This is a genomic window from Polaromonas sp. OV174 (genome assembly GCF_900112285.1).
Classification (GTDB): domain Bacteria; phylum Pseudomonadota; class Gammaproteobacteria; order Burkholderiales; family Burkholderiaceae_C; genus Polaromonas.
Window position 1 is genome coordinate 55756 of the sequence record NZ_FOKZ01000001.1, and the last position, 56865, is coordinate 112620.

Sequence of the window (56865 nt, forward strand, 5' to 3'; positions counted from 1 at the left end):
ACACGCGGCTCGATTTTCAGCATCTGGCCAAGGTCTATGACGCGGCCCATCCACGGGCGCTGTCGGCCGAGCCGACCGACAGCACGCCCAAATCCAAATCCGGCGGCTAGCAGCGCTGCAAGCGCCGCCGGGCGGCGTGCTCAGGCGGTTCGCTGGGCCGGGTCAGGTCGCCAGAACGTGCTGGCGTTATCGCCGAGCATGAACACCGCGCGCCGGCTATTGTCCGGCACGGCGTTCAGGCGATCTTCGAGTTGCAGCAGCAAGTCTTGCGCATTGGCGCTCTGGTAGGGGACTATCGCATAGGCCACATGCACTTGTGCCACGCACTCCACATGCAGGTTTTGATAGGGCATGAGGCAGCGCGCCACAATGCGCGGCCCCAGAGTCGCCGCGTCCTGCGCGCTGAAAGGGCCTTCCACCAGCATGCCAAAGCGGTGCTCCGACAGCCGTGCGGCGCTGTCGATTTCGCGGGCGGTGGAGAGCAGCCGCTCGGCCACGCGCAGCGGCAATTCTTCGGCCGCCTTGCGGCCAAAGTCGCGTTGAATCTGCTCGGTGTTGACCAGGTCAATCAGCATCACGGCGCTTTGGTGGCGTAGCCGGCCGCAGCGCGCCATCATGCGTACCAGGCGTTCGATAAAAACATGGCCATTGATCAGGCCGGTGGTCGGGTCAACCCGGTCCAGGCCTTGAATGCGCCTGATGTTTTCGCGCCGCTGCTGGCTGCGCAGCATCAGCACCACCATGACCACGGGCAGGTGCAGGGCTACCCCCAGCTGCATGCCGTGCTCGGTCAGAAAACCGTGCGGCGCCAGGCCGGCGAGGTAGGCCAGCGCCCAGCCGCTGCCAAGCGTCACCGGCAAGTAAGCCAGCATCAGCCAGGGCGCAAACCGGTCGCCGCGTCGCCAGGCCCAGCCTATGAGCAGCAGGCCGCTCAGCTTCAGCACCAGAAGCACGGGAACGAAAATCGCCAGACGCGAGGCTGCTGGTATCAAGGCCATGGCGAAGGCCACCAGCACGCCCATTCCGGCTTCGCCCAGCATCAGCCGGTGCAGCCGCCGCGAACGCTCGGGCAGGGCGACTACGGCAGAGATGAACAGCAGCGTGACGGATGCCGCCAGCAGCGGGAGTATCGTGGTGGAGAGGCTGTTCCACCAGGGCCATAGCGGCCACAGGTGCAGGCCGCCTATGCCTGTGATGGTGGCTTGGGTCAGGGCCGTCAGAGTGACGCAGAGGGCGAAAAAGCCATAGGCCGGATCCCGCAGGGAGATCGCGCCCAAGGCCGAAATGAAGGCGGCCAGGCCGGTCAGCCCGAAGAATATGCCCAGAATCAGCGATACGCGCTGCTCCGAATGGCTCAGCCGTCCTTCGCTGATGAATTGCAGGGGAAGTCTGAAGGCGTGGCCGTTTTCGAGCTGTAACAGGTATTGGGTGGGCACCGCGGCAGACAGGGCTATGGGCAGCAGGGGGTGGCGGTGCGGCACCGGCCACTTGCCAACGGCCACCTTATCTCCCGCCCTTTGTTCTATCCATTGGCCAGCGCCGTCCAGGGTGTAGAGCGAGGCCCGGTCTATGGCCGGGTAGGGCACTTCCAGATACCAGCGTTCGGTATCCGGCGCCGGCGGCACGCTGAAGCGAATCCACAGCGAGTCGCCACCCGTCACCGGGTACTTGGCATCGGCATGCGTGGGCTGCCAGGGAATGGCGGCGGTAAGCGCCACCTGGGGCGCTGTGAAGCGGCCGCTGCTGTCTATCCAGTAGTCGCCCCAGTCCAGCAGGGCTACCGGCTGGGCGTGGGTGTTGAGTTCCAGCAGCGTGCGCGCCTGCGCCGGCTGATGGCTCAACAGCAGCAGCCAACCCAGCAGTAGGCTTAGTAACAGACGGCCAAAAAGATGGCCAGAAGCTGGCTGGAGCGGGTGTTTCAGCGAGCCGACAATTTCCTTGCGAATCCCTGATTTTTTTGAAAAATTCTTGTAAATCATTAATTTATCATTTTGTCACAAAATATATCAAAATCAATTTTATGTATGCAAATGTGTTGTTGCTTGGGGTGAGTTGCCCCCAACTCCTGGAGTTTTGATCCGTGCTGCAGTCCTATACGGCTAGGTGCTGCGTTTGGATGTGGTGCAGGCGTTATCCGGTCGACCTGTGTCTTGAATGGAGAATCTGCGCCGTCGATGTCGCAAGCCTGCTGCCAAACTGGCGTCAGGCCGGAGACTGAGTTTTTAGTCAAAAAGGCCTATAGCCCATGATTGACAGGCGTAGCCAGCTATGAAAATAGTAGTTTTTATGGACGCCTGCCGGCCCGGTGGCCGCGTTGGCGTGATGGCCGGGGCCACGCCTGGAAGTCCTATAGTGCAAAGCGGTATTGCGCCAGGAAAGGAGATGGCTTGAAGGGCTCGCTAAACTCCCCAGCTTGGTCTTTGACCCTTTGCGTTCCTTGCGGGCGCACTTTTGCTGTCATTTTGTTTTTATTAGGTAGACACCATGAGCTTGATTCCCGTCACCATCCTCACCGGCTTTCTTGGCTCGGGCAAAACCACGCTGCTCAAGCGCATCTTGACCGAGGCGCATGGCCAGAAAATTGCCGTCATAGAGAACGAGTTCGGTGAGGAAAACATCGACAACGAGATCCTGGTCAACGACACCCAGGAAAACATCATCCAGATGAACAATGGCTGTATCTGCTGCTCTATCCGCGAGGATTTGCGCGAAACGCTGCAGCTGTTGGCCGCCAAGAAACGCAAGGGCCTGCTCGACTTCGAGCGCGTGGTGATAGAAACCACCGGCCTGGCCGACCCCGGCCCGGTGGCGCAGACCTTTTTCATGGACGAGGAAATTGCCGAGCAGTACCTGCTGGACTCCATCTTGACGCTGGTCGATGCCAAACATGCCGAGAGCCAGCTCAATGACCGCCAGGAGGCCCGCCGGCAGGTCGGTTTTGCCGACCAGATTTTCATCAGCAAGACAGACCTGGTGGCCGAGGACGAGGTCAAGGCCTTGACGCACCGCCTGACGCAGATGAACCCGCGTGCACCGCAAAAAGCCGTGCATTTCGGCGAAGTGGCGATTGCCGAGGTGTTTGACCTGCGCGGTTTCAACCTCAATGCCAAGCTCGATATCGACCCGGATTTCCTCAAGGCCGAGGAGCATGAGCACCACGATCACGACCACGACCATGAACACGGCGAGCATTGCGACCACCCTTCGCATGCCCATGATCACGACCATGGCCACCATCACCACCACGATGACGACGTGAAAAGCTTTGTGTTCCGCTCAGATAAAGCCTTCAGCCCGGCCAAGCTGGAAGACTTTTTGGGTGCGGTGGTGAATATCTACGGCCCGCGCATGCTGCGCTACAAGGGCGTACTCAATATGGAGGGTACCGATCGCAAGGTGATTTTCCAGGGCGTGCACCAGCTCATGGGCAGCGACCTCGGACCGGCCTGGGCCGAGGGCGAGGTGAGAAACAGCAAGATGGTCTTCATAGGCATCGACTTGCCCAAAGATATTTTTGTGCAAGGCCTGGAGCAGTGCCTGGTTTGAGGTAGGCTGTTACATATAGTTTAAGAATGGTGGGAATGTCGCATGTCTGTCTCGATTTTCCAACGGTTTATGTTTGGTGCGGCGGCATGTGGCTATGAGCCGATACAATCGCGCGCCGACCAAAATACCCGGAACGTCGAATCGGGAAGCCAGTCAGAAAAGAATCCGGACGAATACGGCTTGCAAACCGTGCTAAGGCGGTTTCAGTGGCTGGACCGGCGGCAGACGCACCAGAAAAACTGGCATCAGCTAGGGCCGGACTGTTCGAGGGCAGTTGGGCCAAACAGCCGCAGCAGTGGCCTGAGGGTCATCCACAAGCCGCTTCCCAGAGGAGAGACATCGTGAACGCTCAAGAGAAGAAGACCAAGGCGCCAGCCAAGGCAACGCCCGCAACCAAGGCGGTGGTCAAGGTCGCAAAAAAAATCACCGCGGCAGCTGCTAAGAAATCAGTTGAGGTGGCCGTCAAGCCGGCAAGCAAGGCCAAAGCTGCGACCCCGGTCGTGCCAAAGCCAGCCGTCAAGGTGCTTGATCATCCGAAAGCGTCATTGCCTGTTGCCGTGTCCAAGCCAGCGCCCACGCTGCTCAAGGCCCCGGCACCCTTGAAAGCCGGGCGCAGAAGCTCGGCCAGAATTTCCGTCCAATCAATCCCATCCGCACCTATGGTGCCAACCCATGCGCCTGACGCAGCCAAAGCCAGTTACTCCACAATGACAGAACGCGTGATCGCGCCGCCCATTCATGCGGCCGCCCCCAAAGACCCCAAGCTCGCCAACAACTGGAAGACCAAAGCCGCCGATCAGTTGACCGACGAAGAAGTCAAGTCCATGCCGGATGACGAGTACATGAATGAAAAGCAGCTGGCTTTCTTCCGCCACAAGCTGTCCTTGCTCAAGCAGGACATCCACAACAACGCGGGTGAGACCACCGAACACCTGCGCGAAGACGCCGCCGTGGTGCCCGACCCGGCTGACCGTGCCACGATTGAAGAGGAGCATGCGCTTGAGTTGCGGACGCGTGACCGTGAGCGCAAGCTGCTCAAGAAGATCGAGCAGTCGATTGCCCGCATTGATTCCGGCGACTACGGCTATTGCGATGAAACCGGCGAAGCCATCGGTGTTGGTCGTCTGATTGCACGTCCCACCGCCAATTTGTCGCTGGAGGCACAGCAGCGCCGCGAACTCAAACAGAAAATGTTTGGTGACTAACGAGTAAATTGCCGAGCTCACACTTTTAATCATCCCGACATGCCCAAAGACGAAACCGCATCAGGCTTGCTGTCCAAGGTCGTCAAGTTCGTCCGCAATCCGGGCACGAATTGGGCGGATCTGGATTCCATACATTCGGACAAGGATGACGCGGTGAGCAAGCAATTGCTCAAGGAGATGATTGAGCGTAAGCGGCGCAATGACTTTGTGCGCAAGCGTGAGTTCGACATGCTGCGCAAGATGCGTAAACGCGAGGCCATGGGGGGGCTGGTTCAAGATCCCGCTGGCCGGCCTTCTTTCTTCCAGAGCAGTCTGGCCTCCCGACCTGATGACCGGGCAACAACGCTCAAGAAGATCGATGAGATCGAGGCGCAGATGTCCATGCAGTGGTGGAAAACCAAGAGCAACACTGCTGCTGGAACCACGGTGGAGGTGCCCTTGATGCCGCAAGGCGAGGACGCCGCCACTCAGGCACCGGTGGACAGTGGCCTGCCTGTGGCTTATCGTCCGACGACCCCGGTGGGCCTGACAGCTGTCGGCAATGCCGCAGAAGTTGGAGCCAAGCCAGGCCAAGCCGGCATGCCGGTTCGGGATTCTGCAGTGGATGCGGCGGAAATGGTGGTCTATGACGCTGAGCTTGAAGAGTCAGCCATCCGCTTTGCCAATGGTGACAATGCCGGTGCGGAAGCTGGTTTGCTGGAGATTTTGAGGCCAGGTGGGGCCCGCACAGATCATGCGGAAACCTGGTTGGCGCTGTTTGACCTGTATCGTGCCACCGGAGCGCAGGAGAAGTTTGAAACGGCCGCTCTCCAGTTTGTGGAGCGGTTTGACCGCTCTGCGCCACAGTGGTTTGTACTCTCCGATGTGAATGATTTTCCTGGCGGGCCGGCAGCTCCGGCAGGCAATGGGCCGGCTGCTGATTGGGTGTGCCCTTCGGTAGTGGGGGTTCAGACTGTTGCGGCTCTCAGGGCGGCGCTGGGCCGAGCCCCTATGCCGTGGCGCCTGGATTGGAATCATCTGAAAACCATTGAAGCTGCTGCGCTGGAGCCTTTGTGCGCGGTATTCAGTGGCTGGGCGGACCAGCCTGTTCAGTTGCGCTTTATCGGCGATGCTCAGTTGCAAAACGTGCTCTTCAACGCCACTCCTTCGGGCAACCGGAGTACGGCGCAAAGCTGCTGGTTATTGCGCCTGGAAGCGCTGCGTGTGACGCACCGCCCCGATGATTTCGAGCTGGCGGCCCTTGATTTTTGTGTCACCTATGAAGTTTCCCCGCCGGCCTGGGTAAGCGCGCGTTGTGAGTACGCTTCGCTGGACGCGCAAGGCGCTGTTGTGAGCGGGCACACCGTCATGGGCGATGCATACCGCGACTCCACGCACTCGAGTTTCAGCCTCTTGGACGGGGATTCCGACCTGGGTGTGCAAAGTAGTACCCCTTTGAGTAATTTGTTGTCTGCCGAGCTCTCTGGGCAGATTCGAGGTGATGCCATTTCCGTGCTGGATCAGCTGGAGGCCAGGTTCACGGGAGTGGACATGGTGCAGATTTCCTGCGCCAAGCTGGTTCGCGTCGATTTTTCTGCCGCAGGCACGCTGCTCAATTGGGTGTCAGCTCGCGAGGCCGAGAACTGCGCCGTACAGTTCTCGGATGTCAATCGCTTGGTGGCGTCTTTCTTCAATGTGATTGGCATCACTGAACACGCCAGAGTGCGTGTTCGTCTTGACTGAGGTAGATAGCTCCATCAGTCCTTGTTGCGTTGGCGTGCGGTAAATACGGCTTTCCAGCCTTTCGGCACAAGCCACCTCTTTGGTGGTGTCCTCTTTCTGCCTGACAAGGCTTCCCCTTTTCCTATCATTTCTTGCGCTACAGGTTGACTCCGTGTGTCGTTCTCTGTCTGCGCTCACCATCGAGTACTTCCAGCTTGAGAATATTGCTGTGAATCTTGGGTGCACGGTGGGCGTGACAAGTGATGGCTTAAAGATCTACTTTCATTGCTTGCCCTAAGTGCTTAATTTAAAACATCTTTTTGTTTAAACTCAATTTCTGAGAAATACTTCTAAGTCCTTGATTTCATTGAAAAAAAATGTTTCGGATCACTTGCTTGTAAAACGTTTCCTGATAAAGTGGGAAAAAGTGCAATTTGGTGGTGAAAAGTGTTTTCTAAGGATTTTTAGCGGTGTTTCAAGGCGCATCATCTCTAGCTCTCGATACCAAGGGTCGGCTTTCTGTGCCAACCCGGTATCGCGACGTGCTGAGCGCGACCGCTTCCAGCCAGATCACCATGACCAAGCATCCGCACGGTTGCCTGATGATTTTCCCGCGCAATGAATGGGAGCAATTTCGTCAACGCATCAATTCGCTGCCCATGGAGGCACAGTGGTGGAAACGGATTTTTCTGGGCAATGCCATGGATGTCGATATGGATGCGACGGGTCGTGTCCTGGTCTCGCCTGAGCTGCGCGCCGCCGCGGGTATTGGCAAAGACGCGGTATTGCTTGGCATGGGTAGTTACTTCGAGTTGTGGAACGCTGCAACTTACGCGGCCGAGGAGGCCGAGCAGATGAAGGCAGCGATGCCTGACGTATTTAAAGATTTTTCATTCTGAAAGAAGATGGTGCAAGACACATGGATACACCGCACCGTCTTGTTGAACGAAGCGATAGCAGCGCTTCAGATCAACCCAGACGGCCATTACATCGACGCGACTTTTGGGCGCGGCGGGCATTCACGCCTGTTGCTGTCGCAACTTTCAGGACTCGGACGCCTGACGGCCTTCGACAAGGATCTGGATGCCATCGCGGAGGCGCAAACCATTGCCGATCCGCGCTTTTCTATTCGTCACGAAGGTTTTATGCATCTGGACCAGCTGCCTGCGGCCAGTGCCGCAGGCGTGCTGATGGACTTGGGCGTGAGCTCGCCCCAGATCGACAACCCGGAGCGTGGTTTTTCTTTCCGCCAGGAAGGTCCGCTCGACATGCGCATGGATACCACGCGTGGTCAAAGTGTGGCCGATTGGCTGGTGGACGCTTCCATAGAAACCATGGCGGAGGTGATACGTGACTATGGCGAAGAACGGTTTGCTGGGCCGATTGCAAAGGCGATTGATCGTTGCCGACAGGAACGGGGCCCTCTTAGAACCACCGCCGAGCTGGCCGAAGTCGTGGCTGGCGCGGTCAAAACCCGCGAGCCGGGCAAGGATCCTGCAACGCGCACATTTCAGGCTTTTCGGATTTTCATCAATGCCGAACTTGAAGAGTTGCAACAGGCGCTAGAAGCCTCGCTGAAAGTGCTGCAACCAGGAGGCCGTCTGGTGGTGATCAGTTTTCATTCACTCGAAGATCGCATCGTCAAGCAATTCATTGCAGGGCATTCGCGCGAGGTGTTTGACAGGCGAGCTCCCTTTGCGGAGCCCAAGGCCATGAAACTCAAGGCGCTGGGTCGGGTCAAGCCTAGTGAAGAGGAGGTCGCCGGCAATCCACGTTCGCGCAGCGCCGTGATGCGGGTGGCGGAGCGGACCGGAGTGAGTGCATGAGGCAGTCGGTTTTCGCCTGCTTGCTCCGGGGGCATCTAGCCTCCTTGGCGTGTGGCGCAGCTAAAAAAGTGGGGGCCATATGGCCCGCCTGAATTTCGTGCTTCTGTTGGCCGTGCTGGTCAGTGCGCTGTATCTGGTGCGCACGCAGTATGAGTCGCGTCGACTTTATGTGGAGCTTGAAAAGACCAGCGCCCAGAGTCGAAAAATAGAAGTGGAAAATGAGCGCCTGCAGGTGGAAAAACGTGCCCAGGCCACGCCGCTCAGAGTGGAGCAGCTGGCCAGGGATCGCTTGCACATGCGCACGGCAACGCCCGCCATCACCCAGTATGTGAGCTACAAGGACGCAGCGCCGGCACCAGCAGGGGGTGCGCCGCATGAGTAAAAGCGTTCTCTACACCTCCAGTCCTTTGCTGGCCAGCAAAACACCCGTCTGGCGCAGCAAGTTCATCGTGGCCAGCATTGCGCTGGCTTTTACCGGTCTGGCAGGCAGGGCCGCCTATATTCAGGTGTTTGGGAATGATTTTTTCCAGCGCCAGGGCGAGGTTCGCTTTGCCCGGACGCTGGAGTTGCCCGCTAACCGTGGCCGGATCCTGGATCGCAATGGTCTGATTCTCGCTTCCAGCGTGCCTGCGCCCAGTATTTGGGCCATTCCGGAGGATGTCGAGGCAAGCAAGGAGCAGCTCGCAACCTTGGCCAAACTGTTGGAGATGCCGCCGGCCGAGCTGAAGAAAAAGCTGGGAGATGAAGATAAAACCTTTGTCTGGATAAAGCGCCAGGTTGACGAGCCCATCGCCCAGAAAATTCATGCGCTGGGCATCAAAGGCCTCTATCAGCGCAAGGAATACAAGCGCAAATATCCCGAAGGCGAGGCGGCAGCGCATGTGGTTGGCTTCACGAATGTCGAAGACAAGGGGCAGGAGGGCATTGAACTGGCCTTTAACCAGGAGCTGTCGGGCAAGGCCGGTTCACGGCGTGTGATCAAGGACAGGCTGGGCCGCGTGGTCGAGGGCGTTGGGGAGCAAGTGCCGCCGGTTGAAGGCAAAGATATTCAGCTGAGCGTCGACAGCAAGGTGCAGTTTTTTGCCTATCAGAAGCTGCGTGATGCCGTGACCGCGCGCAAGGCCAAGGCCGGCAGCGTGGTCGTGCTCGATACCATCACCGGAGAAGTGCTGGCGCTTGCCAACTACCCGAGCTATGTGCCCGACAAGCGTCAAAATTTGACCGGTGAACAGCTGCGCAACCGGGCCCTGACCGACACCTTCGAGCCTGGCTCAACGATGAAGCCGATCACGGTGGCGATGGCCCTGGAAGCCGGCCGAGTTAAGCCGCAAACCCTCATCGAAACCGGTCCGGGCCGCTTCAGCATGGGCGGCTTCACCATTAGCGATACCCATAACTACGGCACCTTGACCGTTGAGGGCGTGATTCAGAAATCCAGCAACGTCGGTGCGCTGAAAATTGCACAGAAGATGACTCCGCACGAGATGTGGGACACCTACGTTGCCTTGGGTTATGGCCAGAAACCTCAAATCCAGTTCCCTGGTGCGGTGACCGGCCGGCTGCGGCCGTGGAAAACCTGGCGGCCGATAGAGCAGGCGACCATGTCTTATGGCTATGGTCTTTCGGCCTCCTTGTTTCAGATGGCGCATTCCTACACTTCCTTCGCCCACGATGGGCAGATCATTCCGGTCACCATCCTCAAGAGCAGCGAGCCTGCGGTTGGCGTCAGGGTATTTTCCGCAGAGAACGCGCTTGCGGTGCGCCGCATGCTGCAAATGGCAGCCGCACCGGGCGGTACCGGTCAGCGAGCGCAGACCATCGGCTATTCGGTGGGCGGCAAATCAGGAACCGCACACAAGCAGGTTGGCAAAGGTTACGCCAGCAACAAATACCGCGCCTGGTTTACCGGCATGGCACCTATCGAGGCGCCGCGCATCATTGTTGCAGTGATGATTGATGAGCCTAGCGATGGCCAATACTATGGCGGCCTCGCAGCCGCTCCGGTGTTTAGTGAGGTGGTGCAGCAGACGCTGCGCATGATGGGAGTGCAGCCGGACATGAGCGTCAAGCCGCAAATTGTGACGCAAGCTGTGGAGGAGTCCTTTTGATAACCCAACTCCATAACCCTGAGCAAGCGGCCCGCTGGTTGCGCGAGCGCGTTACCGGCAGCCTTTGCACGGACAGCCGCGGGGTGGGTAGTGGCGACGGTTTCATTGCCTGGCCTGGCGCGGCAACGGATGGCCGCAAGTATGTCGGTGCCGCGCTGGCAGCGGGTGCGCAGGCTTGTCTGGTTGAGCATGAGGGCGCTGCTGCTTACGGCTTCACGGATGAGCGAGTCGCCACCTATAAGGGGCTGAAGGCCGCTACTGGCCCCATTGCCGCCGCGTATTTTGATGGGCCTAGCCAGCAATTGCAGGTCGTGGCCGTCACCGGAACCAACGGAAAGACTTCCACCGCCTGGTGGCTGGCGCAGGCGCTGGGCCGACTGGGGAAAAAATGTGGTGTCGTCGGTACCTTGGGTATCGGTGAGCCTGGTGCCATGGTCTCCAATGGCCTGACAACGCCCGACCCGGTGTTGCTGCAGCAGCAGCTGCGGCGCTTTGTGGCGGAAGGCTTTAGCGCCTGTGCGTTGGAAGCCTCATCGATAGGGATCGTCGAGCGGCGTCTGGATGCGACTGCCATACAGGTCGCGATGTTTACCAATTTCACGCAGGACCATCTCGACTACCACGCCTCGATGCAGGACTATTGGGAAGCCAAGAGAATGCTGTTCGACTGGCCCGGCTTGAAGGCGACAGTGATCAATGTCGACGATATCAAAGGCCTTGAGTTGAGCCGCTCGCTGGTTGACGCGGGCCTGGATGTCTGGACGTTTTCATGCGGCAGGCCAGCTCGACTGCAGGCGCAGGAAATTCATCACGATACGCATGGCCTAAGCTTTGACGTGCTCGAAGGCGCAGAACGCCACAGAATTTCAGCCAGGCTGGTGGGGCAGTACAACGTGTCCAATCTGCTGGGTGTTATCGCCGCCCTGCGCGCCATGGGCATGCCTCTGGTCGATGCGGTAGGCGCTTGCGGCGATCTGCTGCCAGTGCCGGGGCGCACGGAAACCATTGCGGCAGAAGGCTTGCCACTGGTCGTCATCGATTACGCGCACACGCCAGACGCGCTGGAGAAGGTGCTCACGGCGCTCAGGCCGGTGGCATCGAGCCGCGGCGGCCAGCTCTGGTGTGTCTTTGGTTGCGGCGGTGACCGCGATGCCAGCAAACGGCCCTTGATGGCCGCGGTCGCTGAAGTGCATGCCGACCAGGTGGTGGTGACCAGCGACAACCCGCGCAGCGAAAACCCGCTGACCATCATTGGCCAGATCTTGCTGGGCTTGAGTCACCGGGATGCCGTGCATGTGCAGGCCGACCGTGCCGCTGCAATTGCCCATGCGCTAAGCCTGGCGCAAGCGCAGGATGTGGTGCTGCTGGCAGGCAAGGGCCATGAGGCTTATCAGGAGATTCAAGGGGTGAAGCACCCTTTTTCTGATCACGTGCATGCGCAAGCCGCTCTGGACCTCGCAAAAGCCGGGCGCCTGGCAGAGGGAGGCGGCGCATGATGAACTTGCAGCAAGCACTGAGCTGCCTGGCGCAGGCCAGGCTGGTGGGCGATGGCTCGGTGACGCTTTCGCGCGTGCACACCGATACGCGCAGCCTGCAGCCGGGTGATTTGTTCGTGGCGCTCAAGGGCGATCGTTTTGATGCCCATGAATTTTTGTCCCAGGCCAAGGCGCAAGGCGCCGTGGCGGCGATTGCCCAGCATGGCTTGCTTGAGGCTGGCTTGCCCGGTCTGGAAGTGGCCGATTCCCGGCTGGCGCTGGGGCAACTGGCAGCTGGCTGGCGTTCGCAGTTCGGTTTGCCGCTGATCGCGGTGACAGGCAGCAATGGCAAAACCACGGTCACGCAGATGATTGCGGCTATTTTGCGGGCCTGGAAGTCGGATCAGGCCTTTGCCACCGAAGGCAATCTCAACAATGACATCGGCGTACCGCTGACGCTGCTGCGACTGCGGGCTTCACATCAGGTGGGCGTGGTCGAGCTGGGCATGAACCACCCTGGTGAGATCGCCTATCTGGCGGACTTGGCCAGACCCACCGTGGCCTTGGTCAACAACGCGCAAAGAGAGCACCTTGAGTTCATGACAACCGTCGAGGCGGTTGCTCAGGAAAACGGCGCAGTGATTCAGTCCCTGGCGGCCAGTGGCATCGCCGTTTTCCCTGCTGATGATGATTACAGCGCGGTCTGGCGCGGCCTGGCGGGTTCACGCAAGGTCCTGACCTTCGCGCTGGCTGGCCCGGCGGATGTCACCGCCCAGGCGCACTGGCACGGCGACTGCTGGCAGGTGGCCGCGCAAACGCCGTCCGGCCCGCTTGAATTTCCCCTGCATATCGCCGGCCGGCACAACGTCAAGAATGCTTTGGCCGCCATCGCTTGTGCGCTTGCTGCGGGCGTGCCTCTGTCTTCTATTGCGGTCGGATTGTCAGCATTTGCACCGGTCAAGGGGCGGTCGCGTGCCATTCCCGTTTTCTTCCAGGGTCGCGTGCTGACCCTGATTGACGACACTTACAATGCCAACCCCGATTCCATGCAGGCCGCCATTGAGGTGCTGGCCGAATTGCCCGGCCCGCATTTGCTGGTCATGGGTGACATGGGTGAGGTTGGCGACCAGGGCCCCCGCTTCCATGAGGAGGCCGGTCGGCATGCCCGCGCGCTGGGCATTGAAAAGCTCTTCACGCTGGGTGCGCAGTCGCAAGGCGCGGCCAGCGCTTTCGGCGCCGGGCGCCATTTCGGCGAGATGGATGAGCTGGTCGAGGCCGTACTGGCAGAGCTACCTCATGCGGGCAGCGTGCTGGTGAAGGGCTCGCGTTTCATGAAGATGGAGCGCGTCGTTCAGGCCATTGCGGCCATGGCCGATCAAATACAACAACATAGCAAGGAAGAGCCTCATGCTGCTTAGTCTGGCCCAGTGGCTCCAGTCAATTTCCCCTGAATTTGCTTCTTTCAGGGTGTTTCAGTACCTGACATTTCGGGCCGTCATGGCCGCACTCACCTCTTTGCTGATAGGCCTGCTGGCGGGTCCTTTCGTGATTCGTCGCCTGATCGCACTGAAGATTGGCCAGCCTATCCGTGAATACGCCATGCAGACGCACTTGAGCAAAAGCGGCACGCCCACCATGGGCGGCGTGCTGATACTGCTGTCGATTGGCATGTCGACGCTGTTGTGGTCCGACCTGTCGAATCGTTTCGTCTGGATTGTGCTGCTGGTCACCCTGGGTTTTGGCGCCATAGGCTGGGCCGATGACTGGCGCAAAGTGGTTCACAAAGATCCGGAAGGCATGCGCTCGCGCGAAAAGTATCTGTGGCAGTCCCTCATTGGCCTGATGGCTGCGCTGTATCTGGTGTTCAGCATCTCCGAGAGTTCCAACCTGCGCGTGCTGGAGCTTTTCGTCAGCTGGGTGCAGTCCGGTTTTGATGTGAACTTGCCGCCTAAGGCTGGGCTGCTGGTGCCCTTCGTCAAGGAAGTGAGCTATCCGCTGGGCGTGTTTGGTTTCGTGATCCTGACTTATCTGGTGATTGTGGGCTCCAGCAATGCCGTCAACCTGACCGACGGTCTGGATGGCCTGGCCATCATGCCGGTGGTGATGGTGGGTTCCGCGCTGGGCGTCTTCGCCTATGTGACCGGCAGCTCGGTGTATTCCAAATACCTGCTCTTTCCGCATATTCCGGGTTCGGGCGAGTTGATGATTTTTTGTGCCGCCATGGCCGGCGCCGGTCTGGCCTTTTTGTGGTTCAACACCCACCCGGCACAGGTTTTCATGGGCGACGTAGGCGCCCTGGCGCTGGGTGCTGCGCTGGGCACCATTGCAGTCATCGTGCGACAGGAAATTGTGCTGGCCATCATGGGCGGCATCTTTGTCGTCGAGGCCCTTTCCGTCATGCTGCAGGTGACCTGGTTCAAGTTCACCAAAAAACGCTTTGGCGAAGGACGGCGGCTGCTCAAGATGGCGCCGCTGCATCACCATTTCGAGAAAAGTGGCTGGAAGGAAACGCAGGTCGTGGTCCGTTTCTGGATCATCACCATGCTGCTGTGCCTGATTGGTCTTTCAACGCTCAAGCTGAGATGAAATACCTCGCGCAAAAAAACATTCTTGTCCTGGGGCTGGGCGCTTCCGGCCTGGCGCTGGCGCGCTGGTGCGTGCGTTGCGGCGCGCAGGTCACCGTGGCCGACACCCGCGCCCAGCCACCTCAACTGCAGGCCCTGCGCGACAGTTTGCCAGCCGCGACCTTTGTTCAGTCGGCGATGGATGAAAGCTTGCTTGCCGATGTGGCGTTCGATCTGGTGCTGAAAAGCCCAGGGCTGTCGCCTGCGTCCGTGGCGGGTGTGATCCATGCCGCTGAGGCCAGGGGCATCGCCCGTGGCAATGAGCTTAGTCTGTTTGCCCAGGCACTGGTCGATCTGAAAGAGGCATGGGGCTATACCCCCAAGGTCATAGGCATTACCGGTACCAACGGCAAGACCACCGTGACCTCGCTCACCGGCCAGCTGGTGCAACGCGCCGGCAAGTCCGTGGCTGTGGCCGGCAATATCGGCCCGACGCTGCTGGACACCCTGGCAGAAAAACTGGATCAAGAGCCGGAGCCGGAGCCGGAGCTGGTTCCAGAGCCAGACCAGCTTCAAGCTGGCACCAGCATTGAGCCGGCGAATGAGGTGACTGTGCTGGTAGCGCCATCAGAGCATATGGATGCCGAGCCCAGCGAGCCGGGCGAGTCAGTGGACAGTGAGGCGTTGGCAGAAGCGCTCATCGCGCCGGCGCAGCCACCTCAGGCAGCTGCGCGGGTTTTTTCAGTTCTACCTGAGGTCTGGGTGCTGGAGCTGTCCAGCTTTCAGCTCGAAGGCGTCAAGAACTTCGAGCCCACGACGGCAACGGTGCTGAATGTGACGCAGGATCACCTGGACTGGCACGAAACCCTGGCGGCCTATGCGGCTGCCAAGGCCAATGTCTACGGCCATACCGGTTTGATGCTGTTGAATCGCGATGACCCGCTGGTCATGGCCGCCATGCCACCACAGCTTGCCCCCGCTAGGAACAAACCGGCTTCCCGCCCCTATGTTTCCTTTGGCAGCGGTGAGCCGCAGCGCCCCGGCGACTACGGCATTGAAACCGTCAATGGCATGGCCTGGCTGGTGCGAGCCATGGAAGCGGATGAGACCATCAAACGTCGCAAGGGTGAGGAGGTCGAGCTTTTCATCCAGCGCCTGATGCCTATTGATGCCTTGCGCATTCGTGGCCGCCATAACGCCACCAATGCGCTTGCCGCGCTGGCACTGGCCACTGCGGCGGGTTGCCCGCTGGCGCCCATGCTGCACGGCCTGCGGGAATACCGCGGCGAGCCGCACCGCGTGGAATCGGTGGCGGTGATCAATGAGGTGGAGTATTTTGACGACAGCAAAGGCACCAATGTGGGCGCGACGGTGGCGGCACTGGCCGGCCTGGGCGCCGAACGCCGGCTGGTGCTGATTTTGGGCGGCGAAGGCAAGGGCCAGGATTTCTCACCGCTGGCCGATCCGGTGTCGCGCCATGCCAGGGCCGTGGTCTTGATAGGGCGCGATGCCCCCATGATCCGGGCCGCGCTGCAGCCAAGCCATGTCACCTTGCTGGACGCCAGCTCCATGCAGCAAGCCGTCATGGTCGCGGCGCAGCAGGCGGAATCCGGCGATGCCGTCCTGATGTCGCCGGCCTGTGCCAGTTTTGACATGTTCGACAACTACGAACACCGGGCGCAGGTTTTTTGCGAAGCGGTGCAGGCGCTGGCGCATGAGCAGGGGGCTGTGCTGTGACCGTTGCCACACGTCTTTCAGGCTGGTTCTCTGGCGTCGGCAAGGCCGCCGCCGAGGTGCTGCCGGTGCGGCTGGGCGGACAAAGCATGTCCGGCACTCTGACGACGCCGGTACGCCTGGCAGGCTATGACAAGGCGCTGGTGTGGGTCACGGTGGCTTTGCTGATGTGGGGCCTGATCATGGTGTATTCGGCATCGGTGGCGATGCCTGACAACCCCAAGTTTGCGCGTTATGCCCACACCCATTTCGTGACGCGTCACTTCCTGTCGCTGGTCGCGGCTTTCCTGGCGGCCTATCTGACGTTTCAGGTTCCCATGGCAACCTGGGAAAAAGTGGCGCCCTGGCTGTTTGTGGCCTCGCTGCTGCTCTTGATGCTGGTGCTGGTGCCCTTCATTGGCAAGGGTGTGAACGGGGCCAGGCGCTGGATTTCCCTGGGCTTCATGAACTTTCAGCCCTCGGAACTGGCCAAGTTTGCGGTGCTGCTGTATGCCGCTGATTACATGGTCCGAAAAATGGATGTGAAGGAGCGTTTCTTTCGCGCCGTGCTGCCGATGGCGACGGCGATTGCCGTGGTCGGCGTGCTGCTGCTGGCCGAACCCGACATGGGTGCTTTCATGGTGATCTCGGTCATTGCCATGGGCATTTTGTTTTTGGGTGGCGTCAATGCCCGCATGTTCTTTGTGATTGCCGCGGTAGTGGTGGTGGCCTTTAGCCTGATGGTGATGCTGAGCGAATGGCGGCGCGAACGGATTTTTGCCTACCTCGATCCCTGGAGCGACAAATATTCCATGGGCAAGGGCTACCAGCTTTCGCATTCCCTGATTGCCTTTGGTCGTGGTGAAATTTTTGGCGTGGGCCTGGGCGGCAGCATTGAAAAACTGCACTGGCTGCCCGAGGCGCATACCGACTTTTTGATGGCGGTCATAGGCGAGGAGTTTGGCCTTGTCGGCGTGCTGGTCGTGATTGGCCTGTTCATGTGGATGACCCGCCGCATCATGCACATCGGCCGTCAGGCGATTGCGCTGGACCGTCTGTTTGCGGGCCTGGTCGCCCAGGGTGTTGGCATCTGGATGGGGTTTCAGACCTTCATCAACATCGGCGTCAACCTGGGCGCCCTGCCGACCAAGGGCCTGACCTTGCCATTGATGAGTTTTGGCGGCTCTGCCATCTTGATGAATCTGGTGGCGCTGGCGGTGGTGCTGAGAATCGATTATGAAAATCGGGTTCTCATGCGCGGAGGCCGCGTATGAGAATTCGATTTCACCAAAATCGGGTGAGTGCGAAGCACTGCAACGCGTCAGCGTTGTTGATGCGCGGAGGCCGCGTATGACCCAGCAGCGCTGCGCCCTGATCATGGCCGGTGGTACCGGTGGCCATATCTTCCCCGGGCTGGCCGTGGCAGAAGCCTTGCGCGAGCGTGGCTGGCGTGTTCACTGGCTGGGCGGACTGGGTAGTGCCAGCCATCCCAGCATGGAAAGCCAGCTGGTGCCGCCGCGTGGCTTTGCCTTCGAGTCGATTGCCTTCTCCGGCGTCCGTGGCAAAGGCCCGGTTACGCTGGCGCTGCTGCCCCTGCGTCTGCTCAAGGCCTTTTGGCAAAGCGTGCAAGTGATACGCCGCGTCAAACCCGATGTGGTGGTGGGCCTGGGCGGCTACATCAGCTTTCCGGCCGGCATGATGAGCGTGCTGCTGGGCAAACCGCTGATCCTGCACGAACAAAACTCCGTGGCCGGCATGGTGAACAAGGTGCTGGCGGCGGTGGCCGATCGCGTGTTCACGGCCTTCCCCGAGGTGTTTAAAAAAGGTCAATGGGTGGGCAATCCGCTGCGCCCGGCCTTTACCCGTCAGCCTGATCCGGCAACCCGTTTCGCCGGACGCAGCGGGCCGCTCAAGCTGCTGGTGGTGGGCGGCAGTCTGGGCGCCGCAGCCCTCAACACCTTGGTGCCCAAAGCCCTGGCGCTGATGCCGGCGCAAGAGCGTCCGCAGGTTACGCACCAGAGCGGCGCCCGCCAGATCGAGGCACTTCGCGCCAACTATCGGGCGGCCGGCGTGCAAGCAGAGTTGACGCCTTTTATCGAAGACACGGCCCAGGCCTTTGCCGATGCCGACTTGATCATTTGCCGCGCCGGCGCCAGCACGGTGACCGAAATCGCCGCCGTGGGCGCGGCGGCGCTGTTTGTTCCCTTTCCCGCTGCCGTTGATGACCATCAGACCAGCAATGCCCAGTTCCTGGTGCAGCACGGCGCTGGCTGGCTGGTGCAGCAACGCGATCTCACGGCAGAAAAATTAGCCATAATGCTACAAAAAACAGAGCGTTCTACGCTTATCCAATCTGCCCTACAGGCCAAAATCATGCAGAAAACAGATGCCACGGCCCAGGTCGTGGCCGCTTGCGAGGAGCTTGCGTCATGAAGCACGCCATTAAGCACATTCATTTCATAGGCCTGGGAGGTGCCGGCATGTCCGGTATCGCCGAAGTCCTGCACAACCTTGGCTATGTCATTTCCGGCTCCGATCTGTCGAACAGTGCAACGCTGCAGCGTCTGGCCGGCCTGGGCATCAAGACCTTCGTCGGCCATGATGCGGCCAATCTGGTCAGCGTCGATGCCGTGGTGACGTCCACGGCGGTGCAGGCCGACAACCCTGAGGTGCTGGCGGCGCGCGAAAAGCGTATTCCCGTGGTGCCACGAGCCCTGATGCTGGCCGAGCTGATGCGCCTCAAGCAGGGCATTGCGATTGCCGGCACCCATGGCAAAACCACCACGACCAGCCTGGTGGCCAGCGTGCTGGCCGAAGCCGGCCTGGACCCGACATTCGTGATTGGTGGCCGGCTCAACAGCGCAGGCGCCAACGCCAAGCTGGGTTCGGGCGACTACATCGTGGTGGAAGCCGACGAGTCAGACGCCTCCTTTTTGAACCTGCTGCCCGTGATGGCCGTGGTCACCAATATCGATGCCGACCACATGGAAACCTATGGGCATGACTTTGGCAAGCTCAAAAAGGCCTTTGTCGATTTTCTGCACCGCATGCCTTTTTATGGCACGGCTATTTTGTGCACCGATGACCCGGCCGTGCGCGAAATCGTGCCGCAGGTTTCCTGCCCCATCACCAGCTACGGTTTTGGCGAAGAGGCGCAGGTACGCGCCATCAATGTGCGGGCTGTAGGGGCGCAAATGCACTTCACCGCGCAGCGGCGCAATGGCGTCACCTTGCCGGACATGGAGGTGGTGCTGAACCTGGCGGGCCGGCACAACGTGCTCAACGCCCTGTCGGCCATTGCCATCGCCGTCGAACTCAATGTGCCCGATGCCGCCGTGCAAAAAGCGCTGGCGGAGTTCAGCGGCGTGGGTCGGCGTTTCCAGAGTTATGGCGATCTGCCGGCCAAGGACGGCGGGCAGTTCACCCTGATCGAGGATTACGGCCACCACCCGGTAGAGATGACCGCCACCTTGGCCGCGGCGCGCGGCGCTTTTCCGGGCCGGCGTCTGGTGCTGGCCTTCCAGCCGCACCGCTACAGCCGAACCCGCGATTGCTTCGAGGATTTCGTCAAGGTCATAGGCCATGCCGATGCCGCACTGCTGGCCGAAGTCTATGCCGCCGGCGAGGCGCCGATTGTGGCCGCCGACGGGCGTTCCCTGACGCGCGCCTTGCGCGTGGCCGGCAAGCTGGAGCCGGTCTTTGTCGATGAGATCGAGGCCATGCCGCAGGCGATTCTGGACAACGCCCAGGCGGGTGACGTTGTGATGTGCATGGGCGCGGGAACCATTGGCTTGGTGCCAGGAAAAGTCGTTGCCATGCTGGAAACTACCGGGCGCTTCGTGCCTGCAGGAAATTGACCATGAGCCAGAATAGTTTGAATTTTGGCAAGGTCGCCGTTCTCATGGGCGGCCGGTCTGCCGAACGTGAGGTCTCGCTGATGTCGGGCCAGGGCGTGCTGCAGGCGCTGCGCTCGCGCGGCGTCGACGCGCATGCCTTTGATCCCGCCGAGCGCGATCTCAGCGACTTGAAGAAAGAAGGCTTTGCGCGCTGCTTTATCGCGCTGCACGGCCGTTTCGGCGAAGACGGAACGGTGCAGGGCGCCCTGGAACTCCTGGGTATTCCTTACACCGGTTCCGGCGTCATGGCGTCCAGCATGGCGATTGACAAGGTCATGACCAAGCGCGTGCTGCTCTCGGAAGGCCTGCCGACGCCACGCTACGTATTGCTGCGCCGTGGCAGCTATGGCAGTGCCGAAGTTGCCGCCATCCCTGATCAGCTGGGTCTGCCGCTGATCGTCAAACCGGCGCGGGAAGGCTCTTCCATTGGCCTGAGCAAGGTGAGCGAGCGGGCCGGCATGGCCGATGCGGTGGCGCAGGCCGAAAAGCTAGACGCGGACATTCTGTGCGAGCAGTTCATCAGTGGCGACGAGGTGACCTGCCCGGTGCTGGGCACCGGTGCTCAAGCCCGGGCCCTGCCTGTCATTCGCATCGTTGCGCCCGATGGCAACTACGACTACCAGAACAAGTACTTCACGGACACCACGCAATACCTGGTGCCCTGCGGCCTGCCCGAGGGTGAAGAAGCGCGCATTCAGCAGCTGGTGCTGCAAGCCTTTCGTACCCTTAACTGCAGCGGCTGGGCCCGCGCCGACGTGATGATTGACCGCGCCACGCGCCAGCCCTATCTGCTTGAAATCAATACCTCGCCCGGTATGACCGGACATTCGCTGGTGCCGATGTCGGCGCGGGCGGCGGGTATTTCTTATGAGGACCTCTGCATCGAGGTGCTCAAGACCGCCGGGCTGGACCATCAGCAGCCAACAGGGGCTCAAATTTGAGACGCACCATGCCACTGCCAACTCCCTTGCCGGCTGACGTCAAGCTCATGAGCACCCTTTCGGGCGCTCTGGGCCTGGTGTTTGCCGCCATGGTGATGGCGCTGGCCGTGGCCTGGTTGATGCGTCAGCCGCTGTTTAATCTGAGCGCCATTCAGGTTCAGGGCGATCTGGCGCACAACAATGCCGCGACACTGCGCGCCAATGTGGCGCCCAGACTGAGTGGCAACTTCCTGACGGTGGATCTGGCCGACGCGCGTGCCGCCTTCGAGGCCGTGCCCTGGGTGCGCCGGGCGGTGGTGCAGCGCGAATTTCCCAATCGCCTGAAGGTGGTGCTGCAGGAACACAAGGCCGTTGCCCTGTGGGGGCAAGAAGGCGACACCCACCTGATCAACAGCTTTGGTGAAGTCTTTGAGGCCAACCAGGGCGACGTGGAAGCCGAAGACCTGCCGCTGCTCAATGGGCCGCAAGGGCAGGCGCAACTGGTGCTGCAGGCTTACCAGCGGCTGGCCCCTATGTTTGAAGAGATGGACACGGTGCTGGAGCATCTGAGCCTGAGCGGCCAGGGCAGCTGGCAGGCCCAGCTGGACAGCGGCGCGGTGATTGAACTGGGGCATGGCTCCTTGAATGAATTGCAGACGCGTACGCGCCGCTTTGTTGCCACGGTGATCCAGGTGTCTTCAAAGTTCGGCAGAAATTTCGAATCCGCCGACCTGCGCTACGGCAACGGCTATGCCGTCAAGCTCAGGGGCGTGACGACCGGTAGCGCTGACAAAGACATAGAAAAAAAGAAAAGGTAAATACATGGCCAAAGAATACAAAGATCTGGTTGTCGGGCTGGATATTGGAACCAGCAAGGTGATGGCCGTGGTCGCAGAGGTCATGCCGGGCGGGGAACTCAAGCTGGCCGGCCTGGGCATTGCGTACAGCAACGGTCTCAAACGCGGCGTGGTGGTCAATATCGACGCCACCGTGCAAAGCATTCAGCAAGCCCTCAAAGAGGCCGAGCTGATGGCCGACTGCAAGATCGCTCGTGTCTTTACCGGCATCACTGGCAGCCATATCCGCGGCATCAATTCCAGCGGCATGGTGGCGGTGAAAGACAAGGAAGTCACCCAGGCCGATGTGGCGCGCGTCATAGAGACCGCCAAGGCCATCAATATCTCCACCGACCAGCGCCTGCTGCTGGTCGAGCCGCAGGAGTTTGTGATTGACGGTCAGGATGTGCGTGAGCCGATTGGCATGAGCGGCATCCGTCTTGAGGCCAAGGTACATATCGTGACCGGCGCGCAAAGTGCGGCCGAAAACATCATCAAATGCGTGCGGCGCTGTGGGCTGGAGGTGGATCAGCTGATGCTCAACCCCTTGGCCTCCAGCCTGGCGGTGTTGACGCAGGATGAGCGCGAACTCGGCGTCGCCATGGTGGATATCGGCGCCGGCACCACCGATGTGGCCATCTTCACCGGCGGCGCGATCCGCCACACCGCCGTGATCCCTATCGCTGGCGACCTGATCACCAGCGACATCGCCATGGCACTGCGCACGCCGACCAAGGACGCCGAGGACATCAAGGTGGAAAGCGGTTTCGCCAAGCAACTGCTGGCCGACCCCGATACGCAGGTCGAAGTGCCAGGCTTGGGCGATCGTGGCCCGCGCATGCTGAGCAAGCAGGCCCTGGCCGGCGTCATTGAGCCGCGCATTGAAGAGATCTTTTCCCTGGTTCACCAGGTGATTCGTGAATCTGGCTATGAAGAAGTGTTGTCGTCCGGCATCGTCATCACCGGTGGCAGTGCGGTGATGCCAGGCATGGTTGAACTCGGCGAGGACATTTTCCTCAAGCCAGTGCGGCGCGGCTTGCCGCGCTATTCCAGTGCACTGTCCGACATGGTGGCTCAGGCCCGAGCCTCCACGGTCATGGGCTTGCTAGAAGAAGCCCGACTGGCACGTATGCGGGGCTACAAGGTGGCGCAAAAGGCGGGCAGTGTGCACAACGCCTTCGGCCGTGTCAAAGACTGGTTTGTGGGGAATTTTTGATGACAAAATTTACCAACTTTGTTGATGCCGGTTTCATGACGCGGTCTTCGCGTCGTTCCCATTCCGGCGGTGCAGATCCTCCTTCATGATGCAGGCCTGTAAGACATAAGAATTCGCTAGATATTTTGGCAACTGCTATTTATTGCATCTACTAAAAAGGGGCTCCCAATGAGCATCGAAATGATTGAAATCGAAGAGTTCAACCAGGGCACACAGATCAAGGTGATCGGTGTCGGTGGCGGCGGCGGCAATGCCGTCGGCCACATGATCGATTGCGGTGTGCAGGGCGTCGAATTCATTTGCGCCAACACCGATGCGCAGGCGCTCAGCCGTGGCAGCGCCCACAAGACCATCCAGTTGGGCAATAGCGGCCTGGGAGCCGGCAGCAAGCCCGACAAGGGCCGTGAAGCCGCCGAGCTGGCAGTTGACGACATCCGCAGCGCCATTACCGGTGCGCACATGCTTTTCATCACCGCCGGCATGGGCGGCGGCACGGGTACCGGCGCGGCGCCGGTGATCGCCCGCGTCGCCAAGGAGATGGGCATTCTGACGGTCGGCGTGGTGACCAAGCCCTTCGACTTTGAGGGCGGCCGTCGCATGACCAATGCCGACCTGGGCCTGGCCGAGCTGGAAGCCAATGTGGATTCGCTGATCGTCGTGCTCAACGAAAAGCTGTTGGAAGTGCTGGGTGACGACGTGACCCAGGATGAGGCCTTCTCCCACGCCAACGACGTGCTGAAAAATGCCGTGGGCGGGATTGCCGAGATCATCAATGTGCCCGGCAATGTGAACGTCGACTTTGAAGACGTGCGCACCGTGATGGGCGAGCCTGGCAAGGCCATGATGGGCACGGCCAAGTCCAACGGCCCAGACCGCGCGCGCATCGCCGCCGAACAGGCCGTGGCTTGCCCGCTGCTCGAAGGCATAGACCTGTCGGGCGCCAAAGGCGTGCTGGTGCTGATCACGGCCGCCAAGGGTTCGCTCAAGCTGAATGAATCCAAGCTGGCCATGAACACCATACGCGCTTACGCCTCACCCGATGCGCATGTGATCTACGGAACGGCTTACGACGACGAACTGGGCGACGAAATCCGCGTCACCGTCATCGCTACCGGCCTGAGCCGCCAGGGCGTGCGTCGCAATACCGTGCCGCTGCAAGTGCTGCGCACAGGCACCGACAACGTGGCTTTCCATGTGCCTACGTCGGGCAATGTGCCTGGCAGCACCATGGGCGCTACGCAACCTGATTACGGCGGTATGAGCGTGCCCAGCGTGTGGCGGACCAACCGCACCCAGGCCGCGGCCAAGGTGGATGCGCTGGCTTCGGGCGGCATGGACGACTTCGAGATTCCAGCCTTCCTCAGGAAGCAGGCGGACTAAGCGCCGTCCGGGCGGATGGCCGTGCTTGATGCAAGGTTCATCCGCCCTCTTTAAAATCAGGCCATGCTCGCCCAAAGAACCCTCAAGTCCCTGACCAAGGCCGTTGGCGTGGGCCTGCACAGCGGCCAGCGGGTGGAGTTGACCTTGCGGCCGGCACCGACCGATACCGGCATCGTGTTCCGGCGTGTCGATTTGCCGCAGCCGGTGGATATCGTCATTTCGGCCGAGGCCGTGACCGATACCCGGCTGGCCTCCACCATTTCCAACGGCAGTGCCAAGGTGCACACTGTCGAGCACCTGATGTCGGCCTGTGCCGGCTTGGGGCTGGATAATCTGTATGTCGACATCACGGCAGAAGAGGTGCCGATTCTGGATGGTTCTGCCTCTTCCTTTGTGTTCTTGCTGCAGTCCGCCGGCATTGCGCTGCAGGACGCGCCCAAGCGGTTTGTCCGTGTCATCAAGCCGGTTGAGGTTCGCGAGGGCGAAGGCGCCAGCGCCAAATGGGCGCGCCTGAGCCCTTACGAGGGCTACAAGCTGAGTTTTGAAATCGACTTTGACCACCCGGCCGTCGACTCCACTGGCCAGCGTGTCGAGTTCGATCTGGGCTCGGGCTCCTACAGCCGTGACATCGCCAGAGCCCGCACTTTCGGCTTTACCAAAGACGTGGAGATGATGCGGGCCAATGGCCTGGCGCTGGGCGGCGGCCTGGACAATGCCATCGTCATGGACGATTACAAGGTTCTCAACAGCGACGGCTTGCGCTACAACGACGAGTTCGTGAAGCACAAAATCCTCGACGCCATGGGCGACTTGTATCTGCTGGGCAAACCATTGCTGGCAGCCTACAGCGCTTTTCGTTCCGGCCACGCCATGAATAACAAGTTGCTGCGTGAGTTGCTGTCGCACCCAGAGGCTTATGAGATCGTCACCTTCGAGGATGAGAATAAGGCCCCGCCAGGTTTGGCAACCGTGGCGCGTGCCTGGTAGCAGCACCGCGCCCCAAAGCATGACCAGCGTGGCGTGACCTGGGTATTCAATCGCGCTGGCTCACCAGTGTTCAAGGAGTTCGGGTCATGGTGGTGTTTCGTGCACTGATTTTTCTGGCACTGCTGGCTTCGGCCTTGTCTTTCGTTTTGTACATTCTCACGTCGCAGCTCAGATTCCGGCGCTGGGGTATCTTGACGCTTTTGTGGACGCTAGCGGCCGCCTTCATCTTTTTTGCCGTGTTGATCGTGCAGCGCGTGGCCTAGACGGCCATCGCCATCGCTTTTGGTGCTCAGGGCATCACCGGCTCCGGCCGGCCCGGTAATTTTTATCCAGCTTCGCGCTGCTGTTGTCGGCCAGCGCCAGCCGGTTCATGGCCGCTCCCACATGCGCATGCGTGATGGCCAGGCCCAGGGCATCGGCCGCATCCTTGCCCGGCAAGCTGGGCAGTTTTAACAGCCGCATCACCATCTGCTGCACCTCCGGCTTGCCGGCCCTGCCGTAGCCGGCCACGGCTTTTTTCATTTGCAGGGCGGTGTATTCAATGACGGGAAGATTGCAGGACACCAGCGAGGTGATGCAGGCGCCGCGCGCCTGCCCCAGCAGCAGCGTAGCCTGTGGATTGACATTGACAAAAACAATCTCGACCGACGCACTGTCGGGCTGGTAGCGCTCCACCACCTCGCGAATGCCGTCGAACAAAACCTTCAGCCGCCCCGGCAGGTTGCTGGTTTCCAGGTGGCTGGTCTTGATGGTGCCGCTGGCGACGTAGCGCAGCGCTTGGCCATCCACATCGATCACGCCAAAACCGGCGATCTGCAAGCCGGGATCAATCCCCAGAATACGCATATGCTATAAATTTCGTAGCTGTTGGCGCTCGTCGGTATTGGGCTAGATGCCGAAATACCATCGAACTGAATGAAAGAACACCGGCGCCGCAAAACACAGGGCATCGACACGATCGAGCAGACCACTGGCACCGGTGATGGATTTGCCTTCGCTGCCCCAGTTGGTGATGCCCCGGTCGCGTTTCAGCGCCTTCATGACCAGGTGGCCCAGAGAGCCTGAGACGCAGGCGATCAAGGCCATGGCCACCGCCTGGGCCGGTTTGAAGGGCGTCAGGCCAGCCAGCAGGCCGCCGGCCAGGCTGGCCACCAGCATGGCGATCAGCCAACTGGTCCAGTTAAAACTCTTGCTGACATTGGGCGCGCATGGCTGGCGCCGCAGCTTGCGGCTGACCAGGTGCTGCACGATCATGCCGCCTTGCACGACAAACACCAGAAAGAACACCAGAAAGGCAGTTTTGCCCTGGTAGTCGGGAAATTTCAGCAGCAGCAGGGCCGGCACATGGCTCATGCCGTAGACGCAAACCATGATGCCCCATTGCAGCTTGGCGTTGCGCTCCAGAAAGCGCTGCGGATCGTCTGCCAGCGCGCTGACCACAGGAAGCGCCAGAAACACATAGACCGGTATGAAGACCGTGACCAGGTCAAAGCGCTGTGTGATGACCAGCGCAAACTGCACCGGCAAGACCACGAAAAAAACCAGCACCAGGCTGCGGTGATCGCCCTGGCGGGTCGGCGACAGCGTGATGAATTCGCGCAGCGCCAAAAATGCCACCAGGCCGAACAACACGGTGGCAACGGTTTCGCCCAGGGTCCAGCCTATCCAGAACACCGTGGACATCAGCCAGGAGGTGTTCAGCAGGCTGTTGAAGGCTTTCAGGTTTTCTGAGTGCAGGTCGTCCTCATGCCGGTCTTTCAGCGACAGCACCAAGGCGACCGTGCTGACCACGGCCAGCAGGCCAAAGACCAGAACGAACAGCAGGCCGACCTGCTGCGAAGGCGGGAGATTGCGCAAAAAGGTGTTCATCAGGATTCCCGCAGGTCCAAAACCGCCTGGCGTGCGCGGACCAAAAAGGCGACCCGGTCTTCGTCGCTGCCCAGGGTGATGGGAGCGCCAAAGGTGACCGAGCACAGAATCGGCACCGGCACTACTTCGCCCTTGGGCATGACGCGCTGCACATTGTTGATCCATGCCGGCACCAGGACCACATGGGGAAACTTCTGCGCCAGGTTGTACAGGCCGGACTTGAAGTTCTGCGGCTCTTCGTGGTTGCCGCGCGTGCCTTCTGGAAACAAGATGATGGAATCGCCCTGGTTCAGGGCGTCAATCAGGGGTTCGAGTGGATCCTGTTCGCCGGTTTTCACCCGATCCACATAAATGGCGTTGAAGACCGCCGTGGTGATCCATTTCTTGAAGCGGGTCTTGCACCAGTAATCCTTGGCCGCGATAGGGCGCGTGATGCTGCGCAACTCTTCGGGCAGGGCGGCCCACATCAGCACCAGATCGGCATGGCTTTGGTGGTTGGCGAAATAGATTCGCTGCTCGGCCTTGGGCGGGCAACCTTGCCAGCGGGCCTGGGCACCGGTGAGAAGCCGGACCAGGCCCAGCAAAAATAGACGCATCAACTTGGCAAGCATGGCTGCGATGATACGGGCGAAAGCGCGGAGCTACGCCGGCCTGTGCCCAGGAACGAAACCATGGCGCCCCAGAACGGCAGCCGGCAGGACTAGCCTGGGTCGGGCCCGCAGGCCTTACTCGATGAACAGCGTCGCCGGACATTCCAGCGAGGTGCGCAAGGCCTGCACGAACTCGGCCGCGTGCAGGCCATCGACCACACGGTGGTCAAAGGACGAGGACAGATTCATCATTTGCCGTGGCACCACCGCCGCGCCGCGCATCATGGGCCTAAGGGCGATGCGATTGACGCCGACGATAGCCACTTCGGGGTGATTGATCACCGGCGTCGAGGCGATGCCGCCCAGCGCGCCCAGGCTGGTGAGGGTGATGGTGGAGCCCGACAGCTCGGCGCGCGTGGCCTTGCCGCTGCGCGCGGCTTGCGCCAGGCGCGCCAGCTCCGCCGCGCAGGCCCACAGGTCGTGCGCCTCGGCATGGCGCAGCACCGGCACCATCAGGCCGGACTCGGTCTGTGTGGCAATGCCCAGGTGTACCGCACCATGGCGCGTCACCACGCCCGCCTCGTCGTCGAAACGGGCGTTGATCTGCGGAAACTCGCGCACCGCCAGCACCAGGGCGCGCACCAGCAGCGGCAGCAAGGTCAGGTGGCCGCGCTGGGCATCCCACTTGGCGTTCAGGCTCGCACGCAGCGCCTCCAGTTCGGTGACATCGACTTCCTCGACGTAGGTGAAATGCGGGATGTGGCGCTTGGACTCCTGCATCTTCTGCGCGATGCGGCGGCGCAGGCCTATCACCGGCACCTGCTGCTCGTCGTCGCGCTGCGCCAGACCGGAGGCGGCCGGCGTAACCAATCCATGTCCCGCCCCATACGCCGCCACATGGGCATCAAGGTCGGCCTGCATGATGCGGCCAGCCGCACCGCTGGCGGCGACCTGCTGCAAATCGACACCCAGCTCCCAGGCGCGCCGGCGCAGGGCGGGCGAGGCGATGGGCTTTTCGCGTGACGCCGGCGGTGCCGGGGCGGCCACGCGGGAGGCTGCCGGTGCGGGTGCTGCCTGCATGGCCGGGGTCATCGCCGGGGCAGCCGCCTGCGGCACGCTCGAAACGCTGGTGGGCAACTCGCCGACGCTACCAGCCACTTCAAGGCGTATCAGTTCCGCCCCCACCGCCAACACCTGGCCGACCTCGCCGCCCAGCGCCAGCACCTGGCCCGCCACGGGCGAGGGGATCTCGACCGTGGCCTTGTCGGTCATCACGTCGGCCAGCACCTGGTCCTCAATGACCGCATCGCCGGGCCTGACGCGCCAGGCCACCAGTTCGACCTCGGCAATGCCTTCGCCCAGGTCTGGCATTTTGATGACGTGAATGCTCATGTCATGCCTCCCGCCGGGCCGCCCCAAGGGAGGCGCACCTCCTTGCGGGCAGCGAACGAATGTGAGCGTGGGGGCTCATTTCAGGCCTCCATCGCGCGTTTGAAGGCCGCCGCCACGCGCGCCGGTCCCGGAAAGTAGGCCCATTCCTGTGCATGCGGATAGGGCGTGTCCCAGCCGGTGACGCGTTCTATGGGCGCTTCGAGGTGGTAAAAGCAGTGCTCTTGCACCAAGGCCGTCAGTTCGGCGCCGAAGCCGCTGCTGCGCGTGGCCTCGTGCACCACCACGCAGCGGCCGGTTTTTTTCACCGATGCGACCAAGGTGGGCAAGTCCAGCGGCCACAGGCTGCGCAGGTCTATGATCTCGGCGTCTATCCCGCTCTCGTTCGCCGCGGCCTCCGACACGAAGACCATGGTGCCGTAGGTGAGCACCGTCAGATCGGCGCCGGGGCGGAACACTGCCGCCGACTCCAGCGGCACGCTGTAGTGCCCCTCGGGCACTTCGCCCAGGCGGTGCTGGGACCACGGCACCACCGGCTGGTCGTGATGGCCGTCGAAAGGTCCGTTGTACAGGCGCTTGGGCTCCAGAAAAATCACCGGGTCGTCGTTCTCTATGCAGGCAATCAGCAGGCCCTTGGCGTCGTAGGGGTTGCTGGGCATCACCGTGCGAATCCCGCAGACATGGGTGAACAGCGCCTCAGGGCTCTGGCTATGCGTTTGCCCGCCGAAGATGCCGCCGCCGCAAGGCATGCGAATCGTCATGGGTGCCGTGAAGTCGCCGGCCGAGCGGTAGCGCAGCCGCGCCGCCTCCGAGACGATCTGGTCCGAGGCCGGGTAAAAGTAGTCGGCGAACTGGATCTCGACCACAGGGCGCAAACCGTAGGCGGCCATGCCGACCGCCGCGCCGACGATGCCGCCCTCGGAGATGGGCGCGTCGAAGACGCGTGAGCTGCCGTACTTGGCCTGCAGGCCCTCGGTGCAGCGGAACACGCCGCCGAAATAACCCACGTCCTGGCCGAACACCACGACATTGCCGTCACGCGCCAGCATCACGTCCATGGCAGAACGCAGGGCCTGGATCATGGTCATTTGCATGATGACAGCTTCAGTAGTTGCTCGCGCTGCTGGCGCAAATGCGCCGGCATGTCCTTGTAGACATCGTCGAACATGGCCGCCGCGCTCGCCATATGACCGGCGGCCAGCGAGCCGTAGCGCTCGGCCTCTTTCAGCGCGGCGCCAACCTGGGCCTCCAGCTCTTTTTGCGTGGCGTCGTGCTCCTGTTCTGACCAGGCGCCCAGGCGCATCAAATGGGCTTTGAGCCGCGCTATCGGGTCGCCCAGCGGAAAGCGCGCCGCGTCGTCGGCCGGGCGGTAGCGAGACGGGTCGTCCGAGGTCGAGTGCGCCCCGACGCGGTAGCTTACCCATTCGATCAGCGTCGGCCCCAGGTTGCTGCGCGCGCGCTCGGCGGCCCACTGCGAGGCGGCGTAGACGGCGAGAAAGTCGTTGCCGTCCACGCGCAGCGAGGCGATGCCGCAGCCGACGCCGCGCGCCGCAAAGGTGGTGGCCTCGCCGCCGGCAATCGCCTGGAAGGTCGAGATCGCCCACTGGTTGTTGACCACGTTGAGGATCACCGGCGCGCGATAGACATGGGCAAAGGTGAGGGCGGTATGAAAGTCGGCCTCGGCGGTGGCGCCGTCACCTATCCAGGCCGAGGCGATTTTTGTATCGCCCTTGATCGCCGAGGCCATGGCCCAGCCCACGGCCTGGATGAACTGCGTGGCTAGGTTGCCTGAAATCGTGAAGAAGCCGGCGCGCTTGTACGAATACATGACCGGCAGCTGCCGCCCCTTCATCGGATCGCGCTCATTGGACATCAACTGGCAGATCATCTCCACCATGTCGACGTCGTCGCGCGCCAGCAGCAGGCCTTGCTGGCGGTAGGTCGGAAAGCACATGTCGCCGGGCTGCAGGGCCAGCGCCTGCGCCGTGGCAATCGCCTCCTCGCCCAGGCACTGCATGTAAAAGGAGATCTTTTTTTGCCGCTGGGCGATCAGCATGCGGGCGTCGTAGATGCGAGTCTTCATCATGGCGCGCAAGCCGCGTTGCAGCAACTGCGCGTCTACCTGCGGCGCCCAGGGCCCGAGGGCCAGGCCGTCGTCATCGAGCACGCGCACCAGGGTGTAGGCGAGATCGCCGGTGTCCGAGGGCAGGGCATTGACAGGAGGGCGGCGCACCTCGCCGGCGCGTGACAGGTGCAGATAGGAAAAGTCGGTCTCGTGGCCCGGGCGACCGGTGGGCTCAGGCACATGCAGACGTAGGGCTTGGTTCTGGCTCATCAGCGTCACTCCTCGCGCTATCAGGTGCTGGCCTGCTTGCTCGGATTGGCTTTGCGCGCAACGGCAAGGCCGCTGGGTCCGGATGTCTCGGTGATGGGGCGGGAACCGCGCGCATCAGCCATGGGGAAGATCGTAACTACTTTCCTTGGGCGGCGCTAGCGCCAGGAGGCTTTACGCTGTCTCGCGATTGGCCTTAAGGCAGTTCCACGGCCCCCATGCGGGCCGCGATGGTGCTGGCGCGCGAGGCCAGGTAGCCCGAGTTGCTGCGGGTTTCAAAATACTTGGGGCGCGGCAGCATCACGGCCAGTCGGGCGGCTTCATAGGCGCTCAGCCTGGCCGCAGGTTTGCGGTAATAGTGCTGGGCGGCGGCCTCGGCGCCAAAAATGCCTTCGCCCCACTCGACGTTGTTGAGGTAAATCTCCAGGATGCGCTGCTTGGACAGCAAGTTTTCCAGCATCAGCGTCAGCACCAGCTCCTGGCCCTTGCGCAGCAAGGTGCGTTCACCCGAGAGGAAGAGATTTTTGGCCAACTGCTGCGTGATGGTGGAGCCGCCGACAATCTTGGGCGGTTTGGCTGCAACCGGCTTGTCCTTGCCGGCGGCCTGCCGGCTGCCTGATTGCGCGGCGCGCTGCTCGGCCTTGGCATTCTTTTCCCAGGCCTTTTCCAATGCCGCCATGTCCACGCCCTCGTGTTCGGTGAAGTTGGCGTCTTCGGAGGCGATGACCGCCCGCTTCAGGTTGTCCGACAGCTGCTCATAAGGCACCCACTGCTGGTGCCATTTCAGCGCGCCGCTGTTGCTTGCGATCAGGTAGGCCTCGGAGCGCTGAAAGGTGGTGGACTCGGGCGCCAGCACGGCCATCAGCGCAATCCGGCCGACAAAATAAAGCTGCAGGGCCAGCACGGCCAGCAGCAGCAGGCCGAGCAAACGCAGCCCGGCTTTCATGCCAGTCGCGCCCGCATTTCCTCTAGCACCTGGGCCGATGGCGGACGCAGCTTGCGCCACAGCGCAAAGGCTTCGGCGGCCTGCTCCACCAGCATGCCCAGGCCGTCGCGCGGCGTGGCGCCGTGCGCGCGGGCCCAGTCCATGAAGCCCTGCGCTGCCGGGCCGTACATCATGTCGTAGGCCAGTGCGCCGGGTTTGAGGACGCTGCTTTCAACCGGTACGCCGGCGCCGCCCAAGCTGCTGGCGCTGGCATTGATGATGACATCGAAATTGCCTTCCAGGCCTTGCAGGTCGTGCGCTTTAAGCTCTGTTTTTTGTAGCGCTTTCTGAAGCGATGGGTGGGCCTTGTGGCGCGCCACCAGCGCATCGGCCTTGGCCCGGGTGCGATTGACCAGCACCAGCCGGCGTGGCCCGGCCATCAGCAAGGAGGCCAGTGCGCCGGCCGCGGCGCCGCCGGCGCCTATCAGCAGCACATCGCGCCCGGCCAGCGACACGCCGGCATTGTTCTGGATGTCGTTGAGCAGGCCAAGGCCATCGGTGTTGTCGGCGTGAATCCTGCCACCTTCAAGCACCAATGTGTTGGCCGCCTGGGCCAACTGAGCCCGGTCGGTCTGCGTGGCGGCGGCCTGAAAGGCTTCGAACTTGAAGGGCACGGTGACGTTGCAGCCGCGCGCGCCGTTCTGCTGCAGTTGCGCCAAGGTGGCCGCAAAACCATCGAGCGGCGTGAGCCAGCGTTCGTATTGCAGGGCCTGGCCTGTCAGTTCGGCAAAGCGCGCATGAATCAGGGGTGACTGGCTGTGCGCAATCGGGTTGCCAAGCACGTAGTATTTATCCATCGCTGCTTGTTCGTGGCTAGTAAAGGTCATGCTGATGAGTCGGTTTTAGCACAGCGGCGCTCAGGGCTCAGTGGCTGGTGAGCTTGGTTTCCAGGCTGTCTTCCCGCGTGAAGTGAAAGCGTGACACCACCACGATCTGGTCGGCCCGCTGGCGCATGGCTTTGTTGAAGCGGCCGAAAGGGCCGGTGCCGTGGACTATGCTTTGCGCCCGCCTGTCCAGCGTCAGGTTGCCCGAGGTCTGCACCACTTCGGTGTCCAGAATGCGGCCGTCAAAATTGACGGTCACTGTCATGGTCAGTTGGCCGTACAGCTTTTTGCCTGCCTGCTCGGGGAAATTTACCGTGCCCTTGTCTTCAATCTTGCGCCGCAAGTCGTCGTAATAGACCGCGTAAACCGCTTCGCGCGTGGCCGGGCTGATGTAGCGCTTTTTGGGCCGGGCATTTTCTTCGTTGATGCGCTTTTCAATCTCGGCCAGTATCTTGGTGAGCTGCTTGCGCTTTTCCTCGCGCTCGGCCTGCACGGGGTCGTTGCTGGGCAGCTTCAGGTCTGGCGGCGGCAGCGCGGCCAGCTGCTTCTTGATTTGCGTCAGCAACTGGGTTTGCTGCTCCTGCAGCGACTCGATCTTGCGCTGCGCCTCCTCGCTGGCGTCACCCAGCGCGACCAGGGCCGAGGGCGGCAGCGGCGAGGTGGCACGACCTTTTTCAAGCTCGCCGCCGCCGCTCAGCGAGGCCTGGGCGATGGCCTTGGCAAAGTCCGGTTTTTCATTCGACTTGGCATTGACCAGAATCACTTCCAGCGGCGTGTCCTTGAAGACGCGGTTAAAGCGCTCCGGGTCGATAAACCGTACGCTCAGCAATACGGCGTGCACGGCGATGGACACGCCTAGGGCAATTTGCAGGGTGCTCGGTGACTTCACGGCGGGGTTCGTGGGAGGGGTTGATCTGCGCGCAGGCTCAAACGGCAGCCGCTGTGCCCTGGCTGTCCGCTGCGGGTTCGTCGACATCCACGGCAATCGAGATCGGGCCGGCGGCCATGTCGGACTCGTCGCCGTCTTCCCCCATGTCTTCATCGGGCTGGGCGCTGGCTTCGTCAGCCACGGCATCCAGCCGCTCTATCACGGTGCCTGAGACATCTAGCGTGATCTCGTCGATGGCTCCCAGCTTGACACGCACCTTGGCGCCGCGCGGCAGGCCTTGCGCGCCCATGGCCGCCAGCACCAGCGGCAATTCGTCGGCGCGCACCAGGTTGTCCTTGAAGAAGGTGGCCGTCAGTTCGGTGATGTTGTTTTGTTCCAGGTATTTGAGCGTCCAGTAGCGCTCTATGCCAGCCTGGAAGCTGTTGTAGGCGCTATAGGCGGCGTCAAAGCCCGAGATGATGGAGAACAGCTCGGCATCCTTGGGCTTGAAGGGCGCGGCCAGCGCGGCCGTGCGGCCATGGCGCGCGCAGGCAATGATTTGCCACTGGTTGACCAGATCGGTGTAACGGCGCAGCGGCGAGGTGCTCCAGGCGTAGCTGGGCACGCCCAGGCCGGCATGCGGCAAGGCCTTGGTGCCCATGCGCACCTTGACGCCGGGCGCCAGGCTGGCCTGGCTGCGGTAGATGCCGGGCACGCCGTGCTCGGCCAGCCACTGGCCCCAGGTGCTGTTGGCCAGGATCATGGCTTCGGCGACGATCAAATCCAGCGGCGCGCCGCGCTGGCGCACGCTGATGCTGACGGTCTCTTCGCCCATTGGCTCCAGGCCGGAGGGCTTGTCGAGCTTGAAGTTGTAGTCGGGGCGGTTGAAGTTTTCGGGCTTGCCGCGCACGATTTCGCGCTGCGCCTTGAGGTGTTTGGCCAGCCGGTGCATCCAGGCCAGTTCCACGCCCCATGCCACGTCGGTGGGCGCGGTGGTTTGCGCAGCTTCAAAGAAAGCCTCGGTGAAAACGCTGTCCAGCATGTCGTGGCGCAGATTGCTGAGGATGGGCACCAGCTCCAGCCGGGTGACGCGTTCGGTGATCTCGAAACTGGTTTCGTCCAGCGTCAGGTAGAGCGACAGCGCCGGGCAGTTGCGCCCTTCCAGCAAGGTGTAGGTCTGCACGATGTCGTCGGGCAGCATGGTCAGCTTGTGGCCAGGCATGTAAACCGTGGACAGGCGGTTGCGGCCCACCGCGTCGATAGCGCTGCCCGGCAGCACGGCCAGGCCTGGTGCGGCAATGTGGATGCCCAGGGTGATGGTGCCGCTGCCCAGGCCCTGCACCGACATCGCGTCGTCGATTTCGGTGGTGCTGGAGTCGTCGATGGAAAATGCCTTCACAGCGGACAGCGGCAGCTCGTCCTTGACCTCGGGTGCCTGCAGCGCCGGAAAGCCCGTGCCCTTGGGGAAGTTCTCGAACAGGAAGCGCTTCCAGTGGAACTGATAGGCGGAGTCGATGGCGCCGGCCTTTTGCAGCAGCTCCAGCGGGGCGGTGTGGGTGGCACGCGAGGCGTCGACCACGGCCTTGTATTCGGCGCTGTTCTTGTCGGGCTTGAACAGGATCTTGTAGAGCTGTTCGCGGATGGGTTCGGGGCACTCGCCCCGGCCCAGGGCGTCGGCCCAGGCCGCGATCTGGGCGGTGACTTGTTTTTTCTTTTCGATGGCGGCGAGCGCCAGTTGCAGGATTTCGGCCGGCGCTTTCTTGAAGCGGCCCTTGCCGGCGCGGCGGAAATAGTGCGGCGCCTCGTAGAGGCGAAAGAGGGCGGCCGCTTGCTGCTCCAGCGAGGCCGGTTTCGAGGCGTCGGCGCTGAAGTAGTCGCGCGCCAGGTCGGCAAAGCCGAATTCTTCTTCGCTGGCAAATTCCCAGGCCAGATCCAGATCTATCTCCTCGCTCACCAGTTGGCCCCTGGTGACCAATTCGGCGGGCGCCGGTTTTTCAAACTTCAGCAGCGCGTTGGCGGCCTTGACCTTGACGCGCTTGCCCGAGTCGAGCTCGACTTGCAGCGAGGCGTCGCTCTCCGACAAGATCCGGCCAGCCAAAAACTTGCCGGTTTCTTCAAACAGTACAAACAAAACGGAATCCTTTAGCCTGGGGTAATTGCCTTCAAGAGGCTTGCGGCTAGTGTAATCAGGCGCCGGTCGGCCTGGGCTTCAACCGGCCGCCGGGAAGTCCAGAAATTCCAGAATGCCAGACAGATGCTCATCGAAATCGCTGAGCGCGTGGTCGCCTCCTGGCAGCAGGCGGATTTGCGCGCCGGCGTAACGCGCCGTCATTTCGCGCCAGTCCAGCACTTCGTCACCCTTGGCGATGATGGCCAGGTAGTTTTGCGGCGCTTTCAGCGCTCCGGCGTGCAGTTCACGCAATTCGTCGACAAAACGCGGTTCGAAGAAAAAGCGCTCTTGGTCGTTGTGCCAGGCGCTTTGCTCGCCGATGTAGCGGGCGAGGTCGCGTGCCGGCTCGATGGCCGGGTTCAGCAACACGGCCTTGCAGCCAAGGCGTTCGGCCACGGCGGTGGCGTAAAAGCCGCCCAGCGAGGAGCCCATCACGGCCATGGAGGCGCGGGGCCAGCCGGCGATGGCGCCTTCCAGCAACGCCATGGCCGCCTGCGGAGAGGGCGGCAGCTGTGGACAGCACCAGGTCACGGCCGGGTAGCGGGCCGCGATCAGGGCGGCCATTTTGCGGGCCTTCATGGACTGCGGCGAGGAGCGAAAGCCGTGCAGGTAGAGCAGGTGGGTGGTAGGCATGAGCGCATAGTAAACGCGCTGAGGGGGCCGCCCTCAGCTGTGCCCGCGGCGAAAGATTGGCTGGCCAGTCGGATTTTTCAAAATATTAAAGAAAATGGCCTGTAGCCCAATAGGGACGGGCACAGCAAGCTACTTTTTTTATAGTATTGAGGGCCTGCCGCTATCCCCGGCGGCGGATGGGCCTGATGCCGGCTGGCAGATAATTGCCGCATGGCCGCCGTTTTCGACAAACCCTCCCTTCTCAAGCGAACCCTCCCCATGCTGCAGGGCTTTGACGGCCTGCTGGCGTTTGCGGTTTTTCTGCTCGTCTGTGCCGGCCTGCTGATCATGTATTCCTCGGGCTACGACCATGGCACCCGCTTTGCCGACCATGGCCGCAACATGCTGATTGCCGGCGCCATCATGTTTGTGGTGGCGCAGATTCCGCCGCAGCGCCTGATGATGTTTGCCGTGCCGCTGTATCTGGCCGGCGTGACTCTGCTGGTGGCGGTGGCGGTCTTTGGCATCACCAAGAAGGGGGCCAAGCGCTGGCTCAACATCGGCGTGGTGATACAGCCCAGCGAAATCCTGAAAATTGCCATGCCGCTGATGCTGGCCTGGTGGTTCCAGAAGCGCGAAGGCCAGTTGCGGCCGCTGGATTTTGTGGTCGCCCTGGCGCTGCTGGCGGTGCCGGTCGGGCTGATCATGAAGCAGCCCGATCTGGGCACCTCCTTGCTGGTGATGGCCGCCGGCCTGGCGGTGATTTTCTTTGCCGGCCTGAGCTGGAAGCTGATTGTGCCGCCGGTGCTGCTGGCCCTGGTGGGCATATTTCTGGTGGTCTGGTATGAGCCGCAGCTGTGCGCCGACGGCGTGCGCTGGTTTGTTTTACACGACTACCAGCAGCAGCGTATCTGCACCCTGCTGGACCCTTCGCGCGACCCGCTGGGCAAGGGCTTTCACATCATCCAGGGCATGATCGCGATTGGCTCGGGCGGCATGTTTGGCAAGGGCTTTATGGCCGGCACGCAGACCCATCTGGAGTTCATTCCCGAGCGCACCACCGACTTCATTTTTGCGGCCTTCTCCGAGGAGTTCGGCCTGATTGGCAATCTGCTGCTGATTGCCGGCTTCATCTTCCTGATTATTCGCGGGCTGTTTATTGCCATGGACGCGCCCACGCTGTTTTCGCGGCTGCTGGCCGGCTCTTTGACCATGATTTTCTTTACCTACGCCTTCGTCAACATGGGCATGGTCAGCGGCATGCTGCCGGTGGTGGGCGTTCCCTTGCCCTTTATCAGCTACGGCGGCACGGCCATGGTGACACTGGGCCTGGCCATTGGCATGCTGATGTCGGTGGCCAAGGCCAGGCGCTTGATGCAGACCTGAGCAAACCGGAACGATCCGGGGGCGGGCCGCCCTTGCTGGGTTTTCTTCATCGCCCCACAAGCCGGCGGCAGGGGCGGACTGCCTACAATCGGCGCATGACCTTACTCAACTCTGCTGCCGCGTCCGCTCGATTCACCAATGTGCAAGGGCGTCCACCGGCCCGCCCCACACGCGAGTCCACCTCCGAGCGCCTGGTCATCGCCCAAAAGCTGCTGCTGGAGCCCTTTGGCCTGAGCGATGCGGCGCTGAGCCGCGCACTGGGTGAAATCACCTCGTATGGCGTGGACGATGCCGATCTCTACTTTCAGTACACCCGCAGCGAAGGCTGGAGTCTGGAGGAGGGCATCGTCAAGACTGGCTCCTTCAGCATCGACCAGGGGGTGGGCGTGCGCGCCGTCAGCGGTGAGAAAACCGCGTTTGCCTATTCCGACGATATCTCCGAAGCTTCGCTGCTCGATGCCGCCCGCACCGTGCGCAGCATCTCGGGCGCCGGCAAGGCCGGCCGCGTCAAAACGCCGGCCCGCAAAATTGCCAGCAGCCGCTCGCTCTATCGCGATCTGGACCCGATTGCCACGCTGGGCAGCACGGCCAAGGTCAAGCTGCTGGAGAAAGTGGAGAAGCTGGCCAAGGCCAGGGATCCGCGCATTGTGCAGGTGATGGCCGGCCTGGCCAGCGAATATGACGTGGTGCTGGTGGCCCGCGCCGACGGCACGCTGGCCGCCGATGTGCGTCCTCTGGTGCGTTTGAGCGTGACGGTGATTGCCGAGCAAAAAGGCCGGCGCGAAGTGGGTTCGGGCGGCGGCGGCGGCCGTTTTGGCCTGGTTTATTTTGACGACGCGCAAATCGGCCACTATGTGGATGCCGCCGTGAATGCGGCGCTGACCAATCTGGATGCGCGCCCGGCGCCTGCCGGCCAGATGACCGTGGTGCTCGGCTCCGGCTGGCCCGGCATCTTGCTGCACGAAGCCATAGGTCACGGTCTGGAGGGCGATTTCAACCGCAAGGGTTCCAGCGCGTTTTCCGGCCGCATCGGCCAGCGCGTGGCAGCCAAGGGCGTGACGGTGCTCGATGACGGCACCATCGCCGACCGTCGCGGCTCGCTCAATGTCGATGACGAAGGCAACGCCAGCCAGCGCAATGTGCTGATTGAAGACGGCATCTTGAAGGGCTATATCCAGGACTCCATGAATGCGCGCCTGATGGGTGTCAAACCCACCGGCAATGGCCGGCGTGAAAGCTATGCCCATGTGCCCATGCCGCGCATGACCAACACCTACATGCTGGGCGGCGACAAGGCCCCCGAAGAAATTGTCGCCAGCATCAAGAAAGGCCTGTACGCCACCAATTTCGCCGGCGGCCAGGTCGACATCACCTCGGGCAAGTTCGTGTTCTCTGCCAGCGAAGCCTTCTGGGTGGAAAACGGCAAGATTCTTTATCCGGTCAAGGGCGCGACGATTGTTGGCAACGGCCCCGATGCGCTGACCCGTGTCACCATGATGGGCAATGACATGCGGCTGGACAGCGGCGTCGGCACCTGCGGCAAGGAAGGCCAGAGTGTGCCTGTGGGCGTGGGCCAGCCGACCTTGCGGATTGACGGGCTGACCGTGGGCGGCACCGCCTGAGGCGTGGATTTACAGCTGTGCTACAGTTAATCAAATGACATCTGCGAAATTTTATTTTGCTTACTTTTGGTTCTCAAGCGCCACCGGCGGTAGAGAGATCTTCGCGTAAGCAGAAAAATACGCACCAAGAATCTTGAAAACCGCCGGGCCCCCGGCGGTTTTTTTTTGCCCTTTCATTTTTGTTTGTACTGATTCCCGAAATTGTCTGAAATTTAACAAGGAAGCCTGCGATGAATGCCAAAGCCACCTCCACCAGCCCACCCCAGGACAGCTGGTATGCGAACGTCGAAAAAACCAGCCAGACCGACGACGAACGCATCAAGGACATCACCGTGCTACCCCCTCCCGAGCATCTCATTCGCTTCTTCCCGATTCGCGGCACCGCCGTCGAATCGCTGATTACCCAGACCCGCCAGAACATTCACAACATCATCGCCGGCACGGATGATCGCCTGCTGGTGGTGATTGGCCCTTGCTCCATCCATGACCCGATGGCCGCGCTGGACTACGCGCGCCGCCTGGCCGAGCAGCGCACCAAATATGCAGGTACGCTGGAAATCGTGATGCGCGTGTACTTCGAAAAACCGCGCACCACCGTCGGCTGGAAGGGGCTGATCAACGACCCTTACCTGGATGAAACCTACCGCATCGACGAGGGCCTGCGGATTGCCCGCCAGTTGCTGATAGATATCAACCGCCTGGGCCTGCCTGCCGGCAGCGAGTTCCTGGATGTGATTTCCCCTCAGTACATTGGCGACCTGATCGCCTGGGGCGCGATTGGTGCGCGCACCACCGAAAGCCAGGTTCACCGCGAACTGGCCTCGGGACTGTCGGCGCCCATTGGCTTCAAGAACGGCACCGATGGCAACATCCGCATCGCCACGGATGCCATCCAGTCGGCCAGCCGTGGCCATCACTTCCTGTCGGTGCACAAAAACGGCCAGGTGGCCATCGTCAACACCAGCGGCAATAAAGACTGCCACGTCATCCTGCGCGGCGGCAAAACGCCCAATTACGACGCCGCCAGCGTGGCTGCGGCCTGTAAGGAGCTGGCCGCTTCCAAGCTGCCGGCCACCTTGATGGTCGATTGCAGCCATGCCAACAGCTCCAAGCAGCACGAAAAGCAGATCGAGGTGGCACGCGACATCGCGGCCCAGGTGGCCGGTGGCTCGCGCCAAGTGTTTGGCTTGATGGTGGAAAGCCATCTGAGCGCCGGTGCCCAAAAATTCACCCCCGGCAAAGACGACTCCAAGGCACTGGAGTACGGCAAGAGCATTACCGACGCCTGTCTGGGCTGGGACGATTCGCTGGCCTTGCTGGAGTCATTGTCGGCCGCGGTGCAAGCTCGTCGGGCGAAGTAAATACAGCGTGGCGCCTGCCGGCTCTTTCCGGGGCTGGGCGGGTGCGCTGGTTTTTCCTGATTGGTTTTTGCGCCCTGAGTCGTCAAACATGGCGCAAAATTAATCATTTCTCTCCGAGGAGCCAGCATGCGCAGCGAAATCAGAGTGATGTTTCCCGGCCGTCAACCGGTGCAGGTCGATCTCAATGAAGTGCAGCCCATGCCACACGATGTGGCGCGCTGGTGGCTCAATGACCAGTTCACGCAAATGGGCTGTGAGCCGCTGCGGCCCACCGGCAAGCTGCTGACGGCCGACACGGTGGTGGTGGTGGCGCAAGCCGCCGGCCCGGACAAGTTCGAAGACAAAAAATGGGCGCTGGAGTTTGCACGCGCGGCCAGTTCAGCCTTGGGCAAACCCATGGTGCATATCGATGTAGCCACCTTGAGCATCAGTTATTGATGTTATTTTTGGCTTTTTAAGGCGCAAGCCCAATAAGTACGGTCGCAAGGCGCTACCAAATAAATAGCACAAACTCTGAGTCTGAGTTCTAGAACCCTGGCTGCGGAGGTGTTTACATGGGCGGAAGTTGCTGCGGGTCCTCAGGACTTCAGCGTGTCCAGTAGTTTGGCGTGAATGCCGCCAAAGCCGCCGTTGCTCATGCACAGCAAATGATCGCCCGGCCTAGCCGCTGCCTTGACCTGCGCCAGCAATTGATCCAGGTTGTCCGCCACTTGCGCCCGCTCGCCCATGGGCGCCAGTGCGGCCCTGGCGTCCCAGTCGAGACCGCCGGCATGGCAAAAAGCCAGATCAGCCTGCGCCAGGCTGGCCGGCAGCTGCGCCGTCATGCTGCCCAGTTTCATGGTGTTGCTGCGCGGCTCGAAGATGGCCAGTATGCGCGCCTGCGCGCCCTGAAGCTGGCGGCGCAGGCCGTCCACGGTGGTGTGTATGGCCGTCGGGTGATGTGCGAAGTCGTCGTAGACCGTGATGTCGCCGTCGCTGCGACGGACCACGCCACGCACCTCCATGCGGCGCTTGACGTTCTGGAAGCTGGCCAGTGCTTCGGCGGCCTGCGCCGGCGTCACGCCGACATGCTCGGCCGCAGCCATGGCGGCCAGCGCATTGAGCTGGTTGTGCACGCCGCTGATGCCCCAGCGCACTTGGGCCACGGCCTGGCCGGCCTTGAGGACCTGAAAGTCTTGCGGTTCGCCCTGGGCGCTAAAGCCATGGGTATTGCGTGCGGCATTGCCAAAGAGTATCTGTTCACTCCAGCAGCCCTGGGCCAGCACGCGCTGCAGGCTGTCTTCCGCGGCATTCACGACCACGCGGCCCTGTGAGGGGACGGTGCGCACCAAGTGGTGAAACTGCCGCTCTATGGCCGCCAGGTCGGGAAAAATGTCGGCGTGATCAAACTCCAGATTGTTCAAAATGGCTGTGCGGGGGCGGTAGTGCACAAACTTGCTGCGCTTGTCGAAAAAGGCGGTGTCGTATTCGTCGGCCTCGATCACAAAGGTGTTGCCCTGGCCCAGTCGGGCCGACACGCCAAAGTTGAGCGGCACACCGCCTATGAGAAAGCCCGGCTGCAGCCCGGCCTGCTCCAGAATCCAGGCCAGCATGGCGGTGGTGGTGGTCTTGCCATGGGTGCCGGCCACGGCCAGCACATGGCGCGGCCCGGTGGCGTGATGGGTGGGGTGGTGCAGCACATGGCCAGACAGCCATTGCGGGCCGCTGGTATAGGGCAGGCCGCTATTGAGTATGGCTTCCATCAGCGGGTATTTCGGGCTGCCATCGGCCAGGCGCGCGCGCGACACCACATTGCCGACCACAAACACATCGGGTGCAAAGCCCAGCTGGTCGGCGTCATAGCCCTCGATCAGCTCAATGCCCAGACCGCGCAGCTGGTCGCTCATGGGCGGATAAACGCCGGTGTCGCAACCCGTGACCTTGTGCCCCGCTTCGCGCGCCAGAGCCGCCAGACCGCCCATGAAAGTGCCGCAGATTCCCAGAATATGTATGTGCATGGCGGGCATTTTAGGCAGCTCTCCGGCCGGGCCTCTGGGCTGCTGGTTTCACGGCTCTTGTGTCTCTTAAGAAAAAAGAGGCTGTAGGCCAATGAATACATGCGGTGCAAGCTATTTATTCGATAGCAAATTCGGCTTCTGTGAACTTTAGGCGCCGACAGGCACCCAACCTGACGACAATGAGCGCTCCCCAACTTTCTCCTGCCCCGGCTCACCAGCCGGATCGACCCTGAACGTGCAAACCCTCAAATCCGAAATTGCCGCCACCGCCGCTGCGCTGGTCGTCGAAGAAGGGCTGGAATACGGCCCGGCCAAACGCCGCGCGCTCAAGCAGATGGCGCTGCCCGCGCGCACCGAGCTACCCGGCAACGATATGCTGGAAGATGCCGTGCGCGAGTACATCGCGCTGTTTTGTGCCGATACCCAGCCGGCCGAGTTGCTCGCCTTGCGCGAACTGGCCCTGGTCTGGATGCAGCGTCTGCCGCAATTCAGGCCCTATCTGGGCGGCGCGGTCTGGCATGGCACGGCCACGCGGCTGTCTGATATCTATATCCAGCTGTTTTGCGATGACCCCAAATCGGCTGAAATTGCCCTGATTGATCACAATGTCGACTACGAACCGCGCACGGTGACGGGGTTTACGGGTGAACAGGTGGAGGCGCTCAGCCTGCGCAGCTTGTGCCGGCCCCTGAATGAAACCGTCGGCGTGCATCTTATGGTCTACGACCACGATGACCTGCGTGGTGCCTTGCGCCCCGACGCCAAAGGCCGGTCGCCGCGCGGCGACCTGGCGGCGGTACAAAAATTGTTATCTACCTCTTTGGGAGTTTGAGAAGTGAATCGCAGACATGTGCTTTATGGCGGCGTTGCCGCTGCGGCGGGGCTGGCCGGTGCCGGCGCGGCCTGGTGGAAATTCCAGCCGCACGACCTGGCAACGGGCGCCGGTGGGGCGGCGGAGGCCAGTCGGCTGATTGAAGCATTTTGGGCACTGAATTTTGATACGCCAGACGGCAAAAGCTTGCCCATGAGCAGCTTTCGCGGCAAGTGGCTGCTGGTGAATTTTTGGGCCACCTGGTGCCCGCCTTGCGTGGAAGAGCTGCCCTTGCTGGATTATTTTTACCAGGAAAACAAGAGTAAGGATTTGCAGATTGTCGGCTTGGCGGTTGATCAGCCCAGCGCGGTGCGTACCTGGCTGGAGACCCGGCCGCTGAATTTTCCGGTCGGCATGGCTGGTTTGGGTGGCACGGATTTGAGCAAGTCCCTGGGCAACCAGTCCGGTGCCTTGCCCTTTTCCGTGGTCTTCGGAGCTTCCGGCCAGCTGCTTCACCGCAAGATTGGCCAGGTGCATCCTGAGGATCTCGTGCTTTGGTCCAAGCAAGGCTAGTGTTGGGTGGCTCGGGCTTGGCTTGCTTGATCTCTTCCTAAATTCCATGAATTAACGGAATTTTCTTGTAATTTCGGTTTTCTATTGGGTGTAGGCAGCTGCGCTGCACCCATCTGCTCATGCCGGCGTGTTCATTTTGGCCGGACTTGGCATGAGGTAAACTCTGCGCTTTCCGGGGCCGGCCCTAGGATGTGCCTGCGTAATTAATTGACTGATAAGCGCTTTAAGGCGTAAAAGCAGAGAGTAAGTGAAAAAAGAGGGGAGATGGTTGGTGCTGTCGAAAGTCTTGCACCATCACGTTTACCGTCGTTGGAGAATCTATGGATTTAAGAAAACTCAAAACCCTGATTGACCTCGTTTCAGAGTCCAATGTGTCCGAACTTGAAATTACCGAAGCCGAGGGCAAGGTACGTATTGTCAAGTCTAGCGGCGCGCCGGTGGTGATGCAGCAGCCGGCCGTGGCCATGGTAGCAGCACCGGTGGCCAGCGCTCCGGCAGCAGCTCCTGTCGCCGAGGCAGCGCCTGCCGCTCCCGCAGGTCATGCGGTCAAGTCGCCTATGGTCGGCACTTTTTACCGCTCCTCCAGCCCTGGCGCCAAGCCTTTTGCTGAAATTGGCAGCGTGGTTAAAGAAGGCGAAACCATCTGCATCATTGAGGCCATGAAGATTCTCAACGAGATTGAGGCCGACAAATCCGGCACCGTCACCCAGATTCTTTTGGAAAATGGCCAGGCCGTTGAATACGGGCAACCTCTCTTCATTATTGAGTAAGCGGGCCTGTCGCCCACTTGCCACACAGGCCAGACCAGGTATTTCGACGCATGTTCAAAAAAATATTGATAGCCAACCGCGGGGAGATCGCCCTGCGGATCCAGCGCGCTTGCCGGGAGCTCGGCATCAAGGCCGTGATGGTGTACTCCGAAGCCGACCGTGAGGCCAAATACATCAAGTTGGCTGACGAAGCCGTATGTATAGGGCCTGCGTCTTCGGCCCTGAGCTACCTCAACATGCCGGCCATCATTTCAGCGGCGGAGGTGACCGATGCCGAAGCCATTCACCCTGGTTACGGCTTTTTGAGCGAAAACGCTGACTTTGCCGAGCGGGTCGAACAAAGCGGCTTCAAGTTTATTGGCCCCACGCCAGAGTCCATCCGCATCATGGGTGACAAGGTGTCGGCCAAGCAGACCATGATCAAGGCCGGCGTGCCCTGCGTGCCCGGCTCCGAGGGCGCGCTGCCCGACGATCCGGCCGTCATCAAGCGCACCGCCAAGCAGATCGGCTACCCCGTCATCATCAAGGCGGCGGGCGGCGGTGGCGGGCGCGGCATGCGCGTGGTGCACACCGAAGCCGCCTTGCTCAATGCGGTGCAGACCACCAAGGCAGAAGCGGGCGCAGCCTTCGGCAATCCCGAGGTCTACATGGAGAAATTCCTGCAGAACCCGCGCCACATTGAAATCCAGATTCTGGCCGACCAGCACAAGAATGCCGTCTGGCTGGGCGAGCGCGACTGCTCCATGCAGCGCCGCCACCAAAAAGTCATTGAAGAAGGCCCGGCCCCCGGGATTCCGCGCAAGCAGATTGAACGCATCGGCGAGCGCTGCGTGGCAGCGGTCAAGAAAATCGGCTACCGCGGCGCCGGCACCTTCGAGTTTCTCTACGAAAATGGCGAGTTTTATTTCATCGAGATGAACACCCGCGTTCAGGTGGAGCACCCGGTCACGGAGTGGATCACCGGCGTTGACATCGTCAGAACCCAGATCATGGTGGCAGCCGGTGCACGGCTGCCTTTTGCCCAGCGCGACATCCAGATCAAGGGCCATTCGATTGAATGCCGCATCAACGCGGAAGACCCCTACAAGTTCACGCCTTCGCCAGGGCGCATCACGACCTGGCACACGCCGGGCGGCCCGGGCGTGCGGGTGGATTCGCATATTTATGCCAACTACTTTGTGCCGCCCAACTATGACTCGATGATTGGCAAGATCATTGTTCATGGCGATACGCGCGAACAAGCGCTGGCCCGCATGAGTACCGCACTGGCCGAAACCGTGGTGGAAGGCATTAACACCAATATTCCGCTGCATCGCGAGCTGATGGTGGATGCCAAGTTTATGGACGGCGGCACCAATATTCACTACCTGGAAGAGTGGTTGTCAAAGCGTGAACGCTAAGCCGGCCGAAAGACACTGATGAGCATGTTCGAGTTGATTTTGCTGGCGCCTGTTCACGAAGTGGAGACGCTTAGCGAGGCGCTGGATGCGCTGGATGCGCTCAGCGTATCGGTGGAAGATGCCGATGCGCAGACGCCTGCCGAGCAGGCCTTGTTCGGCGAGCCCGGCATGCCGCCGCCCAAGGCCGGCTGGGAGCGATCCCGCATGGTGTCGCTGTTTGCCACCGGAGCCCTGGCGCGGGATGCCGCACGGGTGCTGGAGGCGCAGGATTTCTTTGCCGGCTGCCAGCTGGTGGCGGTTCAGCCCGTCCCCGAGCAGGACTGGGTGCGTTTGACGCAATCGCAGTTCACACCGGTAGAAATCACGCCCGAATTCTGGATCGTGCCGACCTGGCATGAGCCGCCGGCGCAAGCCAAGCAGCTGATTCGCCTGGATCCAGGGCTGGCCTTTGGTACCGGCACCCATCCCACGACGCGCATGTGCTTGCGCTGGATTGCCGGTAACGGCGCGCCTGCCAAGTCACTGGGACGTGTGCTCGACTATGGCTGCGGCTCTGGCATTTTGGCCATAGGCGCGGCGAAGTTTGGCGCCAGCGCCATTGATGCGGTGGATATTGACGAGGCGGCGGTCGGCTCGACCCGCGCCAACGCCGAGGCCAATCACGTGAGCCTGCAGGCCGGCCTGCCAGACAAGGCCATAGGGCAGTACCAAACCGTGCTGGCCAATATTCTGGCAACGCCGCTCAAGGTGCTGGCGCCGCTGCTGTGCTCGCATGTTGAAAAGGGCGGCCATCTGGTGCTGGCAGGCATTCTGGAGCGACAGGCCGACGAACTCAAGGCGGCCTATCTGCCTTATTGCCAGCTCCAGGTGCATGACCAGGAAGAGGGCTGGATCTTGATGACGGCACGGCTTTGAGTGCGCCTTGAGCGCAGACTTGTTCGTGTTTCCCCTCTCCCGTCGCACCGGCAGCACACGCCTACAATTTGGCGCTAAATGAGCCTGATTACGCGCTGCCCCAGCTGCGGCACGATGTTCAAAGTCGTGGCCGATCAACTCAAGGTCGCGCAAGGCTGGGTGCGCTGCGGCCATTGCTCTGAAGTATTTGATGCCTCGGCGCAACTACAAGCGGACGAAGCCGCCAGATCGGGCGCTGTAGCCTCGGCGCCTGAGGCGCTGGCGGCTGTTCAGCAGAGCGCCCCATCACAGCTTGCGGCAGAGCCGGAGCCCCCAGAAGAAACCGCCAAGTCCTTGGCCGTTCGGGAGGCTGTGACGCCTGAGGCCTTGGCGCCGAATGAGGCTGGCGATTTTGACCCGGCCAGTTGGAAGCAGGCGCGGCAATTGCCCGACCCCGAATCCGAGCATGTCCCTGCTAGTGCTTCTGCGCTTGATGACACGCCCGGCCCACAGGAGTTGGCGCATACGCAGGCCGCCGCCGATGAGGCCGAGACGGATGTCGAGCCGGCGGAGCAGCAGGCCAGCATGGCGGCAGAGCCTGATGCGGAGCAGGACGTTTCCTTTGTCAGGGATGCGCAGCGCAAGGCCTTCTGGAAAAAACCGCTGATTCGTGGCTTGCTGGCTTGCCTGGCCCTGGCCTTGCTGGTCGCGCTGGCCTTGCAGTGGGTGGTGCAGCAAAGAGATCGCCTGGTTGCGCTGGAGCCGCGGCTCCTGCCCGCATTGCAGGCTTTGTGCGTGCCCCTGCGCTGTGACATACGGCCGCCACGCCATATCGAGTCGCTGGTGATTGACAGCTCCAGTTTCAACCATCTCGGCGCAGAGACCTATCGCCTCAGCTTCACCCTAAAAAATACCGGCCCGATTCCTCTGGAAATACCCTTGCTGGAGTTGAGCCTGACCGACACCCGGGACCAGACGCTGCTGCGCCGGGTGCTGTTGCCTGCGCAGTTCGGCGCCAGCGGTGCTACGCTGGCGGCGCATTCGGAGCTGGCCGGCGTGCTGAGTCTGAAAGTAGCGAGCGAGGCCGAACAGGCGGCTGCGCCCTTGTCGCCATCTTCCGCGCCAGCCCTGCCGCTACGGGTGGCCGGCTACCGTATCCTGGCTTTTTATCCTTGATTGAATTGAGAACTGAATGTCTGTTGTGATTTGTGGCTCGCTGGCCTTTGACACCATCATGAGTTTTGAGGGCCGTTTTTCGGAGCAGATACTGCCCGACCAACTGCACATCCTCAATGTGTCCTTTCTGGTGCCTGCGCTGCGCCGCGAATTTGGCGGCTGTGCCGGCAACATTGCCTACAGCCTCAAGCAACTCGGCGGCTCTGCTTTGCCCATGGCCACCGTGGGCAGTGATGGCGCCGAGTACCTGGAGCGCATGAAAGCACAGGGCATCAGCACCGAATTTGTCCGCCAGGTTGACGACACTTACACCGCCCAGGCCATGATCATGACCGACCGCGACAACAACCAGATCACGGCCTTTCACCCCGGCGCCATGATGCAGGCCCACGGCACCCGTATCGAGGCCCGCAGCGACATTACGCTGGGCATCATTTCGCCCGATGGGCGTGACGCCATGCTGCAGCATGCCGAACAGTTTAAGGCCGCCGACATTCCCTTTGTCTTTGACCCGGGTCAGGGCCTGCCGATGTTTGACGGCCAGGAGCTGGCCCACTTCGTCGAGCTGGCGACCTGGGTGACGGTCAATGACTATGAAGCTAAGATGCTTTGCGATCGCACCGGTTTGTCTTGCGAGCAGCTGTCCCGGCGCGTGCAGGGCCTGATCGTGACCCTGGGCGCCGAAGGCTGCGAGGTCTGGATAGACGGTGAGAAAACCCTGGTGGCACCGGTCAAGGCCGAGGCCGTGGTCGATCCGACGGGCTGCGGCGATGCCTTCCGCGGTGCGCTGCTGTTCGGGCTGGAGCAGGGCTGGTCGCTGGCCCGCTGTGCAGCGCTGGGAAACCAGGTGGGGGCCAAGAAAATCGCCACCCGTGGCGGCCAGAATTACACTCTGAATATTGCAGAAATGACGGCCTAGGCTAATAAGGACGGGCGCAAGGCGCTATTTAATCAATAGCGCCTGAGCCGTCCGCAAGCCGCGCCAGCGCGCTAGGGCTGGCGATATTTCAGCGCTGCATCTTGGGGCGTTGGCGCTTGCCGGGAACCACCGCAATCTCGGCCTTGCCATCGCCGCGCAGCACGCTCAGCGGCGCAGGCGTGCCGGGTTTGAGGGCTGCCACGGCGGTCAGCAACTGGCTCACGCTGCCGACCGGTTTGCCGTTGACCGCCGTGATGACGTCGCCGGGTCGGATGCCGGCCTGCGCGGCCGGGCCGTTTTGCAGCACGCCGGTGATGATGACGCCGCCCGTCTTCAGCGCTTCGGGCTTGATCCTGAAGGTTTCTGCCAACTCGGGGTTCAGGTCTTGCGGCTCCACGCCAATCCAGCCACGTGTTACCTGGCCGTCTTTCACGATGCCATCGAGCACCTGCTTGGCGGTGGACACGGGAATGGCAAAGCCAATGCCCATGGAGCCGCCCGAGCGTGAGTAGATCGCCGTGTTGATGCCCATCAGGTTGCCGTTCACATCGACCAGCGCGCCGCCCGAGTTGCCGGGGTTGATGGCGGCGTCGGTCTGGATGAAATTCTCGAAGGTATTGATGCCCAGCTGGTTGCGCCCGAGCGCGCTGACAATGCCGCCGGTCACGGTCTGGCCCACGCCAAAGGGGTTGCCAATGGCCAGCACTGGATCGCCGACCTGCAAGGCGTCGGAGTTGCCCAGCACGATGACGGGCAGCTTGTCCAGCTCGATCTTGAGTATGGCCAGGTCGGTGTCGGGGTCTGTGCCAATCACCTGAGCCCTGGCCTTGCGGGTGTCGTTGAGGATGACTTCAATTTCATCCGCGCCTTCGACCACGTGGTTGTTGGTCAGTATGTAGCCGCCAGGGCTGACGATGACGCCGCTACCCAGACCGGCCTGCGCTTCGCCCGGGCCCTGGTCGCCAAAGAAAAACTTGAACCAGGGATCGTCGGCCTGCGGGTTTCTGGCGGCCGCCTTGCTGGTGTTGATGCTGACCACTGCCGCCGATGCCACTTTGGCGGCCGAGGCAAAGCTGCCGGCTGCGGCGCCTGTGCGCGGGACGCTGTTGGCAGGCGCCTCTATCACCGACACGCCGCCCAGGGAGCGGCTTCTATCCAGCCATTGCGGCTTGAGCGTGGCCACCACGAAATAGGCCGCCAGAAAAACGGTCACGGTCTGGGAGAACAGGAGCCAGGTGCGCTTCATGGATGACATAGGTGTTGGTGGAGTGTGAGAGATAAGGGGGTAGGGCCGGGTTGTCCATGGGCAGCTTGCCGCCTGCGTATTGTGCCTTCATGCCGATGGGAAAGTGACGTGAGCGCGACGCTTGGCCCCGGTCTGACGCGGAGCAAACGCCATGGCCCAGGCCTGAGACAATCCAGGCATGAGCACCACCCGATCCGAATTACTGCAGGCCTTTGACGCGCTGCTGCAGCCCGCACGCTTCAAGGACTATGGCCCCAACGGCCTGCAGGTTGAGGGGAGAGCGCAGATTCAGCGCATCGTCTCCGGCGTCACCGCCAGCCGTGCGCTGATTGAAGCGGCGATTGATGCCAAGGCGGATGCCATTTTTGTTCACCACGGCCTGTTCTGGCGTGGTCAGGATGGCTGCGTCACCGGCTGGATGAAGCAGCGCCTGGCGCTGCTGCTGGCCCACGATATCAATCTTTATGCTTACCACCTGCCGCTCGATGCCCACCCGGAGCTTGGCAACAATGCCCAGCTGGGCCGGCAATTGGGCCTGAGCGCGACGGCGCGCTTCGGTGAGCAGGAACTGGGTTTTCTGGGCGGACGTGCCGATGGCGGCAGCTTTGCCAGCGCCGATGCGCTGGCCCGGCATCTGGAATATGCATTAAATCGACCGGTAGTGCAGGTAGGACAAACGCATGGAGCTATAAAAAAGATAGCGTGGTGCAGTGGCGGCGCACAGAGCTATTTTGAAGCGGCGATTGCTGCGGGTGCCGATGCCTTCATCACTGGCGAGATCTCCGAACCACAGGCGCATTACGCCCGCGAAATGGGCACCGTGTTTATCGCCTGCGGCCACCATGCGTCCGAGCGTTACGGCGCGCCGGCCGTAGCTAGCCAGGTGGCGACGCAGTTCGGCCTGGCCCACGAATTCATAGATATCGACAACCCGGCCTGAGCCGGCGGCGCTTTACAGGGCGTGAGCCGGTGACCGGCTGCTGTGCCGGGCCGGGCGCGGGGCCTGTGCGCGGCGTGGCGCGTCGGAACGCATGGCGTGCCAGCTGGCACCCAGTTCGGCGCGCTCCAGCGGCACGGCCTGGTGGCTCAGCTCATCGAGAAAGGCGGCGCGCAAACGCATGCTGCGTGCCGCCGTGGCCATCTCTTGCGCTTCGTGCAACAACTGGGTCACATCTTTGTTTGCACCCGACAGGTGGACCATGCCGACGCCTATGCAGGCCTTGAGCTGGATGCGCTCGCCGTTGAGCGCGGTTACCTCCAGCGGCTGCCGCAGGCTATAGGCAACGCGCAGGCCCAGGGTGCGTATCCAGCGTGGCGAGTGCAGGGTTTCTATCAAGGCGACAAAACAGCGGTCGTAATAACGTCCGGCCGGGTTGACGAGGCCGATGTGGCTTTGCATGCGCCGGGCCAGCTGGTGGTAAATCTCGTTCAGCCCGTACTGGCCGACCTGGGTCAGCAGCTCTTCCGGCTCAAACAGCCGCACCACCACCAAGGCGCCGTCGCGCCGAGTGCGCGCCAAGCGGCGTTGCGCATTGACGATTTTTTGCACGGCCAAGACGCTGCTGTCGAGTTGGGTGACCGGGTCGCGCCGGGAGCGCATGGGGTTGCGGATCTGCAGGTCCTGGTGATTGCGTAACCACAAGGTCACGGCGATCAGCGAAATACTCAGCAAGCCCGACAGGGCCACGATGGCCTGCAGTGTTGCCGACGGCGGTGTGATATTCCAGGCCAGCCAGTACAAACCACCTTGCAGGGGCAGCGTCAGCACGCTGCCGACGACCAAGCCCCAGGCCAGGCGGTCGCCCTGCCGGGCCGCTCGCACCACCAGCCACAAGGCCAGCAGCAGGGTGCCTACGGTCAGCGCGGCAGAGACGGCCAGCTGCAGGCCGGAAGGCAGAAATAGGCATAGCAGAGCCCCCGACAGGCACACGGCGATAGCGCCGCGAAAGCAAAGGTCCATCAGACGGTCGCGCCTGGCCGCTGACAGCCAGCGATTGAGCCCGTAAGCACCCATGGCTGCACACAGCGGCCCGATCAGCACCTGAGCAATGTGCAGCCACGGCGCACCGGCTTGCGCGAGCATCGTCTCGGGCAAGTCGCTGAGCAGGGCGCAGAACAGCCAGCTGGCGCTGATGTAGATCAGGCAAAGTATGCTGGCCTGGTCGCGGCTGTAGATGGCGTTGGCAACCGCCAGCAGCACCACCACGCCAATGGCGCCCATGGCGGCGCTCCAGATCATCAATTCAACTGCGTTCATGTCGTCCTCGTTGGTCGGTCAGTGTTGCCAGCACGCTTTGCGCCAAAATACCATCGACATCACGCATTAACAGCTTCCTTCTATTTGTTGGCCTGCCTATCTTGATTGAGGTGCGTGCGACGGGGCAGGTCGCGCCTCACGCCTCAAGACAGGCTGACATTCAAATCATTATGGGTCGTTCAGATGCAAGAGAAAATCATGAGAAACACCAAGAAGTGGCCAGCCCAGGCAGGGGGCCTGCCATGGCATTGACCCGGCCGCTGCTCATCACCATGGGGGATCCGGCTGGCATTGGCCCGGAAATCATTGCCAAGCTGTTTCGCGATTCGCCTGCCGAGTTGGCCGCTTGTGTGGTGGTCGGCGATGTTTCTACCTTGCGGCGGGCCGCGCAATTGACCAGCGGCGGCGCTGTCGATGTTCCGGTGGCCCTGTTGGAGTCGTTGGCTGATTGGCAGGCGGTGCCGCTGCGCTGCCTCCCGGTGCTGCAGCAATGCGCGCTGCCGGAAATAGTGCCCTATGGGCGAATCAGTGCTTTGGCCGGGCAGGCCGCGGCTGACTGCATCGTCTGGGCCGCGCGCGCCGTGCTTGCCGGCCAGGCCGCTGCCATGGTGACGGCGCCTATTCACAAGGAGGCGCTGGCCGCCGCCGGTGGCTGGGCCGCCAGGTTCCCAGGCCATACCGAAATGCTGCAGGCCGAGGCCGCAGCGTTTCTGGGCCAGCCCGTGAGTGAGGTGCCGGTGCGCATGATGCTGGCCAATGATGAACTCAAGACCGTGCTGGTCAGCATTCACCTGTCGCTGCGTCGCGCCATTGATGCCGTGACTTTTGACAATGTGCTGCAAACCCTGCGCATCACGCATAGTGCCGTGGGCGCCAGCCTGGGCCGGTCGCCGCGAATTGCCGTGGCGGGTCTGAACCCGCATGCCGGCGAGGGCGGGCTGTTCGGCGATGAAGAGTTGGTCGTCATTTCACCCGCTATCGCCGCCGCGCGGGCCGAGGGGCTCGATGTTCACGGTCCGTTTGCGCCTGACACGGTGTTCATGCGGGCTCGTCACGCCCCGGGCAAGGCCGGCGAGTTTGACGTGGTGGTCGCCATGTACCACGACCAGGGGCTGATCCCGGTCAAATACCTGGGGGTGGAGCAGGGTGTGAACGTCACCTTGGGGCTGCCGCTGGTGCGCACCAGTCCGGACCATGGCACCGCTTTTGACATCGCCGGCAGCGGACGCGCCGATGCGGCCAGCCTGCTGGCGGCGATTCGCATGGCGCGCCGCTTGTCCGTCTAAACAGGGTTGGCTTAAAAATTTAAGCCAAATCGAGCTCTAGCGTAGACTGGATGAATGCAGTCAGCTATCAAGTTGATAGCGGTGACTGCATCCTCGTGCCGGCCTTTATCGGTTTTTCAGGTTGTCGCGAATTTCGCGCAGCAACAGCACGTCCTCGGGAGTTGCGGCGGGCGCCGGCGCCGGCTGGGCTTTTTTCATGCGGTTGACCTGCTTGATCATCAGGAAAATGATGAAGGCCAGGATGGCAAAGTTGACCGCGACCGTGATGAAGCTGCCATAGGCAAACACAGGTACGCCGGCTTTTTTCAGCGCGTCCAGCGTGGTGGCGGTGCCGGGCGGCACGCTTCCCAAAACGAGAAACAGGTTGGAAAAGTCCAGCTTGCCGACCACCGCGCCAATCACCGGCATGATCAGGTCGCCAACCATGGAGTCGACGATCTTGCCGAAGGCCCCGCCAATGATCACGCCCACCGCCAGATCAATCACGCTGCCCTTGACTGCAAATTCCTTGAACTCTTGCATCATTCCCATATTGTTCTCCGGTTGTTTTCGGGTTGTGCCGCTGGCATTTTTCTGCCGACGGTAAATGATTATGCCGCCTGAGCACGAATTCGCAGACTTGGTTTTCGCTTGAAGGGCAAGGCGGATGGGCGCGTTTCGAGCGCCGTTCTGCGGCAGGCAATGAGGGCCCGAATCCGGCTCGGCGCATTGAAAAGCAATGTCACGCTCCGCTACAATTGTCGGTTGACCCTCACACTATGCCTATTTCAAGCCAGCTCTTGAAGGATTTTCATGACCCAAGCAAGCGTAAACGGTGTGCCGCACGGCGCGCCTGCCGATAAAGATAAAAGAAATTGGATCGTTGCCACCTGTGCCATGGGTGGTGCAGGCGTTGCTGCCGTGGCCGTGCCTTTTGTCAGCACTTTTCAGCCATCCGAAAAAGCCAAAGCCTCCGGTGCCGCTGTTGAGGTTGATATCTCAACCATGAAGCCTGGAGAGAAGCTGACGGTGGAGTGGCGTGGCAAGCCGGTGTGGATTCTCAAGCGCACCCCTGAACAGTTGGCAACCCTGCCCCAGGTTGATGGTTTGCTGGCTGACCCCAAGTCGGAGCGCAAGCTGCCCGAGTGGACGCCTGAGTACGCTCGCAATGAAACCCGTTCCATCAAGCCCGAAACGCTGGTGGTGGTGGGCATCTGTCCGCACCTGGGCTGCTCGCCTTCCGACAAGTTCCAGACTGGCGCCCAACCTTCCTTGCCCAATGACTGGGAGGGTGGTTTTCTTTGCCCTTGCCATGGCTCCACTTTCGATCTGGCCGGGCGTGTTTATAAAAACAAGCCTTCACCTGATAATCTGGAAGTGCCACCGCATATGTACCTGTCAGACACGAAACTGCTGATTGGTGAAGATAAAAAGGCCTGAAGGCGCTTCTTACCCCTGAGCCCCCTCAAAAGACCTTGCAGCCAGCGTTTGATGTGCCTCGACTTCGCACCGCATCAAACGCTCGCCACAGAACCCCACCGAACCAGGATCAGTTATGGCTGAATTCAAAGATATTTCCCCTGATGCCCCGCTCGCCGCCAAGGCGATGAATTGGGTTGACAACCGCTTCCCCGCCAGCAAGCTCTATAAAGAGCATATGAGCGAGTACTACGCGCCCAAAAACTTCAATTTTTGGTACATCTTTGGCTCGCTGGCCATGCTGGTGCTGGTGATCCAGATCGTCACCGGTATTTTCCTGACCATGAACTACAAGCCCGATGCCGCGCTGGCCTTTGGCTCGGTCGAGTACATCATGCGTGACGTGCCCTGGGGCTGGTTGATCCGCTACATGCACTCCACCGGTGCCTCGGCCTTTTTTGTGGTGGTCTATCTGCATATGTTCCGCGGCCTGCTCTATGGCAGCTACCGCAAGCCACGCGAGCTTGTCTGGATCTTCGGCTGCGCGATTTTCCTGTGCCTGATGGCCGAGGCCTTCATGGGCTACTTGCTGCCATGGGGTCAGATGAGTTACTGGGGCGCTCAGGTGATCGTCAACTTGTTTGCCGCGATTCCTTTTATTGGTCCTGACCTGGCGCTGCTGATTCGTGGCGACTATGTGGTGGGCGATGCTACGCTGAATCGCTTCTTTGCCTTTCACGTGATTGCCGTACCGCTG

52 protein-coding genes (2 of these 52 cut by a window edge) are annotated in these 56865 nt (G+C 61.5%); 36 read left to right on the forward strand and 16 right to left on the reverse strand.

The window, feature by feature from the left end; all coding sequences use genetic code 11:
- Nucleotides 1–110, forward strand: the end of a protein-coding gene (locus tag BM160_RS00275; protein WP_091998568.1) for a tyrosine recombinase XerC. Its footprint begins 889 nt before the window's first position; 110 of the gene's 999 nt are visible here — the last part of the coding sequence; its start codon lies off the left edge, out of view; the stop codon is at nucleotides 108–110.
- Nucleotides 111–140: 30 nt separating this feature from the next.
- Here BM160_RS00275 and BM160_RS00280 read toward each other — a convergent pair whose 3' ends face one another.
- On the reverse strand, nucleotides 141–1979 hold the full coding sequence (locus tag BM160_RS00280; RefSeq protein WP_091998571.1) for a sensor domain-containing diguanylate cyclase: 1839 nt from the start codon (nucleotides 1977–1979) through the stop codon (nucleotides 141–143).
- 505 nt (nucleotides 1980–2484) lie between these two features.
- Here BM160_RS00280 and BM160_RS00285 point away from each other — a divergent pair.
- From BM160_RS00285 to BM160_RS22470, 20 genes are all read left to right on the forward strand, one after another.
- The gene (locus BM160_RS00285) at nucleotides 2485–3546 is read left to right on the forward strand and encodes a CobW family GTP-binding protein (RefSeq protein ID WP_091998574.1); all 1062 of its coding nucleotides are present in this window, start codon (nucleotides 2485–2487) and stop codon (nucleotides 3544–3546) included.
- 341 nt (nucleotides 3547–3887) lie between these two features.
- Nucleotides 3888–4751 carry an RNA polymerase-binding protein DksA gene (gene dksA, locus BM160_RS00290; protein ID WP_255368486.1) on the forward strand — a complete coding sequence of 288 codons (864 nt, stop codon included), beginning with the start codon at nucleotides 3888–3890 and terminating at the stop codon, nucleotides 4749–4751.
- A 39-nt stretch (nucleotides 4752–4790) separates the two neighbouring features.
- Complete coding sequence (locus BM160_RS00295; RefSeq protein WP_091998577.1) at nucleotides 4791–6473, forward strand: STAS domain-containing protein; 1683 nt, start codon at nucleotides 4791–4793, stop codon at nucleotides 6471–6473.
- A gap of 449 nt (nucleotides 6474–6922) precedes the next feature.
- Nucleotides 6923–7351: a division/cell wall cluster transcriptional repressor MraZ gene (mraZ, locus tag BM160_RS00300; RefSeq protein WP_091998580.1), complete on the forward strand. Its 429-nt coding sequence runs from the start codon at nucleotides 6923–6925 to the stop codon at nucleotides 7349–7351.
- Between the two features lie 6 nt (nucleotides 7352–7357).
- Entirely contained in the window at nucleotides 7358–8278 is a 921-nt protein-coding gene (gene rsmH, locus BM160_RS00305) for a 16S rRNA (cytosine(1402)-N(4))-methyltransferase RsmH (RefSeq protein ID WP_091998583.1), read from the forward strand.
- A 79-nt stretch (nucleotides 8279–8357) separates the two neighbouring features.
- Nucleotides 8358–8660, forward strand: coding sequence for a cell division protein FtsL (gene ftsL / locus BM160_RS00310; RefSeq protein ID WP_091998585.1), 303 nt, complete (start codon nucleotides 8358–8360; stop codon nucleotides 8658–8660).
- Nucleotides 8653–10386 carry a peptidoglycan D,D-transpeptidase FtsI family protein gene (locus tag BM160_RS00315; RefSeq protein ID WP_091998588.1) on the forward strand — a complete coding sequence of 578 codons (1734 nt, stop codon included), beginning with the start codon at nucleotides 8653–8655 and terminating at the stop codon, nucleotides 10384–10386. The genes ftsL and BM160_RS00315 overlap by 8 nt, the downstream gene beginning before the upstream one ends.
- On the forward strand, nucleotides 10386–11882 hold the full coding sequence (locus BM160_RS00320) for a UDP-N-acetylmuramoyl-L-alanyl-D-glutamate--2,6-diaminopimelate ligase (protein WP_091999382.1): 1497 nt from the start codon (nucleotides 10386–10388) through the stop codon (nucleotides 11880–11882). Before BM160_RS00315 ends, BM160_RS00320 begins: the two co-directional genes overlap by 1 nt.
- Entirely contained in the window at nucleotides 11879–13279 is a 1401-nt protein-coding gene (murF, locus tag BM160_RS00325; RefSeq protein WP_091998591.1) for a UDP-N-acetylmuramoyl-tripeptide--D-alanyl-D-alanine ligase, read from the forward strand. Before BM160_RS00320 ends, murF begins: the two co-directional genes overlap by 4 nt.
- Entirely contained in the window at nucleotides 13269–14447 is a 1179-nt protein-coding gene (gene mraY, locus BM160_RS00330; protein ID WP_091998593.1) for a phospho-N-acetylmuramoyl-pentapeptide-transferase, read from the forward strand. Before murF ends, mraY begins: the two co-directional genes overlap by 11 nt.
- Nucleotides 14444–16162: a UDP-N-acetylmuramoyl-L-alanine--D-glutamate ligase gene (gene murD, locus BM160_RS00335; protein ID WP_091998596.1), complete on the forward strand. Its 1719-nt coding sequence runs from the start codon at nucleotides 14444–14446 to the stop codon at nucleotides 16160–16162. The genes mraY and murD overlap by 4 nt, the downstream gene beginning before the upstream one ends.
- Entirely contained in the window at nucleotides 16159–17412 is a 1254-nt protein-coding gene (gene ftsW / locus BM160_RS00340) for a putative lipid II flippase FtsW (protein WP_091998599.1), read from the forward strand. Before murD ends, ftsW begins: the two co-directional genes overlap by 4 nt.
- A gap of 76 nt (nucleotides 17413–17488) precedes the next feature.
- Nucleotides 17489–18571 (forward strand): undecaprenyldiphospho-muramoylpentapeptide beta-N-acetylglucosaminyltransferase, encoded by a 1083-nt coding sequence (murG, locus tag BM160_RS00345; protein ID WP_091998604.1) that lies wholly within the window; start codon nucleotides 17489–17491, stop codon nucleotides 18569–18571.
- Complete coding sequence (murC, locus tag BM160_RS00350; protein ID WP_091998607.1) at nucleotides 18568–19995, forward strand: UDP-N-acetylmuramate--L-alanine ligase; 1428 nt, start codon at nucleotides 18568–18570, stop codon at nucleotides 19993–19995. The genes murG and murC overlap by 4 nt, the downstream gene beginning before the upstream one ends.
- A gap of 2 nt (nucleotides 19996–19997) precedes the next feature.
- Nucleotides 19998–20975, forward strand: coding sequence for a D-alanine--D-alanine ligase (locus BM160_RS00355; protein ID WP_091998610.1), 978 nt, complete (start codon nucleotides 19998–20000; stop codon nucleotides 20973–20975).
- A gap of 8 nt (nucleotides 20976–20983) precedes the next feature.
- Entirely contained in the window at nucleotides 20984–21772 is a 789-nt protein-coding gene (locus tag BM160_RS00360; RefSeq protein WP_091998613.1) for a cell division protein FtsQ/DivIB, read from the forward strand.
- Between the two features lie 4 nt (nucleotides 21773–21776).
- On the forward strand, nucleotides 21777–23006 hold the full coding sequence (gene ftsA / locus BM160_RS00365) for a cell division protein FtsA (RefSeq protein WP_091998616.1): 1230 nt from the start codon (nucleotides 21777–21779) through the stop codon (nucleotides 23004–23006).
- Between the two features lie 168 nt (nucleotides 23007–23174).
- The gene (gene ftsZ / locus BM160_RS00370) at nucleotides 23175–24386 is read left to right on the forward strand and encodes a cell division protein FtsZ (RefSeq protein ID WP_091998618.1); all 1212 of its coding nucleotides are present in this window, start codon (nucleotides 23175–23177) and stop codon (nucleotides 24384–24386) included.
- Between the two features lie 63 nt (nucleotides 24387–24449).
- Nucleotides 24450–25373, forward strand: a complete 924-nt coding sequence (gene lpxC / locus BM160_RS00375; protein WP_091998620.1) for a UDP-3-O-acyl-N-acetylglucosamine deacetylase — start codon at nucleotides 24450–24452, stop codon at nucleotides 25371–25373.
- Between the two features lie 86 nt (nucleotides 25374–25459).
- Nucleotides 25460–25636, forward strand: a complete 177-nt coding sequence (locus tag BM160_RS22470; RefSeq protein ID WP_177218866.1) for a hypothetical protein — start codon at nucleotides 25460–25462, stop codon at nucleotides 25634–25636.
- A 34-nt stretch (nucleotides 25637–25670) separates the two neighbouring features.
- Here the strand turns inward: BM160_RS22470 and ruvC are convergent, their stop codons facing one another.
- The 11 genes from ruvC to BM160_RS00430 all read right to left on the reverse strand — a co-directional run bounded on the left by ruvC (nucleotide 25671) and on the right by BM160_RS00430 (nucleotide 37033).
- Nucleotides 25671–26219, reverse strand: a complete 549-nt coding sequence (ruvC, locus tag BM160_RS00380; protein WP_091998622.1) for a crossover junction endodeoxyribonuclease RuvC — start codon at nucleotides 26217–26219, stop codon at nucleotides 25671–25673.
- Nucleotides 26220–26261: 42 nt separating this feature from the next.
- The gene (locus BM160_RS00385; RefSeq protein ID WP_091998625.1) at nucleotides 26262–27242 is read right to left on the reverse strand and encodes a phosphatidate cytidylyltransferase; all 981 of its coding nucleotides are present in this window, start codon (nucleotides 27240–27242) and stop codon (nucleotides 26262–26264) included.
- A complete protein-coding gene (locus BM160_RS00390; RefSeq protein ID WP_091998629.1) occupies nucleotides 27242–27853 on the reverse strand; it encodes a lysophospholipid acyltransferase family protein in 612 nt (203 codons plus the stop codon). Before BM160_RS00390 ends, BM160_RS00385 begins: the two co-directional genes overlap by 1 nt.
- A gap of 114 nt (nucleotides 27854–27967) precedes the next feature.
- The gene (locus tag BM160_RS00395) at nucleotides 27968–29224 is read right to left on the reverse strand and encodes a dihydrolipoamide acetyltransferase family protein (protein WP_091998632.1); all 1257 of its coding nucleotides are present in this window, start codon (nucleotides 29222–29224) and stop codon (nucleotides 27968–27970) included.
- Nucleotides 29225–29304: 80 nt separating this feature from the next.
- Nucleotides 29305–30315, reverse strand: coding sequence for an alpha-ketoacid dehydrogenase subunit beta (locus tag BM160_RS00400; protein ID WP_091998634.1), 1011 nt, complete (start codon nucleotides 30313–30315; stop codon nucleotides 29305–29307).
- Complete coding sequence (locus BM160_RS00405; protein WP_091999385.1) at nucleotides 30306–31556, reverse strand: 3-methyl-2-oxobutanoate dehydrogenase (2-methylpropanoyl-transferring) subunit alpha; 1251 nt, start codon at nucleotides 31554–31556, stop codon at nucleotides 30306–30308. Before BM160_RS00405 ends, BM160_RS00400 begins: the two co-directional genes overlap by 10 nt.
- Nucleotides 31557–31749: 193 nt before the next feature.
- Nucleotides 31750–32499 carry a transglycosylase domain-containing protein gene (locus BM160_RS00410; RefSeq protein WP_091998639.1) on the reverse strand — a complete coding sequence of 250 codons (750 nt, stop codon included), beginning with the start codon at nucleotides 32497–32499 and terminating at the stop codon, nucleotides 31750–31752.
- Nucleotides 32496–33365, reverse strand: coding sequence for a shikimate dehydrogenase (gene aroE, locus BM160_RS00415; protein ID WP_255368488.1), 870 nt, complete (start codon nucleotides 33363–33365; stop codon nucleotides 32496–32498). The genes BM160_RS00410 and aroE overlap by 4 nt, the downstream gene beginning before the upstream one ends.
- 37 nt (nucleotides 33366–33402) lie before the next feature.
- The gene (locus BM160_RS00420; protein ID WP_091998646.1) at nucleotides 33403–34251 is read right to left on the reverse strand and encodes an energy transducer TonB; all 849 of its coding nucleotides are present in this window, start codon (nucleotides 34249–34251) and stop codon (nucleotides 33403–33405) included.
- Nucleotides 34252–34288: 37 nt separating this feature from the next.
- Complete coding sequence (locus BM160_RS00425; RefSeq protein WP_091998649.1) at nucleotides 34289–36361, reverse strand: ribonuclease catalytic domain-containing protein; 2073 nt, start codon at nucleotides 36359–36361, stop codon at nucleotides 34289–34291.
- 78 nt (nucleotides 36362–36439) lie between these two features.
- Nucleotides 36440–37033: a YqiA/YcfP family alpha/beta fold hydrolase gene (locus BM160_RS00430; RefSeq protein ID WP_091998653.1), complete on the reverse strand. Its 594-nt coding sequence runs from the start codon at nucleotides 37031–37033 to the stop codon at nucleotides 36440–36442.
- A 210-nt stretch (nucleotides 37034–37243) separates the two neighbouring features.
- Here BM160_RS00430 and rodA point away from each other — a divergent pair, with 210 nt between their 5' ends.
- From rodA to BM160_RS00450, 4 genes are all read left to right on the forward strand, one after another.
- A complete protein-coding gene (gene rodA / locus BM160_RS00435; RefSeq protein ID WP_091998655.1) occupies nucleotides 37244–38398 on the forward strand; it encodes a rod shape-determining protein RodA in 1155 nt (384 codons plus the stop codon).
- A 95-nt stretch (nucleotides 38399–38493) separates the two neighbouring features.
- Complete coding sequence (tldD, locus tag BM160_RS00440; protein WP_255368489.1) at nucleotides 38494–40020, forward strand: metalloprotease TldD; 1527 nt, start codon at nucleotides 38494–38496, stop codon at nucleotides 40018–40020.
- 230 nt (nucleotides 40021–40250) lie between these two features.
- Entirely contained in the window at nucleotides 40251–41381 is a 1131-nt protein-coding gene (locus BM160_RS00445; protein ID WP_091998661.1) for a 3-deoxy-7-phosphoheptulonate synthase, read from the forward strand.
- A gap of 126 nt (nucleotides 41382–41507) precedes the next feature.
- On the forward strand, nucleotides 41508–41819 hold the full coding sequence (locus tag BM160_RS00450; protein ID WP_091998665.1) for a hypothetical protein: 312 nt from the start codon (nucleotides 41508–41510) through the stop codon (nucleotides 41817–41819).
- Nucleotides 41820–41959: 140 nt separating this feature from the next.
- On the opposite strand, the gene mpl is transcribed toward BM160_RS00450, so the two are convergent.
- Nucleotides 41960–43378, reverse strand: coding sequence for a UDP-N-acetylmuramate:L-alanyl-gamma-D-glutamyl-meso-diaminopimelate ligase (gene mpl, locus BM160_RS00455; protein WP_091999388.1), 1419 nt, complete (start codon nucleotides 43376–43378; stop codon nucleotides 41960–41962).
- Nucleotides 43379–43613: 235 nt separating this feature from the next.
- Between mpl and BM160_RS00460 the strand changes: the two genes are divergently transcribed.
- From BM160_RS00460 to BM160_RS00490, 7 genes are all read left to right on the forward strand, one after another.
- Complete coding sequence (locus tag BM160_RS00460; RefSeq protein WP_091998668.1) at nucleotides 43614–44210, forward strand: hypothetical protein; 597 nt, start codon at nucleotides 43614–43616, stop codon at nucleotides 44208–44210.
- Between the two features lie 3 nt (nucleotides 44211–44213).
- Nucleotides 44214–44762, forward strand: coding sequence for a TlpA disulfide reductase family protein (locus tag BM160_RS00465; protein ID WP_255368491.1), 549 nt, complete (start codon nucleotides 44214–44216; stop codon nucleotides 44760–44762).
- Between the two features lie 320 nt (nucleotides 44763–45082).
- Nucleotides 45083–45532, forward strand: a complete 450-nt coding sequence (gene accB, locus BM160_RS00470) for an acetyl-CoA carboxylase biotin carboxyl carrier protein (protein WP_091998674.1) — start codon at nucleotides 45083–45085, stop codon at nucleotides 45530–45532.
- Between the two features lie 50 nt (nucleotides 45533–45582).
- A complete protein-coding gene (accC, locus tag BM160_RS00475; RefSeq protein WP_091998677.1) occupies nucleotides 45583–46932 on the forward strand; it encodes an acetyl-CoA carboxylase biotin carboxylase subunit in 1350 nt (449 codons plus the stop codon).
- Between the two features lie 24 nt (nucleotides 46933–46956).
- The gene (gene prmA / locus BM160_RS00480; protein ID WP_091999390.1) at nucleotides 46957–47847 is read left to right on the forward strand and encodes a 50S ribosomal protein L11 methyltransferase; all 891 of its coding nucleotides are present in this window, start codon (nucleotides 46957–46959) and stop codon (nucleotides 47845–47847) included.
- A gap of 78 nt (nucleotides 47848–47925) precedes the next feature.
- A complete protein-coding gene (locus BM160_RS00485) occupies nucleotides 47926–49002 on the forward strand; it encodes a DUF3426 domain-containing protein (protein ID WP_091998680.1) in 1077 nt (358 codons plus the stop codon).
- A gap of 16 nt (nucleotides 49003–49018) precedes the next feature.
- Complete coding sequence (locus tag BM160_RS00490) at nucleotides 49019–49921, forward strand: carbohydrate kinase family protein (RefSeq protein WP_091998683.1); 903 nt, start codon at nucleotides 49019–49021, stop codon at nucleotides 49919–49921.
- Nucleotides 49922–50009: 88 nt separating this feature from the next.
- Here BM160_RS00490 and BM160_RS00495 read toward each other — a convergent pair whose 3' ends face one another.
- On the reverse strand, nucleotides 50010–51167 hold the full coding sequence (locus BM160_RS00495) for a S1C family serine protease (protein WP_091998686.1): 1158 nt from the start codon (nucleotides 51165–51167) through the stop codon (nucleotides 50010–50012).
- Between the two features lie 178 nt (nucleotides 51168–51345).
- Between BM160_RS00495 and BM160_RS00500 the strand changes: the two genes are divergently transcribed.
- Nucleotides 51346–52107 (forward strand): Nif3-like dinuclear metal center hexameric protein, encoded by a 762-nt coding sequence (locus BM160_RS00500; protein ID WP_091998689.1) that lies wholly within the window; start codon nucleotides 51346–51348, stop codon nucleotides 52105–52107.
- A gap of 12 nt (nucleotides 52108–52119) precedes the next feature.
- On the opposite strand, the gene BM160_RS00505 is transcribed toward BM160_RS00500, so the two are convergent.
- On the reverse strand, nucleotides 52120–53424 hold the full coding sequence (locus tag BM160_RS00505; RefSeq protein WP_143093151.1) for a diguanylate cyclase: 1305 nt from the start codon (nucleotides 53422–53424) through the stop codon (nucleotides 52120–52122).
- A gap of 242 nt (nucleotides 53425–53666) precedes the next feature.
- Here BM160_RS00505 and pdxA point away from each other — a divergent pair, with 242 nt between their 5' ends.
- Nucleotides 53667–54710, forward strand: a complete 1044-nt coding sequence (gene pdxA / locus BM160_RS00510; RefSeq protein WP_091998695.1) for a 4-hydroxythreonine-4-phosphate dehydrogenase PdxA — start codon at nucleotides 53667–53669, stop codon at nucleotides 54708–54710.
- A 105-nt stretch (nucleotides 54711–54815) separates the two neighbouring features.
- On the opposite strand, the gene mscL is transcribed toward pdxA, so the two are convergent.
- A complete protein-coding gene (gene mscL, locus BM160_RS00515; protein WP_091998698.1) occupies nucleotides 54816–55241 on the reverse strand; it encodes a large conductance mechanosensitive channel protein MscL in 426 nt (141 codons plus the stop codon).
- A gap of 261 nt (nucleotides 55242–55502) precedes the next feature.
- Here mscL and petA point away from each other — a divergent pair, with 261 nt between their 5' ends.
- Nucleotides 55503–56129 (forward strand): ubiquinol-cytochrome c reductase iron-sulfur subunit, encoded by a 627-nt coding sequence (petA, locus tag BM160_RS00520; RefSeq protein ID WP_091998701.1) that lies wholly within the window; start codon nucleotides 55503–55505, stop codon nucleotides 56127–56129.
- Between the two features lie 115 nt (nucleotides 56130–56244).
- On the forward strand, nucleotides 56245–56865 hold the 5' end (the start) of the coding sequence (locus BM160_RS00525) for a cytochrome b (RefSeq protein ID WP_091998706.1). The gene runs 813 nt beyond the window's last position; 621 of the gene's 1434 nt are visible here — the first part of the coding sequence; its start codon is at nucleotides 56245–56247; the stop codon falls past the right edge of the window.

What these genes read in the sequence shown, in the direction of transcription:
- BM160_RS00280 (WP_091998571.1), bottom strand. Translation starts at nt 1,979, where the DNA reads ATGATTTACAAGAATTTTTCAAAAAAATCAGGGATTCGCAAGGAAATT.
- BM160_RS00285 (WP_091998574.1), top strand. Translation starts at nt 2,485, where the DNA reads ATGAGCTTGATTCCCGTCACCATCCTCACCGGCTTTCTTGGCTCGGGC.
- BM160_RS00295 (WP_091998577.1), top strand. Translation starts at nt 4,791, where the DNA reads ATGCCCAAAGACGAAACCGCATCAGGCTTGCTGTCCAAGGTCGTCAAG.
- rsmH (WP_091998583.1), top strand. Translation starts at nt 7,358, where the DNA reads ATGGTGCAAGACACATGGATACACCGCACCGTCTTGTTGAACGAAGCG.
- ftsL (WP_091998585.1), top strand. Translation starts at nt 8,358, where the DNA reads ATGGCCCGCCTGAATTTCGTGCTTCTGTTGGCCGTGCTGGTCAGTGCG.
- BM160_RS00315 (WP_091998588.1), top strand. Translation starts at nt 8,653, where the DNA reads ATGAGTAAAAGCGTTCTCTACACCTCCAGTCCTTTGCTGGCCAGCAAA.
- murF (WP_091998591.1), top strand. Translation starts at nt 11,879, where the DNA reads ATGATGAACTTGCAGCAAGCACTGAGCTGCCTGGCGCAGGCCAGGCTG.
- mraY (WP_091998593.1), top strand. Translation starts at nt 13,269, where the DNA reads ATGCTGCTTAGTCTGGCCCAGTGGCTCCAGTCAATTTCCCCTGAATTT.
- murD (WP_091998596.1), top strand. Translation starts at nt 14,444, where the DNA reads ATGAAATACCTCGCGCAAAAAAACATTCTTGTCCTGGGGCTGGGCGCT.
- murG (WP_091998604.1), top strand. Translation starts at nt 17,489, where the DNA reads ATGACCCAGCAGCGCTGCGCCCTGATCATGGCCGGTGGTACCGGTGGC.
- murC (WP_091998607.1), top strand. Translation starts at nt 18,568, where the DNA reads ATGAAGCACGCCATTAAGCACATTCATTTCATAGGCCTGGGAGGTGCC.
- BM160_RS00355 (WP_091998610.1), top strand. Translation starts at nt 19,998, where the DNA reads ATGAGCCAGAATAGTTTGAATTTTGGCAAGGTCGCCGTTCTCATGGGC.
- BM160_RS00360 (WP_091998613.1), top strand. Translation starts at nt 20,984, where the DNA reads ATGCCACTGCCAACTCCCTTGCCGGCTGACGTCAAGCTCATGAGCACC.
- ftsA (WP_091998616.1), top strand. Translation starts at nt 21,777, where the DNA reads ATGGCCAAAGAATACAAAGATCTGGTTGTCGGGCTGGATATTGGAACC.
- ftsZ (WP_091998618.1), top strand. Translation starts at nt 23,175, where the DNA reads ATGAGCATCGAAATGATTGAAATCGAAGAGTTCAACCAGGGCACACAG.
- lpxC (WP_091998620.1), top strand. Translation starts at nt 24,450, where the DNA reads ATGCTCGCCCAAAGAACCCTCAAGTCCCTGACCAAGGCCGTTGGCGTG.
- BM160_RS22470 (WP_177218866.1), top strand. Translation starts at nt 25,460, where the DNA reads ATGGTGGTGTTTCGTGCACTGATTTTTCTGGCACTGCTGGCTTCGGCC.
- ruvC (WP_091998622.1), bottom strand. Translation starts at nt 26,219, where the DNA reads ATGCGTATTCTGGGGATTGATCCCGGCTTGCAGATCGCCGGTTTTGGC.
- BM160_RS00385 (WP_091998625.1), bottom strand. Translation starts at nt 27,242, where the DNA reads ATGAACACCTTTTTGCGCAATCTCCCGCCTTCGCAGCAGGTCGGCCTG.
- BM160_RS00390 (WP_091998629.1), bottom strand. Translation starts at nt 27,853, where the DNA reads ATGCTTGCCAAGTTGATGCGTCTATTTTTGCTGGGCCTGGTCCGGCTT.
- BM160_RS00395 (WP_091998632.1), bottom strand. Translation starts at nt 29,224, where the DNA reads ATGAGCATTCACGTCATCAAAATGCCAGACCTGGGCGAAGGCATTGCC.
- BM160_RS00400 (WP_091998634.1), bottom strand. Translation starts at nt 30,315, where the DNA reads ATGCAAATGACCATGATCCAGGCCCTGCGTTCTGCCATGGACGTGATG.
- BM160_RS00405 (WP_091999385.1), bottom strand. Translation starts at nt 31,556, where the DNA reads ATGAGCCAGAACCAAGCCCTACGTCTGCATGTGCCTGAGCCCACCGGT.
- BM160_RS00410 (WP_091998639.1), bottom strand. Translation starts at nt 32,499, where the DNA reads ATGAAAGCCGGGCTGCGTTTGCTCGGCCTGCTGCTGCTGGCCGTGCTG.
- aroE (WP_255368488.1), bottom strand. Translation starts at nt 33,365, where the DNA reads ATGACCTTTACTAGCCACGAACAAGCAGCGATGGATAAATACTACGTG.
- BM160_RS00430 (WP_091998653.1), bottom strand. Translation starts at nt 37,033, where the DNA reads ATGCCTACCACCCACCTGCTCTACCTGCACGGCTTTCGCTCCTCGCCG.
- rodA (WP_091998655.1), top strand. Translation starts at nt 37,244, where the DNA reads ATGGCCGCCGTTTTCGACAAACCCTCCCTTCTCAAGCGAACCCTCCCC.
- tldD (WP_255368489.1), top strand. Translation starts at nt 38,494, where the DNA reads ATGACCTTACTCAACTCTGCTGCCGCGTCCGCTCGATTCACCAATGTG.
- BM160_RS00445 (WP_091998661.1), top strand. Translation starts at nt 40,251, where the DNA reads ATGAATGCCAAAGCCACCTCCACCAGCCCACCCCAGGACAGCTGGTAT.
- BM160_RS00450 (WP_091998665.1), top strand. Translation starts at nt 41,508, where the DNA reads ATGCGCAGCGAAATCAGAGTGATGTTTCCCGGCCGTCAACCGGTGCAG.
- mpl (WP_091999388.1), bottom strand. Translation starts at nt 43,378, where the DNA reads ATGCACATACATATTCTGGGAATCTGCGGCACTTTCATGGGCGGTCTG.
- accB (WP_091998674.1), top strand. Translation starts at nt 45,083, where the DNA reads ATGGATTTAAGAAAACTCAAAACCCTGATTGACCTCGTTTCAGAGTCC.
- accC (WP_091998677.1), top strand. Translation starts at nt 45,583, where the DNA reads ATGTTCAAAAAAATATTGATAGCCAACCGCGGGGAGATCGCCCTGCGG.
- prmA (WP_091999390.1), top strand. Translation starts at nt 46,957, where the DNA reads ATGTTCGAGTTGATTTTGCTGGCGCCTGTTCACGAAGTGGAGACGCTT.
- BM160_RS00485 (WP_091998680.1), top strand. Translation starts at nt 47,926, where the DNA reads ATGAGCCTGATTACGCGCTGCCCCAGCTGCGGCACGATGTTCAAAGTC.
- BM160_RS00490 (WP_091998683.1), top strand. Translation starts at nt 49,019, where the DNA reads ATGTCTGTTGTGATTTGTGGCTCGCTGGCCTTTGACACCATCATGAGT.
- BM160_RS00495 (WP_091998686.1), bottom strand. Translation starts at nt 51,167, where the DNA reads ATGAAGCGCACCTGGCTCCTGTTCTCCCAGACCGTGACCGTTTTTCTG.
- BM160_RS00500 (WP_091998689.1), top strand. Translation starts at nt 51,346, where the DNA reads ATGAGCACCACCCGATCCGAATTACTGCAGGCCTTTGACGCGCTGCTG.
- BM160_RS00505 (WP_143093151.1), bottom strand. Translation starts at nt 53,424, where the DNA reads ATGAACGCAGTTGAATTGATGATCTGGAGCGCCGCCATGGGCGCCATT.
- pdxA (WP_091998695.1), top strand. Translation starts at nt 53,667, where the DNA reads ATGGCATTGACCCGGCCGCTGCTCATCACCATGGGGGATCCGGCTGGC.
- mscL (WP_091998698.1), bottom strand. Translation starts at nt 55,241, where the DNA reads ATGGGAATGATGCAAGAGTTCAAGGAATTTGCAGTCAAGGGCAGCGTG.
- petA (WP_091998701.1), top strand. Translation starts at nt 55,503, where the DNA reads ATGACCCAAGCAAGCGTAAACGGTGTGCCGCACGGCGCGCCTGCCGAT.